Here is a 57,671-nt window from a genome sequence, read left to right as displayed (position 1 = left end):
GCCGGTCCACGCGTCGTCGAAGTCGTTCACGTCGAACGCGACCTCGCGCGTGCCCCCCGTGCCCTTCGGAGGCCGCGCGCGGTGGGCACGATCGACGCGGTACGCCCCGAAATTCTCGAGGTGCGCGTCTCCGACGAGGGTCCCCGTGCCCTCGGGCCCGGCTTCGAGCTCCGGCGCCTCCGCGAGCATCGTGTAGAAGGTCGCCGCTTGGCCTCGCAAGAACGCGAACGGCGACGAGAGCTGCTTTCGCACCTTCGCGGCGAGGAGCTTCGGTCTTCCCCGCATCGCCTCCCGGTCCGACCGATAGGCCTGCCGCCCGAGCTCCTTCGCGTCGATTCGCGCCATCGTGCTCCCCGAGACGAGACCATCGCTCAGGTCGCGGCCTTTGGCGAGCGCCGTCGTGCGTCGGAGGGATCCGCGAGGGGCGGGTCTTTCCGCTAGCAGCCTGTTGATTTTCGGACCGAGGCCGTTCGACGTCCGCGCCCGACCCGCCGAGGCGCGATCCGAGGAGCGCGCGGAGCCTACTTTTGTAGGTGAGAACGCACCGCAGGATCGCAACGAAGGCGGTCGGGATGCGGCGGCGAGCGGCCGACGACCCTTGGAAGTCCCCGAAGGGGGATGGGAGAGAATCAACGGGCTGCTTGGGGATCCTCGTGGTACGCGCCTCGCGTGGAAGACGTCGAGACGCTCCGCGCCCGTGTCGAGCGCATCGCCCATGGCGAGGGGAAGTCTCCCTTGGCGCGCGCCCTGCTCGACCTCGCCGCGCTGCCGCTCCTCCTCGGTCGCACGAGGGCACGAAGGCTCACGCTCCCGTCCGCGGCGCGGATCGTCACGGTCGGTGGCGCGAGCCTCGGCGGCTCCGGAAAGACGCCGCTCGCCGTCGCGTGCGCGAGGTTCTTGGCCTCCGAGGGCGCGCGCATCACGTTCGTGGGGCACGCCTACGGCGCCCACCCGCGTGTCGCGCTCGAGGTCGACGAGGACACGCCTCTCTCCGTCTCGGGCGACGAGGCCCGCGTCGCGTACAGGCAGCTCCGCTCGGCGGGAGTGCGGGTGGTCGTCGGTCCGACGCGGGCCGATGCGATGCGGTACGCGGCGTCGACGAGCGACGTGCTGGTCGTCGACGGGGGCCTCGGACTCCCAGCCACCCTGTCGCTCCTCGCGATCGGCCCCGAGGACGGGGACCTCGCGGTGGCGCTGCTCGCCCGTCGCGCCGATCGGGTCGTTCCGACCGTGGCTTCGTCCCGTGTCGAGGCCATCGACGGTGACGGGCTCGATGTGCCGCTCGCGGGCCTTCGTTACGGGCTCGTCACGGCCGTCGCGCGTCCGGGCCGGGTGGTGCGTTCGCTCGCTCCCCATCCGCCCGTCGTCCACCTCAGCCTTGGGAACCACGCAGCACACGCGCCGCACGCCGTCCTCGATGAGCTCACGAAGCGACACGGGCTCGATGCCTGGCTCGCGACCGAGAAAGGTCCGCTCGCGCCCGGGGCCCGCGTGGGCGCGAAGCCGGTTCACTTCCTACGGCACACGATTCGGCTGTCACCCGATGTGTCAGAATTCCTGCGTCAACGTGTGCTGGGCGACGGTCGCACGGCCGTCCCGCCCGGCCGAACCCAGGGCGCCGTTGTAAGTGTCTGATATTTCATAAAAAAGCGGCCAAGAGCTGGGCCGCGGAGACCTTGACCCGGGGAAACAATGGACGGTATCGTCCTGGGTGGAGGGCTGCTCTACGGCAGCAACATCGTTGAGCGGCGACGGCGACGAGAAGACGAGGGTAACCGCGATCGTGCAGAAGCCACCGGGGGCCGCAGGGCCTGGCGGGGGCGATTGCCTCGTGGTGATCTATACGAAGGAGCCCACCCTCCTCGGCAAGCGCTTCGTCCTCGACATGAGCCCGCTCCGCATCGGACGAGGCCCCGAGAACCACATCGTCCTCGAGGGCGACTCCGTCTCGCGCAGGCACGTGCACTTCGAGCAGCGGAGCAGCACCTGGTACGCCGTCGACGACGGCTCCACCAACGGCACCTACGTCAACGACGACCAAATCGCCCGGGAGTGTGCGCTCGCCAACGGCGATCGCGTGAAGATCGGCCCCACCATCTTCAAGTACCTCTCCGGCACCGACGTCGAGTCGCAGTACCACGAAGAGATCTACCGCATGACCATCATCGATGGTCTCACGCAGGCGCACGTGAAGCGCTACCTCCTCGAGTCCCTCGAGAAGGAGATCATTCGTGCGCGCAGGCACCAGCGCGACATGTGCCTCGTGATGTTCGACATCGACCACTTCAAGCGCATCAACGACACGCAAGGTCACCTCGCGGGCGACCACGTGCTGAAGGAGCTCGCGCGCCTCGTCCAAGCGCGTATCCGTCGCGACGAGGTGTTCGCGCGCTACGGCGGCGAAGAGTTCGCCCTCCTCCTCCCCGAGACCACCATCGAGGGAGCCGCTCAGCTCGCCCACGACATTCGCGCGCGGGTCGAAGAGAACCGCTTCGTGTTCCAGAACGAGCGCATCCCGGTGACCATCTCGATGGGCGTCGCCAAGCTGCTCGACACGCACAAATCCGGGCTCGACCTCATCCGCGACTCCGACGAGCGCCTCTACGAGGCGAAGCGCACCGGACGAAACCGCGTGGTCGTGGCCCAGTAAACCTCTGCCGGGGGGAAAACCCGGGCGTGTGCCCGCCGCTCGAACGAGACCCCCGATGCCCGTGCCGAACGTCGTGACCGAAATCCCCGGGCCTCGCTCGCGCGAGCTGTCGGCCCGCCTCGCCGCCGTCGAGTGCCCCGCCTTCGAGGCCCGTCGTGACGCACGCGCGAAGGCGAGCGGAGAAGACCACGCGCCGATCGTGCTCTCTCACGGCGAAGGCGACATCGTGTGGGACGTGGACGGCAACGCGTTCGTCGATCTGGTGGCCGGGTTCGGCTCGCTCGCCCTCGGCCACGCGCCCGCCGAGGTGGTGCGTGCCGCCTCCAAGGCCGCCGAGCGATTGCCCGTCGCGCTCGGCGACGTCTACGCGTCCGAGGCCAAGGTGCGGCTCTGCGAGGCCCTCGCGGCGCTTTACCCCGAGCCCGGCGCGCGCGTGATGCTCGGGCTCTCCGGGGCCGACGCCGTCACGTGCGCCATGAAGACCGCGGTGCTCGCCCGAGGGCGGCGCGGTGTGCTCGCGTTCGAGGGCGCGTACCACGGGCTCTCGCACGGCCCCCTCGCCGCGTGTGGCCTCGCCCCCGCGTTCCGTGAGCCCTTCGCCGACCAGCTCGGCGCCTTCGTGTCGTTCGCGCCTTACCCTCACGATCCGTCCGATCTCGACGTCGCCCTATCGACCGCCGAGCGCGTGCTCCAGCGTGGCGACGTGGGCCTCGTCCTCGTGGAGCCGCTGCTCGGGCGTGGAGGGTGCGTCGAGCCGCCGCCGTCGTTCCTCCGTGAGCTCTCCGTGCTCGCGCGTGTGCACGGCGCGCTGCTCGCCGCCGACGAGATATGGACCGGCCTCGGCCGCGCGGGCTCCATGATCGCGTCCATCGAGGCCTCCGACGGCTCGTGGCTCCCGGACCTCGTCTGCTTCGGCAAGGCCCTCGGGGCCGGGTTCCCCATCTCGGCGTGCGTCGGTCGTGCCGAGGCATTCGAGGCGTGGGGCGCTCATGGCGGGGCCGCGCTCCACACGGCGACGCACTTCGGGGCACCTCCGGCCTGCGAGGCCGCGCTCGTGGCCCTCGCCGAGATCACGGCCCGCAGGCTGCCCGAGCGGTCGCGCCGTGTCGGGGCCGCTTTGGTGCGCGTACTGACCGAAAGCGGCTTTGTGGTCACTGGTCGCGGGCTCATGCTCGGCGTGGATCTGCGCACCCCGGCGCACGCCCTCGCCGTGTCACGGAGGCTCCTCTCTCGGGGCTTTTCGACGCTCACGGGCGGCACCCGAGGGAGCGTCCTTACCCTTTCTCCGCCGCTTATTCTCGACGAAGCCCACGTCGAGCCCTTTGTCCTCGCCCTCCGCGCGGCCGACCACGAGGCCGCCTGAAGGCGCTCCTCGGGGCGTCCCGTCCGTGCACTCTCCTCGAAAACGTAAAGAACCGTTAACCTGGCGGACAATGACCAGTTTTGAATTATGGTCAGTCCCCACGGAGGTCTCCACGATGGCGCGAAGTCTCGGTCTCGGTTCGGTCGGTTCTGTTCTGCGTGCGGTCCCCTTGGTGGCCATGGTCGCGGGGCTCGCGGCGTGCTCGGCCGAGGCTACGACCGACGCTCCCGAGCCCGACGAGTCGGAGATCACCGAAGAGCAGGCCCTCACGAGCCCGGCCCCGGCGCTCTTCGCCGAGCCCACCGGCAAGGCCACGAAGCACCCGATCGTGCTCGCTCACGGCTTCATGGGCACCGACTCGAGCGGCACCTCGGCGACCAACGTCTGGTCGTTCTTCGGCGTCGCCGACGCTCTCCGCGCCGATGGTCACGTCGTCCACGAGGCGCGTGTGCAGCCGTTCCACGCCCCCGAGGTCCGCGCGAAGGAGCTCGCGAAGCACGTCGATCTCGCGATCTCCGAGTGCCGCACGAAGCCGGGGTGCGACGCGAGCCGGGTGAACGTCATCGCGCACAGCATGGGCGGCCTCGACGCGCGCGTGCTCGTCTCGAAGCTCGGCTACGGCGACCGCGTCGCTTCGGTCACCACGATCTCGTCGCCCCACAAGGGCACCTACGTGGCCGACGTCGGTCTGAACCTCGTCCAGAAGGACAAGGCGAACGACGCCCTCACCAAGCTCTTCTCCCTCTTCGGTCGCACCTTCACGACGGACGACCTCGCGAACGACGCCGACGCACGCGCGGCCCTCACCGCCCTCACGGAGGCGCGCGCCGCCTCGTTTTCGGCCGAAAACCCCGACGATCGCCGCGTCTACTACCAGTCGTGGGCGGGCGTCTCGAGCGTGCTCGGGGTCCCCAACCCGAAGGACTTCGAGGCGTGCGAAGGCCGCTTCCTCACGTACCGAAAACGCCGCGACGCGATGGACGCCCTGCTCGTCCCCGTGGCGGGCATCGTGGCCCACGGCACGGAGCTTCGCCCGAACGACGGCCTCGCCACCGTCGAGTCGGCCAAACACGGCACGTTCCGAGGGTGCATCCCCGCCGATCACCTCGACCAGGTCGGGCAGATCAAAGACACGCGCCGCGACACGCGCACGGGCTTCGATCACCTCCGCTTCTACCGCACCATGGCCTTCGATCTCGCCAAACGCGGGTTCTGACCCAGGCTCCGAAATGCGCTAAAAGCACGGCGCGGGCAGGTGCCCGCGGACCGGAGTCTCCGTGCTCGCCGATGCCGAAAGCGACGCCCTTCACGCGCGTGTGAGAGCCCTCGTGGCGGCCTTCCAGGAGGGGCGGGAGAGCCCCGAGCCCTTCGACGCGGTCGCGATCGACATCGCGCGCTTCCAGGCCGAGCGTGTGCCCGGCATCGCGAGGCTCCACCGCGCCGCGCGGAGCGATCCGCGCGCCCTCCGCGCGGCCCACGAGATCCCCGCGGTGCCGACCGACGCGTTCAAGCACGTCCGGATCGCGACCTTCCCCGCGTGGCCCGGGGAGACCGTGTTCCGCACGAGCGGCACCACCCTCGCGGTCCGAGGGACGCACGCGTTCCGCACCACCTCCACCTACGACGCGGCCGCGCTCGCGTTCGGTGCCCACGCGCTCTTCGCCGGCCTGTCCGAGCCTCCCGCGGCCGTGGTCCTCGCGCCCCCGTTCGCCGAGGCGGGCGACTCGTCGCTCGGCCACATGATGCAGCGCTTCGTGGAGCGCCTCACGTCGACGCAGCCCGGGGCGCGCACGCACTTCGTCTCGGGCGACGCGATCGCTCACGACGCCCTCGAGGCTCGTCTCGACGCGCTCGTGGCCGAAGGCCGGCCCGTCGTGGTGCTCGGGACGAGCTTCGCGTTCGTGCACTGGCTCGACGCCCGAACGCGCGGCGCGACCCCGCTCCCACCCGGGAGCCGTGTGATGCAAACAGGCGGAACCAAAGGGAAATCGCGCGAGGTTTCGCCGGGTGAGCTGCGCGCGCGGCTCGCGTCGGCGCTCGGGGTGGGCGAGGGCTCCGTCGTGTCGGAGTACGGCATGACCGAGCTGTCGAGCCAGTTCTACGAGGGCACCTTGCTCGGCACCTCCGAGGGCGTGCACGTCGAGCCGCCGTGGGCGCGTGTCGTGCCCGTGCACCCGGAGACGCTCGTGCCCGTCCCGTTCGGCGAAGAGGGGCTCGCGCGCATCGAGGATCTCGCGAACGTCGACAGCGCCGTCGCCATCCAAACCCAAGACAGGGTGGTGCGCGTCCCGGGCGGCTTCCGGCTCCTCGGCCGCGCGAAGGGGGCTCCGCCGCGAGGTTGCTCCATCGCCATCGACGAGCTGCTCGCGCGAGGCGAGACGTGAGCGCGGGGCGCCCTGTCGCCGAGATCGGGGCTCGGATCCAAGCCCTCCTCGAGGCCGCCCAGGAGGTCGCGCGTGGTGCGGAGGCCGTCCCGGCGCTCGTGGGGAGCACGGGGCTCTCGGTCGAAGGGGTGCGCCTCGCCCTCGCACACTCCCTCGAGCGCGACGTGAGCCCGACCGAGCTCGAGACGCTCGTCGCGCGTGTGCGGCCGGCCGAGGCCGTCTCGGTGGTGCTCGCGGCGAACGTGTTCACAGCCTCGGTGCGCGCGCTCGCGCTCGCCGTGGCGTCGGCGCCACGTGTCTTCGTGCGGCCCTCGCGGCGCGATCCGTGGTTTTCGTCCGAGCTCGTTCGCACGCTCGAAGATCCTCGCGTCGTCCTCGTCGACGAGGTCCGCACCCACGAGGGCGTCGTCCACGCGTACGGTCGCGACGCCACCATGCGGGCCCTCGCCGAGCGTACCCGCATGCCCGTGTGGGCGCACGGCGCGGGCCTCGGGGTGGCCCTCGTCGATACCGACGCCGACGCTCGAGAGGCGGCCGAGCGCATCGCGGACGACGTCGTCCCGTTCGATCAGCGTGGCTGCCTCTCACCTCGTGTCGTCGTGGTCACGGGCGGTCCCCAGCGCGCCGAGCCCTTCGCCGACGCGCTCCACGCCGTGCTCGTGCGGCGCCGCCACGAGGTCCCGCTGGGCGTCTTTTCGGCCGAGGAGCGCGCCGAAATCGAAGCCGCCGCGCGCGTCGCGCTCATGTGTGGCGATGCCGTCGGCGATCTGGGCGCTCGCGTGGCGGTGGTCGGCCACGACCCCGCGCGTCCGTTGCCGATCCTGCCTCCGGGAAGGAACGTGCTCGTCGTCGCGGTGGACGACCTCCGCGCCGCGGGTGAGGTCGTGTCCGGGCTCGGCCGCGTGGTCGTCGGTGTCGCCGTGTCGGGCTCCTCCCTGGCCGATCTCGCGCCGCCGTGGGCTCGTGCCGTGCCGCTCGGCGCGCTCCAGCGCCCGCGCCTCGACGGGCCCGTCGACCTCCGCGACGTCTGGCTCTGAATCCGAGGGAGATAGCCCTACGACAGCGAGCGCAGGAGGGCTTCGAGAACGCGTGCCAAAGTGTGCCACGCCCGCGGATTTCCCGGTCCATTCGGGGGGATTGGGCGTGTGGTCCGTCGGTTGCAAAAAGGTCCCAGCCGCCCCGTCACTTCCCCTACCTTGGAGGCTCCCATGGCTCGCACGACGTTCGCGAAACGCGCCCTCACGCTCGCCCTTACCATCCCCGTCGCGCTCGCGGCCGTCGCCTTCGCCGAGACCCGGGCCGAGGCCTGCGGAGGCTGTTTCCACCCGCCCGATCCCGAGAGGCCCACGGTCGTGACCGACCACCGCATGGTGCTCGCCGTGGGCCGTGGGGAGTCCACGCTCTACGATCAAATTCGCTACACGGGGAACCCGCGTGAGTTCGCGTGGGTGCTGCCCATCGCGGGCGAGGTGGAGGTGGGCCTCAGCTCCGACGGCCTCTTCGCCGGGCTCGACGCCATCAGCCAGACCGAGATCTTCGGTCCGCCGCGCAACTGCCCCTCCCGGCCGCTCGATTGTGGAGGGAGTGGGGCCTGTGGGGCTTCGTTCGAGTCCGCGTCGGCCGGAGACTTCGCGGGCGAGAGCACGGGCAACGAGGTCACCGTCACGCGTCGCGAGGTCGTCGGCCCGTACGAGACCGTGCAGCTCCAGAGCAAAGATCCGGGCGCCCTCACGAAGTGGCTCGGAGACAACGGGTTCGTCCTCGCCGCGGACGTGCGCCCCATCGTCGAGCAGTACGTCCGCGAGAACTTCAACTTCCTCGCGCTCAAGCTCCGGCCGTCCGCGAGCGTGCAGTCGATGCGGCCCGTCCGCGTCACGAGCAAGGGGCCGTCGATCGTGCTCCCGCTGCGCATGGTGGCCGCGGGCGCGGGCGCGAGCGTGGGCATCACGCTCTTCACGATGGCGGAAGGCCGCTACGAGCCGCAAAATTTCCCCTTCTTCCAGATCGCCGCCGAGGACGTCTCGTGGGACTGGACCGGCACGGCTCCCACGACGGGGCCCGCCACGTCCTCCACGACCGACGGGCAATCGAACTTCCGTGACGTCCGCAAGTCGAAGTCCGACGCGTTCGGGGGGCGCGCGTGGGAGGTCGAGTCGTCCCTCGAGGTGCGCACGGGCGCCTTCCCCGTCCCCGCGGCCCCGTTCGGGGGCGCCGCGCCGGAGCCCTCCGCGTCGGCTGCAGGGTACACGCAAGAAGGCACCAAGATCCCCGACATCCTCATGCGCGAGGACCTCGACATCCTCTACGGTCGCCGCTCGGGAGGGCTGTCGCGCCTCACACGCATGCGGGCCGATCTCTCCAAGGCGGCGCTCTCCGAGGACCTCGTGCTCGCGGCGTCGGCGGACCAAGCCGTGCTCTCCAACCAGCGCCGGATCACGCGCGAGCTGAACGAGCCTTCGTGCACCGTGTGGGTGGGGTGCGAGGCGTACGGCGTCGCGCCGCGCTCCGAGGCCGTCAAGCGCTCCACGGATCACTGCGCGACGTCCGGCACGGCCACTCCGAACGGTGGGGTGCTCGCCGCGGGCCTCGGCCTCGCCGCCGTCGTGGGCGCGCGCCTTCGCCGCCGCCGCGCGCCGCGCTCGTAGACACGAAGAGACGTTCGCGCCCCCGCCCGGCCAGAGCCGAGAGGGGGCGCGGGGTGAGCTCGTCGCGCGAGGCCTACGCGAGCGACTTCGTGTAGACGCGGTACTTCTTGTACTGCTTGCCGCCCATCATCTTGATGCCGAGGCTCACGGGGGCGTCGTCCTCGCGGATCCACGAGAGCTCGCCCCAGGTGTAGCCCTTGGCGAGACCACGCTTCGCGACCTCGACGTACATCGCGGTGGAGAGGCCGCCGTACCGCTTGATGTTGGCGCGGACGTCGCGGTTGATGCCGAGCATGATGAGGCGCGTGGTGAGGGGGTGCTTCACCTTGGTGCGCCAGAGGAGCTTGAAGACGCCCGTCGGGAAGAGCGAGCCCTTCAGGTCTTGGATGGCCTCGTTGAGGTTCGGCACCATGATGCACATGCCGGCGGGCTTTCCGTTCACCTCGGCGATGAACGCGATGTCCGGGTCGAGCACGAGCTTCATGTCCTGGGCGATCTTCTTCACCTCGTCGGGGAGGGCGGGCACCATGCCCCACTTGCCCTCCCAGGCGTCGTTGTAGATGTCCATGATGACCTTGAGCTCTTCTTCCATGCGCGACGTGTCGACGCTGCGAAGCTTGACCTCGGGCAGGGCCTTCACGTCCTCCCACGCCTTGATGGCGCGGGCCGAGAAGGGGATGCTCCCGTCCCAGCGGAAGCAGAGAAGATCCTTCTCTTTCGCGAGGCCTGCGGCGTCGCAGATGGCGGCCTGGTAGGTGCGGGAGTGTGCCATGCTCAGCATGGGCGGGCACTCGTGGCCCTCGATGAGGATGCCGACCTCCTCGTTGGCGTAGAGCGAGAAGGGGCCCCACATGCGCTTCATGCCGCGCGCGCGCAGCCACGCCTCGGCGGCCTCGATGAGCTTCTTGCCCACCTCGACGTCGTCGATCGTGTCGAAGAACCCGAAGAACCCGGTGTCGTCCTTCCACACGCGGAGGTGCTCGCGGTCGATCTGGGCCGAGCACCGGCCCACGAGCTTTCCGTCTTTCCAGGCCGTGAAGTAGACGGCCTCGGCGCGGTTGAAGAAGGGGTTCTTCTTCGGGTGAAGGCGCTCCTTGATCTCGAAGTCGAGCGGCGGGACCCACGCGGGGTCGCCCTCGAACACCACATGCCCGGCGCGGATGAAGTCGGTGATGTCCTCGCCCGGCCGATGCTCGCGAATCTCGATGGTCATGAACGGTTCTCCGCGGGCGCGATTAGCACGGACCGCCCCTCGCTCGAAGCGTGAAGGTGGATGCGCGCCCGGCATGTGTCGATAAAGAAGCTTTACTAACGGAGGGCCGTGACCACGACCTCGTCACCGAGAGCCTCGCGAGCGAGCTCGCACATGCGCGCGTGGTGGGTGAAAAAGAGGACCGTCGCGCGGGAGGCGAGGGGAGCGAGGCGGGTGAACGCGGCGCGCGCGCGGTCGTCGTCGAAATGGACGAGCGCGTCGTCGAGCACGATGGGCGCCACGGTCCCGAGGTCGACGAGGCGCTCGAGGCTGGCGAGCCGGAGCGCCAGGTAGAGCTGGTCGCGCGTGCCCGTGGAAAGCTCGTCGACCCCGAGCACGGAGCTCGGGCCGGGGCCTTCGCTCGCCTTCACGGCGTGCATCACGAGCCCGGAGCCGCGATCGGCGCGCGCGGCCTTCGTCGTGCCCGAGAGGTCGTCGAACGCGACCTCGAGGCGCTCGTAGGCGCCGCGGGTCATCGCGCGAAAGTGCTCGCTCGCTCGAGACACGACCGGGCCCTGGCTCTCGCTCCGAAACGCCTCGATCCTCCGCTCGAGCAGCCGCCTCGCGGCCCGCGCGACGAGCCACTCTTCGGCCTTGTGCACGATCGTGGCGAGCGCGCTCTCGGCCTCCTCGGCGCGCACCGAGGCGCCGAGATCGTGCCTCCGCATGTCGTCGAGTCCCTTCTCGTTCCGGACGGTGGCCTCGAGCGCGCGTTTGGTCTCGATGTCGTTGCGGCCGAGCTCGACCTCGAGCTCCGCGAGCCGCGCGTGGAGCTCCGAGGGTTGGGTCTCGGCCACGATGCGCTCCACGACCTCGCGCTCGGTGCGCCGGCACGTGCGGGTCACCTCTTCTTCGAGCTCGTCGCGGCGCTTCGAGAGCGCCGTATGCTCGTCGGCCGCGCGCACCGCCTGCACGAAGGCCGCGTCGTCGCTCGTGCCCGCGAGCGCGTGGAGCGCGTCGAGGCGCTCTTTGGCCTCACGGAGGGCAGCCTCGTGGCGCACGCGCTCGCGACTTTTGTGGTCTCTCGCCTCACGATCGTGGCGCGCCGCCTCGCGCGCCCGCTTGGAGGCCGTGATGCGGCCGAGCACGGCCTCGGCGAGGGCGTCGGCCGAGGCTACGGCGGGGGGCTCTCCGAGCCGAGCGGCGAACGCGGCGACGTAGCCCTCGAAGTCGTCGCGCTCCCTCCCGAGCTCGAGCAGCACCGCGTCGATGCGCGTGATGGCCTCTTCGAGCCGGTAGACCTCGGCGAGGCCCTCGAGTCGCGCGCGCACGTCCCCGGGCGGGGCGTCGTGGTCGAGCCCGAGCGCCCGGAGATCGTCCTCGATGCGCGCCGCCGATACCCGGAGATCGTCCTCTGCCGCCGCGAGGGCGCTCGTCGCCGCCGCGAGCTCGCCCTCGAGCCGCTCCCTCGTGTCGCTCCGCCCCTTCGCTTCGGCGAGGGCCTTTCGGAGCTTGTCCCGTCGCTCCGTGGCGATCACGGTCAGCGCGGTCAGGGTCCTCCCTTCGGGCTCGGCGAGGCGCTCGGCGTACAGCCGGGCCAGAGACTCTTCCGCCTCCTTCGCGTGCCGCTCGGCCGCGTCGGCCTCGTCGCGCTCGCGCATGGCGTCGACGAGCGCGTCGAGCCTCGCCCGGAGCTGCGGGAGTCCCTCCACGTCGGCGATCCGCGCCCCGAGCCTCCGGGCTTCGTCGAGCTCGAGCGAGCACGCGAAGGCGAGTGCGTCCGAAGCGCGCGACTCTTCGCCCATGATCGTGTCACGACGCGCGACGAGCGCCGAGAGCTCCGAGGTCAGGGTCGCCGTTCGGCGCGCGGCGTCCGCGTCTCTCCGGAGCGCGTCGGCGATCTCGTCGGCTTTTCGTACGGCGACCCGCGCCGCGCCGAGCACGATCGGCTCCTGCGCGACCCGCGCCACGAGCTCGTCGCGCGCGCGCCGCGCGTCACCGAGATCGGCCTCCGTCGGCCCACTCGAGGCAAGTCGTAAATGCTCGATCTCATTGTGTATTCGTGCGATCTGAGCTTCGGTCGAGCGGCGCTCTCCCGAGATGCGTGAAAGCTCGCCTCGGAGGCGCGCCCTCTCGTCGAGCAACTCGGCGAGCCGCTCGCGGCTCGGCAAGGTCGTGCTCACGAGCTCCTCGAACGACGGCACGGTCACGAAGAGCGCACGACCGAGGGTGGCGACGCGTTCGTTCGCGGCCGAGGCACGTGCGCCGGTATCGAGCGCCGCTCGTGTCGCCGCTCGGGCGATGTCGTCGTGTGGCGCGAGGGCCTCGAGCGGTGCGAGGTCCGAGGCGAGCTTCTCGGTGTCGCTCGGCGGCGCGAGCTCGAGGTCGTGAGCTGCGCGGTTGGCCCGCCGCGCGGCCTCGTCTCGGCGCCGCCGTGCGTCGGCCGTGGCCTCGGCGCGGTCGGCGATCTCGCCCCGCCTCGCCAGGCACGCGCGCGCGCGCCCGAGGTCCGTCGCCGCCGAGCGAAGCGTGGCCTCGGCGAGCTTCGTCGACAGATCGGCGCGTTCTTCGAGCAGGGTGCGACGCCTGGCCTCCCCGAGGGCGCGGTCCGCGCGCCGCTTCTCGAGGTCGGTCGCCTCGAGCTCGACGTCCTCGGGGACGAGCTCTGTGGCGCGCCGCGCCTCGCGGGCGTCGAGCTCGCGTACCTCTTCCGTGAGCGCACGCAAGGCGAGCTCCGCGGCCCGTTTGTCGGACGAGGCGCGGGTGTGATCGACCTCGGCGCTCCGTGGCAGCGGCGCCACGTCTCCGAGCTCGGCGAGCCTCGCGCGGACCTTCGCGAGCGTCGCCAGGGCGGGGCGAGCGGCGTCGGCTTCTTCGAGCTCGGAGAGGGCGCGCCGCAGGTTCGCACCTTCGGCCACGAGCGCCACGTGGGACGCGCGGGCCTCTTCGAGCGCGCGCTCCTGCGCGAAGTAGGCCTCGGGGCTGCTCTCGGCCTGCTCGAGGGCGTCGTGTCGCTCTTTGTAGGTGCGGATCGCCGTGTGGAGCTCGCTCGACTTCGCCTGTGGCGCGGGGTTGTAGAGTGCACGCTCTTGCTCCCCGAGGGCGACCTTGGCCGCGGAGAGGCGCGCCGAGCCCAAGGCTGCCGCGGCGAGCGTCTCGCCGAGCTCGCCCCGCGCGTCCAGGACCGCCTCGGCCCCGCGCTCGAGGCTCGCGTGGTCCATCGTGAAGACCGAGTCGAACGTCGTGGCGTCGAGCGCGCCGCGCATCGCGTCGAGGGCATCGTCGGCGACGACGCTGCCGTTCCGATCGACGAGCGTGTCGCGCATTCCCCCGCGCCGCACGAAGGTGAGCTCGCGACCATCGCGGCCGACGAGGGTCCCACCGACGCGGAGCTGCGTCGCCTTGCCGACGAGGTACGCGTCTCGGCTCCCTCTCGGCACGCCGAAGAGGAGCGCGAAGATCGCGCGCCGCGTGGTGCTCTTCCCGGACTCGTTCGCCCCGAACACCACGTGAACCTTGGGCGACGAGAAATCGAGCACGACGTCCTCGAAGCCGCCGAACGCCGCGAGCTCGAGCCGCGTGAGCCTCACGGCTCGCCCTCGTCGGCGACGCTCGCGCCCGAGGTCTCGGCGGAGACCCGCGTCCGCGCGCGCTCCATGGCCGAGACGACGAGCTCGTCCCTGACGCTCTCGAGCCTCTTTCGCGCCTCCGGAGGGAGACGTCGCTCGAGCTCGGCGAGGTCGGCGAGGAGGTCCTTTTGTTCGGCCGCGAGCTCGTCTTCCGTGGGGGGCGACACGATCGAGGCGCGCTCTCGGGTGTCCTCGACCGCGCGCATGCGGACCCGCTCGACGGTGACGCGCGCGCCGTGCTCGGACGCCACGAAGAGCCGGAGCTCTTCTTCGAGCCTTCGCGCCTCTCTCTGGAGCCTCGCGCCGAGGGTGCCCTCGAGGGTCACGCGCGCGACGAGCGGGCGCCCCTCGCAGGCCTCGAGCTCGGTCTCGATGCCCTGCCGCGCTCGCTCGAGCAGCTCGTCGAGGCCGTCGTCGCGTTCCACACGAAGACCGAGCTTTCCGAACCGGAGCACGTCCAAGGAGCGGTGCTCGACGCTCACGATCGACGCGCCCGACACGTCGAGCACCGTGGCCCCCTTCGGGCCGGTCTCGTTCACGTGGCGCCCCTGGATGTTCCCCGGGAAGACCACGTACGGCGCCCGGTCGACCACCTCGCGCGTGTGCACGTGGCCGAGGGCCCAGTAGTCGTAGCCGCGGGACACGAGCGTCGCCCGCTGTGTCGGCGCGTAGGGCTCGTGACCAGGGCGCCCGTCGAGTGATGTATGCAAAAGTCCTACGTTGAGCGCCCCGGAGATCGGGCTCGGGTAGCCTGCGGCCAGGTCGTCGCGTGTGGCGCGTGTTCGGTACCCCTGCCCATGAACCGCGACGCCGAGGTGCTCGAGCACGAAGGTCTCGGGGGCGGCGGTGGACAGCTCGTGCACGTGGTCGGCGAGGCGGAGCTTTCGCGAGACGACGCTCTCGGCGTCGTGGTTCCCCCGGACGATGACGACCTTGCAGCCGATGTCGCGGAGCCGCGACAGCTCCTGCGCGAAGAAGAGACCGGTGCCGAAATCGCGCCAGGAGCCGTCGAAGAGGTCGCCCGCGAGCAAGAGCAAGCGCGCGTCCTCGGAGAGGCAGAGGTCGACGAGGTTCGTGAGCGCGCGCCGTGTCGCGTGGTGCGCATGATCGCGGAGCCCGGGCGCGTCGTGCATGCCGGCGACGGGGCTGTCGACGTGGAGATCCGCGGCGTGGACGAGCTTCACGGCGCGTCGCCGAGCCCGTGCCGAGGGGCGCCGCCTCGACGCTCCCCGGCACGCGGAGGGAGGAGGCTCGCGCCCCGGATCGAGTCGCGGAGCGCGCCTGTCGGACGAAGACGACGGAAGCCCATGGCGCTCAGAGCGCGCGCACGTCGTCGCGGGCGTGGTGCGGCTCGGCCCACGTCACGAGCTCCGGCGGCATGGTCACCCCGAGCTCCAGGATGCGCTCGATCGCCGGGGTCTGCCCGACACGCGCCGGCAGTCCCTCGAACCAAAGCACCATCGTGAAGAGGCTCAGCTCGGCTGCTCCCCACCCTCGGAGCGAGCGCGCTGCCTCGACGAGGCGGGCGGTCGCAGCGAAGATTCGGTCCTTGCGCTCGGAGACCGTCTCGGCCCAGTGCATGCTGGTGGCGAGCCAATGGTAACGCGAGCCGAGGTCGACCACGGGGTTTAGCACCGCGTCGACGAGGGTCACGATCTCGAGCTCGCGCGCGAAGGCGTCGAGGTCCTCTGCGAAGAGCCGCGGCGCCTCGGGGTAGGCTCGGTCGAGGTAGTGGAGGAGGGCCGTCGAGTCGGTCACGACGCGGCCACCGTCCACGAGCACCGGCACCGTCTCGGTGGCCGACACCTTCTTGACCTGCTCCATGTTCGCCGGCTCGGCGCGGGCGTCCCGCAGGGTCGTCCCCGCGAGCAGCCCCTTGTGCGCGAGCGCGAGCCGCGCCCTCCGCGAAAAGGGGGACATTCGGAAGTGGTAGAGAGTTCGCTCCGCCATGGCGCTACTCTCGCGCCGAACGCCTCCCGTCACAAGCCCGGCGTCCGCGCATTTCGTAGCGGTCCTCGCGCGCGCGTGCCGCTACGAGCGGCGTTCGTCACGAACCCGTCGTTCGCCCGCGAAGGCGAGGTGGAGGTGCAGGGCGAGCTCGTCCGCTTCCGCTCGCCGCTCGCGGTCGGTCCGGCGATCTCCCACGAGCGTGCGGAGCTCGGCCACGGTGGCGGCCGGTGCGTCGGCGCGAAGGTGCGCGAGCTCGTGCGAGCCGCACACGACCACGACGTCCCCCGTCGCGAGCCGGGTCTTCGTGAGAACACGCGAGTCTCGGGCCCCACACACGACGCAGTGCTTTTCCTCGGTCATGCCCGAGTCTTGGCCGAGAGCCCCGCTCGGGGCCAAGATTCCTGCGCAGCTAGGGCCCGCGCGGGCTCGAAATCGACGGTCCGATCCTCGAACGTCGGCCGCCTGGTGGTTTTGGGCCGGGACCCGAGACGAACGGGGTCTCTCCCGCCGCGCTCCCGTCAGCCGCCGCGCGCCGAGCGCTCCGCCCGCGGGACCTCGTAGTCGAAGTAGTCCGACGGATCGCCGCCCTTGCCGTCCATCGCGGCGCGCGCCACGTTGAACATCTCGCGCGCCGAGACGTAGTGGAGCTTCCACTCGCGCCCGTCGTTGTAGCGTGCACCCATCGCCGCATGGAAGGCGCGCGCGTCGTCGCCGAGCAGCACCTTCGCGTTCGCTTCGGGGGCGCCGTGGGTGTGCACCTTCACGAAGACCCACTCGGGCCTGCCGTCGACGTGGATGTCTTGATCGACCCACGTGTGGAGGCGCTCTTTCGTGTACGGGTCCGACCAGTCGATGGCCGCGCTCTCGATCCGCACGGAGAGCTTCCCGGGGCGCAGCGCGAGGGCGATGGGGCCCTCGATCATCATGACCTTGTCCTCGCGCGGGGTGCCGACGCGGACGCGCTGGGCGTGCTCGTATGCCCGTTTTTTCGAGGGATCCACGGGGTAGTAAATAGAATTTACGATGTGCGGCTGGGCCTCGTCGGGGGCCGCGGGGAAGGTGAGGTCCGCGTAGCAGCCGAGCTCGTAGAGCAGGGTGAGCTCGTCGTCGACGCCGCAGGCCGTGCCGTTGCGCCGTGCGTTCGCGAGGCACCAGTTGCCGTGGATGAACGACCACGCGAAGCCCCCGTCTTTCTTCGCCATCGTGCCGTGACGGTCGAGGTCGCGGAGGGTCGCGACGAGCTTCTCGGCGAGGGTCTCGCGCGTGTCGGCGTCGTGGTGGAGGTGGACCTCCATCTCGCCGAGGCCCATGCCGCACATCTCGGCGATCGGCTCCACGAGGCGCGGATCGTACTGGTCTCCGGGGTAGAAATAGCTGTGCCGCGGGGGCCGCCCGTTGCTGTCACGGAAGCGATCGACGAGCGCGGGGTAGGTGTCGCGCCATGCACGAACACGCTCGATCCCGCGGTCCATGTCGGCGCCGCCGTGGAGCGGCTCGTAGTGATCGCACAGGCAAAAGAGCAGGTGCTTCGTGCCCGAGTAGCGCGGGCGAGCGCGCCGCTCGAGCCTGTCTTTGGCCCACCCGCCGACCCAGAGGTGCAGCTCCTTTCGACCGAGCTTCCCGAGCGGTCCGGGCAGCTTGCCGAGATCGAGCTTCCAGAGCGGAAGGTCGAGCATCGAGCCGCGCATCAGCGCTTCTTCTTCTTGGGGCTGTCGGGGTCTTCGAAGTCCCAGATCACCGCCCCGACGGTCTTGCGCTCGCCGATCTGCTTCACCGCATCTCGGAGGTCGCCCGTGCGGGAGTGGTTGCTCCTGAGGACGACGATGATCCCGTCTACCGCGTTCTCGATGACGTTCATGTCGCCCGAGCCGAGGATGCTGGGCGAGTCGACCACGAGGAAGTCGTACCCACGCGCCAAGAAGCCGATCGCGTTCTGGAAGTGCGTCGAGTGGAGCGTCTCCGGGAACGTCTTCTCGCCGGGCGCTTCGGCGAGCACGTGGAGCGCCGGCCCGAGCGCCGTCACGCACCAAGGCTCCATGCTCCCGCGCATCTTGCGCACGATCTGAGCGGAGAATCCGTACCCCTGGGGGACGCGGAAGCCCAAGATCGTGGCGAGCGTAGGCTTGTAGAAGTTGGCCTCGACGAGGAGCACGCGCGCGCGCTGCGACTCCGACAAGACGAGCGCGAGCTGCGTCGCGAACGTGCTCTTGCCCTCGCGCTCTTTCGGGCTCGTGACCGCGAAGGTCCACATGCCCTCCGCTCGCTTCTGCTCGAGCTTGTGGCGAAGCACGCGCAGCGAGGTGGTCGCCTCGCTCGCCGAGTCGCCGAGCATGACCAGCACCTTCGTGTCGGGCGGCGCGGCCCACGCGGGGACTACGCGAACGGGCGAGTCGGGGGCGGGCCCCGCACCGGGAGCACCCACGCTGACGGGGACCATCGCCCCGCCTCCGCCGGAAGACGGCACCATGGCCCCGCGCTGGACGACGAGGGTCTTGGAAGGAGACTCATACGCCACGGCTCTTCACCCCCCTCTCGGGACCTGCATTTCGGAGCCTCACGTCGGTCTCCCTCCTTGCGCGCGCGGTTGACCCGGCACGATGGGGGGGCATGCCTGCGCCAGGGCCGCCAGCGACACCTCCCTGGCCGGCTCCGGGCCCTTGGGGGCCGCCGGGCCCGGAAGGTCGACCCCCGGGAGCGCCAGGGGGTTGACCTGCCGCCGCGGCCGGAGCTGCCACACCGGCGCCGGGAATCTTGGGCAGCACGCCGAGGACCGGGATGATCTGGAGAGACTCGATGTCTCCCGCATCGATGATGCGATCGCTGAACGCCACCCGCCCGAGGGCATAGAGCACCGCGAGCACGAGCGCCACGCCACCACCGGTCATCGCGGTCTTCGATTTTCCGCCCTTCGAGGGCTTCGTCGGGAGGAAGGCCGCCTCGGCGATGTCGAGCGAGTCGCTCGACTTGGCCTGCTCGCTGGCGAGCTCGAGCCGGGCCTTGTTCACCTGCTCTTTGAGCTCGTTCAGCTGCGTGCGCGCCTCTTGGCTACGGCGCAGGAGCTTCTGGAACGAGGTCTCGAGGCCCACGATGCCCGTCGGCTCCTCGATCTTGCCGCCCGCGTCGCCGGTGTGTTTCACGCCCCGCGCCGCGGCGATTTGGGCGTCTACGGCGGCGAGCTCCTTCTTGAGCTTGTCGATGTTCTCGGCCGTAGGGGCCACCGTCGACGACTGCTGCGCGAGCTTGATCTCCTGGTCGATGTCGCGAATTTTGGCTTCCGCCGCCCCGAGCTGGTTCTTGGCCGCGGTGACTTTGGCTTTGGCCGCGCGCATGTCGGGGTGCTCGTCGCTGATGCCGCTCGCGCGGAGCCGTCCGAGCTCGGCGTTGGCCTCGTTGACCATGTTTTGTGCGGTGTCTCGCTCCCCCGAGGCACGCGCACGGCGGGCCTCGAGCTCCGGGGGCACCGTCGCCGGCGCGGAGCCACCGCCCTGGATGGCCTTGAGCTGCGACTCGATCCGCTGGCGCTGGCGCAAGAGCGCGTTGAGGGCCGGGTCCGCCGAGAGCACCACCGGCGACCCGCCCGGTGCGCCGCCCGGTGCCGTCGGCGTTCCGAAGCCCACGCCCGGCCCCGGAGCCATTCCGCCGGTTTTCTTCATCTCGGCGGCGAACTTCCGGGTGCGCGGCGAGGAAGGTCGTGAGCTCTCGGTTCGCGGTGTCGAGCTCGGTGAGGAGCTTGGTCTCCTGGTCCGTGAGGAACTCGACCTGCTGCTTGATTTGCGTGAGCGCCTCTTTGCCGAACTCTTCGACGATGGATTCGGCGAGCCTCTGCGTGACCTTGCGGGCGAGCTCGGGGTCGTTCGCCTCGAAAGACACGACGAAGCGCTCGCTGTCTTTCCCGCGGAACCCGACGTACTTGTCGCGCATCTCGTCGATGGCGGTGATGATGCCCTGCGACTTGACCGTGCTCTCGTAGAGGTTGAACTCCTTGATCATCTTCTCGAGGCGTGCGCGGCTCTTCACCTGCTCCTCGAGCTTCGGCTTGAGCCGCGCGGCGCGCTCGGCCGGGCCCTCGTCTTGTTTGCCGACCTTGAACCCTGCGCGGAACGCGATGACGACCTCGGACCGGTAGACGCTCTTCGTGTTCATCGCGAGCACGATGGCGACGACGCAGCCGATGATGAGGATGATGATCGAGACGACCCAGTGCTGGGCCGCGCGGCGGGCGATCGTCTTCGCGCGGTTGATCCGGTCGCGGGTCGAGGGCTCGTTCACCGGGGGACCGCCCGCGGGGGGCATTCCGGGCATGCCGCCGGGCATGCCACCTGGCGCGCCATAGGGGGGGAACGCGTGCGGGTTTGTGTTCATGGGCGGAGCCGGGAGTGAGTCACGGTGCCGCCGTAGCATACAGGGCGCTAGGGGGGGCCACAATCGGCCGTTTCGGCGCCGCCCTGCACGTGTTGCAAATGCTCGAAATGTATGATGATTCTTGCTCCGTTTCGGCCCGGTTCGAGGTATCCCGGCCGTGCCCGTCGCCCTCGTGTCGGGGCCGGTCGACGGTCCACGCGGGCCCCACGTTGCGCGGAGGCCCCCTCGAGACGCAACGTTTTCGTGATCTCCCGACAGTCGCCGCGAACCGTTGAAGTCTCCGCCGGGGGCCTGTTAGATGACGAAGCCTAGAGCGAGGATGACCATGCCGAAGTATCTGATCACGGGGGGCGCGGGCTTCATTGGTTCGTCGATCGCCGAGGCGCTCCTCGCGGCCGGCGAGAAGGTCCGCATCATCGACGACTTCGCCACCGGGCGCAGGCAGAACCTCCAGAGCCTGCCCGGGGACTTCGAGCTCGTCGAGGGCTCGATCGTCGATCCCGACACCATGGCCCGGGCCCTCGATGGGATCGAGGTAGTGTTCCACCAGGCGGCGATCCCCTCGGTCTCGCGGTCGGTCGATACGCCTCAGCTTTCGCTCATGGTGAACGTGCAGGGCACGACGGTGCTCTGTGACGTGGCGCGCCACAAGGGCGTGAAGCGCATCGTGTTCGCGGCGAGCTCGTCGGCCTACGGAGACACACCGACCCTCCCCAAGGTCGAGACGATGGCGCCTTCGCCGAGGTCGCCGTACGCGGTGTCCAAGCTCACGTGCGAGCACCTCCTCCGCGTGAGCGCGGCGCTCTACGGCCTCGAGACCTTGAGCCTCCGCTACTTCAACGTCTTCGGCCCCCGCCAAGATCCGACGAGCCAGTACGCGGCCGTCATCCCGAACTTCATCACCGCCGCCATCAAGCGCACGCGGCCGGTCATCTTCGGTGACGGCGAGCAGACCCGGGACTTCTGCTACATCGCGAACACGGTCGGCGCGAACCTCCTCGCCGCCAACACCAAGAACAAGCTCGAGGGGCAGGTCGTCAACATCGCGTGCGGCGAACGCATCTCGCTGAACCAGCTCCTCGAGTACATCGGCGCCGAGGCGGGCATCAAGCTCGAGGCCGACTACCGCCCGACCCGCGTCGGCGACGTCCGCGATTCGCTCGCCTCGATCGAGGCCGCACGCGAGCTCATCGGCTTCGACCCGAAGGTGAAGGTCCGCGAGGGGCTCGCCAAGACGTTCGCCGCCTTCCGCGAGTTCACGAAGTAGCGCTCGCGAGGCCCAGGGCCGGCGGCCCGAAGCTTGAAACGCCGAGGCCCCGAGGTTCGCACCCCGGGGCCTTCGTTATTTGCACTCTACATGCTCAGAGCTTCACGCAACGCAGCCCGAGCTTGCCGTACTTGTTGAGGAGGAACGTCGTGCTGCCGCCACCTCGGCTGTAGCCGTGCACCTCCCACGAGCCGTTGCCGCTCCAGCGGTGGCGCGCCTCGATGGGAGACTCCCCGCTCGCGTCGTAGCTCGCCGTGAAGCTCACGGTCGACGTGAGCTCGAAGTTGTTGCCGAGCAGGTCGGCGTGGCCGCCGGGACCACGTCCGCGGGTGCGGCCCGGCGCCGAGATGAACGAGATGTAGTCGGTCTGCGTGGCCCGGAGCTTCGGGAACTCGTAGCTGTACCGGTAGTTGGCGAGCTCGAGGGAGCGCGTGGCGATGTCCCACGTGAGCCCACATTGAGGGTGAGCGGCGTCCGTGGCCCACGGGAAGCGGCAGCCCCAGTACGTCTGGTCGCCGCGGTTCGTGGCGAGGCCGCGCTCCTCGGGCAGGACCGGGAGGCGGTCGTCGACGTCGCGCCACGGGGGCGTCGTCTGGGCGCCCCACGCCGCCTGCCACTCGGCGAGGGTCTCGAGGCGTCCGCCGTCCCACACGCAGAACGCCTGCGCGACGAGGTAGTCGACGCACTGCATGGACTTCGTGTCGTAGACGTTCTGATCGAACTCGGGCGCGATGCCCTCGTCGACGGTATCGAAGCGGTAGGCGTGGGTCCCCGGGGCCCCGGCGAAGCAGCCGGTGCCCGTCTGGGCGTTGCCGTTGAAGATGAACCCACCGATGTGTCGCCGCGCCGCCGTGTACACGCCGCGGAAGTCGGTTCCAGGGGTGCAGGTGCAGTTCGGGTTGGTGCCCCCGGTGCAGTCGCGCTGGGCGCATCCCGAGAGCTCGCCCGCGCCGTTGTCGCCGTTGAAGCTCGTGGGCAGGTAGAGGTCCCACGAGGGCTCGAGCACCGTGCGCCCGGCCGCGTTGCCCGGAATGACGGGCACCTTGCCGGCCGCGCGCGCGCCCTGGACGAAGCCTCGCACGTCGTACCCGATGCTCTCGAGGAAGACGCGCATGCGCCCGGCGGTGACCTGGTATTTGTCGAGCTGGACGGTGTTCCCACCCACGGTGACGGGCGCCGTCGTGCAGCAGTCCTCCCAGGCCTCGGCGCCGATGCCGCCTTCGCCGCCCGCACCGCACGTGTCGCCGCCGTAGTGGGCGACGCAGCTACGGCCGGCCGCGCAGACCTTGTTGTAGTTGCATCCCTGGCTCGCGCAGTCGGAGCCGGTGAGGCACGCCTGGCCCATTCCGCAGCCCGCGCACGTCGCGCCGCCGCAGTCGACGTCGGTCTCGTCCTGGTTCTTCACGCCGTCCATGCAGGTGGGCGGCTGGCACTTCAGCCCCATGCCCTTGTCCGCGCAGACGCCGCTCGTGCAGTCGTTCGCCACGAGGCAGTCCTTGCCGTCCCCGCAGCGCGGGCAGGCCGGGCCACCGCAGTCGATGTCCGTGTCGGTGCCGTTCTTCGCGCCGTCGTTGCAGCTCGGGGTCGCGCACTTGCCCGCCGTGCACACGTCGCTCTGGCAGTCGCTGCGCACCTTGCAGTTCTTGCCATCGACGCACTTGCCGCACGCCGCGCCGCCGCAGTCGACGTCGCTCTCGGTGCCGTTCTCGGTCGTGTCCGTGCAGGTGGGGGCTTGGCAGACCCCGTCTTTGCAGACCTTGCTCGTGCAGTCCGCGCCGGCCTTGCACTTCTTCTGCGTGTCGCACTTCTTGCACTTGGCGCCGCCGCAGTCGATGTCGCTCTCGTCCTGGTTCTGCGCGCCGTCCTCGCAGGTGGGCTCGAGGCACTTGCCCTTGGCGACGTCGCAGACCTTGCTCGCGCAGTCGTCGGATTTCACGCAGTCGGGCTTCGCCGCGTCCGGCGTGCTGCCGTCGGGAGTGGGCGTGCTGCCGTCGGGAGAGGGCGTGCTGCCGTCGGGAGAGGTACCGGCGTCGTCGGTTGGAGGGGGCTCTTCCGTCGTGGAACAGCCGAGACCCGTCACGCCCGAGAAGGTGAACGCGGACGCGAGGAGCAGCCAGACCGAGGTGCGCGACGACAGGTGCATGGAATCTCCCGGAAGAAGGCGGGCGACCTTCGCCCAACACCTTGTTTTAGCACGAGGGATTCCGTGCGCCGTCGCCGGAAAGGACGACAGCACGAGGCGAGGTTTCCCCGCATACGTCGCCATACCTCTCCCACCTCTGCCTCGCGCTCCCGCGCGCTCGCGGCCGATCAGCGGAGCTTGGGGCGTCGGGCGATCCAAGGCTTCGCGAGCTCGAGCTCGGCGGCGAGCGCGAAGAGGGTCTCTTCGTGGCCCATTTTTCCTACGAACTGCACGCCGACCGGCAACCCCTCTCGGCTCTCGGAGAGCGGCACGCTCATCGCGGGCTGACCCGTCATGTTGAAGAGCATCGTGTTCGGCGTCCGCTCGAGCGCGTTCTTCGCGAGCTCGAAGAGCGCCCGCTCGAGGAGAGGCTTGGCGGGCACGGCGCGGAGCGCACGGAGGCCGACACGCTCGGCGGGTTTCAGCGCGAGCTCACCCACCTTCGCCGGGGGATACGCGAGCGTCGGCGTCGAGAGCACGTCGATCGTCTCGAAGAGGCGGCCGACCTGCCGCTGCACGGCGAAGAGGGTGGCTCGCGCGCGCTCGAGATCCAGGGCGGAGAAGGCCCGCCCGAGCTGGGCAAGGAACCACGTCGGCGGCTCGAAGTCGTCCGGGTGTACGGGCTTCCCGGCCGTGCGCGCGAGCTCCTCGACGCCGTACGCCGCGCCCGCGGCCACGATCGTGAGGTACGCGATCCGCACGGCGTCGCGGTCGATGGGGATCTCGACGGGGACCGGCTCGTGGCCCAGCGCCTCGCAGGCCTTCATCGCCGCGTCGAGGGCGTCCCGGCAGTCGTCGTGGGTCTTGTCGCCGAGGATCGAGCGCGCCGAGAAGCCGATGCGGAGGCGCGGCTTCTTCTCGGGCTCGAGCGTCGCCGAGAGGAACGAGCCCTTCGGGGCGAGGGCGACGTAGGGCGCGCCGACGTCGGGGCCGTGGGTCGCGTCGAGGAACGCGGCGCTGTCGCGGACCGTGCGCGAGACCACGTGCGGCACGACGAGCCCGTGCCACCCTTCGCCCTTGTGGGGTCCGAGCGGCATGCGCCCGCGGGTCGGCTTCAAGCCGAAGAGACCGCACGCCGAGGCGGGGATGCGGATCGAGCCGCCCCCGTCGCCTGCGTGCGCGACGGGGACGATGCCCGCGGCCACGGCGGCGGCGGAGCCACCCGACGAGCCTCCCGGGGTGTGCCCGAGGTTCCAGGGGTTGCGGGTCGGCCCGTGGAGCTCCGGCTCGGTGATCGCGAGGAGCCCGAGCTCGGGCGTGTTCGTCTTTCCGAGGAATACGACGCCGAGCTTCCGGTACCGCGCGAAGAGCTCGGTGTCGTCCTTGGCCACGTGCCCACGCAGCGCGCGCGAGCCGGCGTTGTAGGGCGCATCGGCGAGCACCCCGTCGAGGTCCTTCACGAGGAACGGTACCCCGCCGAAGGCGCCCGCTGGATCGGCCTCGGCCGCCGCTTTGGCCTGCGCGTCGAGCCTGTGCACGACCGCGTTGATCTTCGGGTTCTCGCGATCGAGCACGGCGGTCGCGACCTGAAGCAGCTCGCGGGCCGAGGCCTTCTTCGTGCGGACGAGCTCGGCGAGGGAGAGGGCGTCGTAGGTGAGGTACTCTTCGGGGGTCACCCGGCTACCTTACCGCGGTTCGTGCCGGGTGCTCCATGAGGCCGTGGAGCACCCGCCGCGGCGAGCGGTCACGAGGCGCGCGGCTCGAGGAACGCGGAGAGCCCCATCGCCTCGAAGACGCCGCGCTGGACCTCGGACGCGACCCCGTTGATGGCCACCGTACCTTGGCCCGTGAGCGGATCGACGACGGTGCGGAGCGGGCGGCGCCCCACCGGGGTCGCGATGAGCTCTGCGATGGCCTCGGCGATGAGCACCGGGTCCGGCGCGTCCTTCGCCGTGGTCATGCCGTGCATGGCCTCTCCGAGCTTCTGACCGAGGTCGGCGGCCGCACCGTACGCCGAGCCTCGCTCGGGGCTCGCGACGTCGGGCACGTTGCCGAAGAACCCGGTGGCGAAGGCTCCGGGCTGCACGATCACCGAGTCGATCCCGAGCGCCGCGAGCTCGTAGCGGTACGCCTCGGCGAGCGCCTCGAGCGCGAATTTGCTCGCCCCGTACACTCCGAGCGTCGGCAGGACGATGCGACCGAGACCGCTCGTGACGTGCACGAGGAGCCCCGAGCGCCGCGCACGCATGCCGGGCAGGACCGCGCGGTTCACCCGCTGCACCCCGACCACGTTCACGTCGAGCTGGTGCGCGAGCTGGTCGGCCGAGATCGACTCGCCGTGGCCGAAGTAGCCGAAGCCCGCGTTGTTGATGACGACGTCGATGGGCCCTACGGCCTCGATGCGCGCGACGGCGTCGGCCACCGAGGCGTCGTCCGTGACGTCGAGCTCGAGCACGTGGAGAGCCACCTTCTCCGAGGCGGCGAAGGTGCGGAGCTCGTCCGCGGCAGGGGCGTTCTTGCCGGAGACCCCGCGCATGGTCGCGAAGACCGTGTGCCCCGCCCGTGCGAGGTGCTTCGCGGTGATCTTTCCAAAGCCGCTGCTCGTGCCCGTGATGACGACGTTCATGATGTGCTCCGATGGCCTTCGAGGGAAAAAGAGGACACGAGCGCGCCTTGGTGCGCCTCGGGGCCCCTCCCTCGATTCGTGGGAAAACGCGCCGCTCTCCGGTGCACCACGCACCCTCGAGCGACGCCACCACCGTGGGAACGACCATTCGCTTCCGCAAGGGAAGTAACTTCATTTTTACAATCGAGCCGGCCTCGGGCTCCGAAAGCCTCCCTGGCGCGTTTCTTGGCCGAGCCCGGCTTGACAGAGGGCATCGGGTCGGCGATAACGCCCGTCCTTCACGCTTTCGGCGGGCAAAAAAACGCACCCCGAGCCTCGAGCACCCTCGAGTCTCCGCGGGAGCGGCCTTCGGCCGGAGCGAAACGGAGCACCACAATGCCCAAGATGAAAACCCGAAAGACCGCCAAAAAGCGGTTCAAGCTGACCGGCTCCGGCCGGGTGCGCCGGCCCAAGCAGGGCGGCAACCACGGCATGCAGGAGAAGTCGCGCAAGCGCATCCGTCGCCTCCGCAACAACGACATGGTCGACAAGACGCTCGAGAAGCACATCAAGCGTCTCATCCCTTACGGCTGAACGGAGAAGAGGTAGACCATGCCCCGCGCAAAACGAGGATTCAAGGCGCGTCGTCGCCGTAACCGCATCCTGAAGCACGCTTCGGGTTACCACAGCGCCCGCTCGCGCCTCTTCGCCTACGCGAAAGAGGTCGTGATGAAGGCGTGGGTTTACGCCTACGCCCACCGCAAGCGCAAGAAGCGCGACTTCCGTCGCCTCTGGATCGCCCGCATCAACGCGGCCGCCCGCACGAACGGCACGAGCTACTCGCGCCTCATGCACGGCCTCAAGTCGGCGAAGATCGGCCTCGATCGCAAGGTCCTCTCGGACATCGCGATCGTCGACCCGAAGGGCTTCGAGCAGATCGTCAAAGCCGCCAAGGCCTGACGCTCGCTTCCAAGCAAGAACGAGCCCCGCCTCTCGCGAGAGAGAGCGGGGCTTCGTTCTTTTCGAGCCCGTCGCGCTATTTGATACCCAGGCTGCAGTTCTCCTTCGACCCGCCGTCCGGGAGCGGCATGACGATGCAGCAGGATGACTCGTTCGGGGCGCACACCGGGCGGCACGCAAACAGGCCGACTGTCGTCCCTTGGCCTCGCGCAGCAGTCTTGGGGGCAGATCGAACAGCTCGGGTTCACGTATCCGCCGAGCCCGGAGTCGGCGTCCGCGCCTGCGTCCGGTGGGGGAAAGCTCGAGTCGACACCGGTCGACGTGTCGGGCAGCCCCGTGTCGGGGTCGGGAGGGGGCGCGCCGTCCTCGGTGGTGACCGCGCCGTCGAGCTCGACGATGGCCCCGTCCTCGAGGTGAACGCGGCCTGCCTCGTCGACCACGGCGCCGTCGATGTAGACGGTGCGGCCCGCGTCGTCGGTTCCGATGGCCCCAGGCGGCAGGTTCGCGGGCCTCGAAGGGTCGAGGCCTGCGCTGCCGGCGGCACGCTCGGCCTCGGTGAGGCAGCCCGAAGCGTCGCAGACCACGTCGGCGCTGACGCAGCCTCCGCGGAAACATGTCTGGTCCTCGGCGCACGTCTTTCCGAGGCAGCGATCGTCGAGGTAGGTCGCGAGCTCGATTCGCCGACCCGACTCGAAGCGGAGCTTCCGCCGGACCACGATGCAGGTGGGCGCCACGGTCCCCTTGTCGTCGACGACGCAGTCCTTTCCGGACGAGGGGCCGCGTGTGTTGACGCGCATCTCGACCAGGACGGGTTCGTCGACCTTGCCTTCGCGTGGAACGACGGTGAAATCACCGAAGAAGAAGGTCCGCTCGAGCTTGGGATCACACGAAGCGAGCACACCCTCGGGCCCTGCGCCGTCGTCGCCGTCCACGATCGGACCAGGCTTGCGCGAGTAGAGGGTGTAGCGGGTTTTCTCTTGGCCCGTGCAGAGGCTCGAGTCTCCCGAGACCTTCACCTCGATGTACGTGGCGTCTTTGCAAGCGGCGACGACGCCTACCCCGCCGACCAGGGAGAGCGCCGCGACGACACCGAGGCCACGCCTCGTTCGGATGCTCGCCAACTCGTTCGACCTTGCCACGTGCACCTCCCGAACCCTCAGGATAGCGCATCGCCGGGGCGCGGGCGAAGGCCGTCCGCACCCCACCGAAGACCGTGGATTTCGTTCGAGAATTCGGGACCGAGCGGTGCGCGCTTCAGGCGGCGGTGATGGGGATGTGGCGCGCGCCTGCCGCTTTGCTCTTGGGCACGGTGACCGTGAGCACGCCGTTCTTCATCTGGGCGGTGACACCCTCGGCGTCGATCGGTTGGCCGATCGAGAACGAGCGCGCGAAGCTCGCGGTGCGGCGCTCGTGGAGGTGGAGCTTCTTGCCCTCGCGCGTCGCGTCCTTGCGTTCGGCGCGGATGGCGACGGTGTCGTCGTGCACGCTCACGTCCACGTCGGACTCGGCGAAGCCGGGCAGGTCGACCACGATCTCGAAGGCGGCCTCGGCCTCCCACACGTTGGTCGCGAAGGTGGGCTCCGCCGACCGAGGCGCGGCCCGGTGAAGCTCACGGTCGAAGAGGTCGAAGGGGGAGAGGCGGGGGGAAAGGAGACGATCGAAGGGAGAGGACGTGCGCATGACGAGGCTCCTCCCGTGCGGCCGGAGCTCGGCGCGCGCGGTCTTGGCTTTGAGGTGGGCGAAGGCGAGAGATGCACGTGCACCATGCACGTACCGTGGGCGACACGCGGGCTTTTCGCCTTCGCGCTCGGCACCGTCTCTCGCCGTCGCTCCGTACCGTAAGCACGTGCCCCACGCTGTAAAGGGGAGCTCGGAGAGCTCCGTGCCACGCCCGGGGAGGCCCCTTGGTCAGAGGGCTCGAGCCTCCCCGATGACGCGCCCCATGAACCGGAGGAGCGCCCACTTCTGCGCGAGGGTCGGCTCGCCCTCGACCTCGACGTGGCGGATGGCGGGGCTCACGAGCGCCTCGCGGAGGAGGCCCTTGGGGACGTCGTTCGCGAGCCACAGCGTCTCGGCCGAAGGGATCACGACGTCGTCCTCGCCGTGGAGGAGATAGACCGGCGCGCGCAGCCCTTCGAGGTGCCCGTGGGGAGAGACGCCCGTGTCCTCGCCCGCGTGGGTCTCGACGATGCGGCGCAGCTCGGGGCGGATGCCGGCGAGGTCGGTCGTGAAGATCTCCTCGAGGAGATCGCGCGACGCGGGGGCGGTCTTCTTCGCGTGCTCCCGCGCGATATCGCGCTTCTCGTGGAGCCACGCGCGCAGCGCCAAGGTGGCCTCCTCGCGGTCGGCCTCGGGGAAGAAGTCCGGCACGCGGTTGTAGACGAGCACCATCGCGCCGTAGTCGTGCGCGCGCTGCGTGCGGGCCGTGCCGTCGGGGAAACCCACGGTGCGGGTCGCGAAGAAGCGGAGCGTCCGCGCGAGGTCGTCGTGGGCGCCGACCGCGACCACGAACCCCACGTGGTCCCGGTGCTCCTCGCGCGCCGCCGTGAGCAGCGCGATGCCCCCGCCGAAGCTCATCCCCATGAGCCCGACGCGGTCGCGGCCCGTGCGGGCGCGTAGCGCCTCGATCGCGGCCCCCACGGTGCCGATCGAGCGCGGGTCCACGTGGTAGTCGCTGAGCTCGGCGATCTCGGGCATGAGCACCACGACGCCCGTGTCGGCGAAGGCCCGAGCGAAGCGCGTGATGCGAGCCTCGTCGATGCCTTGGTATTGGATGCCGTGGACGAGCACGACCCCGGGCAGCCCCGCGCGTCCCTTCGGCGCGAACGTGCGCGCCCGCACCTTGCCTCGCGGGGCGTCGAGGAAGATCTCGCCCTCGTCGAGCCCCGTGACCTCGGCCTTCGCGTCCGAGAAGCGCCCGAGCAGCGTGGCCGCCGCGCGGTGGTCGCGGAGGACGGGCCCGGCGAAGAGCACGAGCATCACGAGCACGAGGAGGCGTAGCCGAAACCGGGTCGCGCGGGACATCGGGGTCGGCAAGCGGCGGGTCGCCCCGGCGGGGGGCGAGAGCCGGGGCTCGGAGGGGGGCGCGGAGGTCATGAGCGAGCGGGGCGAGAGCGGGGTCGCGGCGAGCGTCGTGAGGGAGCGCGGGGAGGCGTGCATCGGGGCCCTTTCCTTCTGCTCGGAGGGACGCCCGCGCCGCCCGAAACATTGTCAGAGGTCGGTCCTTCGTCGTCATTCTTTGTCACGACGGAGCGCGCGGTCCTCGCTGCGGGATCTCTCAAATGTGCGAAATGAATGGGAAATATGCGTTGGTTTGCGCGGAATGCCCGGCGGATTTCGGCGCATCGATTACGATCGAGCGAGATGCGGACGATCCTTCACGTCGACATGGACGCGTTCTTCGCGTCCGTCGAAGAGCTCGACGATCCGAGGCTCCGCGGGAAGGCGGTGCTCGTCGGGGGAGCGTTCCGGCGTGGGGTGGTCGCGGCCGCCTCGTACGCGGCGCGGGCGAAGGGGGCACGCTCCGCGATGCCCATGGCCGAGGCGCTCCGCCGGTGCCCCGAGGCGATCGTGGTGCCGCCCCGGCGCGAACGGTACGCCGAGGTGAGCGCGCGGGTGTTCGCGATTTTTCGCCGCTACACGCCGCTCGTCGAGGGGCTCTCGCTCGACGAGGCCTTCCTCGACGTCACCGAGAGCCGCTCGCTCTTCGGCGGGGGCAGAGAGATCGCGGCGGCCATCCGCGCGGCCATTCGCGAGGAGCTCTCGCTCACGGCGTCGGCGGGGGTGTCGCACTGCAAGTTCGTGTCGAAGGTCGCGAGCGATCTCGAGAAGCCCGACGGCCTCGTCGTCGCGCCGTACCCCGCGGCTCCGTTCTTGGCACCGCTCTCGATCGAGCGCATGTGGGGCATCGGCCCGAAGACGGCGCCGCGCCTCCGCGCGCTCGGCCTCCGCACCTTGGGGGACCTCGCGCGGTCGACCGAGGCCACGCTCTCGCCCGTGCTCGGGGCCTACGCGGGGCGCTCCATCGCGCTCGCGCGCGGCGAGGACGATCGCCCCGTCGTGCCTCACGCGCCCGCGAAGAGCATCGGCTCGGAGTCGACCTACGAGGAGGACCTCGTGGGGGAGGAGGCCATCGCGCGCGCGGCCCTCGCCCACGCGGCCGAGGTGGCGCGTCGCCTCACCGCCGAGCGGCTCGTCGCGCGGACCGTGGCCGTGAAGGTGAAGCGCGCCGACTTCACCCTCGTCTCGCGGCAGATCTCCCTCCCGGACGCGGTGAGCGACACGGTCTCGATCCACGAGGCGGCGACGTCGCAGATCCGCCGCATGGGCCTCGCCGACACGCGGGTGCGCCTCGTGGGGGTGCACGTGTCCGGGCTGGAAGGGGAGCCCCTCACGCGCGAGCTCTTCGCCGATCCGGCCCGTGAGCGCCGCAAGCGCCTCGAGGGCGCGGTCGGGGCCGTGAACGACAAATTCGGCGGGATCCTGACCCGCGCGTCGTTGCTGGACGCTCCGGAGCGGCGCCCGAACGGGGTAGGGGTGGCGCGCGAGGACCTCGCGAAGGTGGCCGGCGAAGGGGATCTCGCGCCGCGTAGGCGGTGACGCGGCCGGCACGTCCCTCACTTTTTTCGAGGAATTCGCCGCGTTTTTTGTAGAGTGCGCGCCATGTCGACACGCCACGCGAAGGCCCTCTTCGCCAGCCTCGTATTGGGGCTCGTCGTCGTCGCCTGCAAACCCAAGGAAGGTGGGAGCTGCCGGCGCGAGGGGCGCGAGTCGTGCGTCGACGCGAAGAGCGCGCTCGTGTGCCACGGCGGCGCGTGGGAGCCCATGACGTGCCGTGGCCCCGCCGGGTGCCGCAAGGTCGGGAGCGAGGCCGAGTGCGACCAGACCGTCGCCGAGGACTCCGACGTGTGCAACCTCGAGGGGGACGTGGTCTGCGCGGGCGACCACAAGGCCATGCTCGAGTGCAAGCAGAACCACTGGGCCCGCACGGCGAGCTGCCTCGGGCAAAACGGCTGCACCCTCGTCGGCAAGACGGTGAAGTGCGACAACACCGTGGCCTCCATGGGGGACGCCTGCACTCACAACGACGACTACGCCTGCTCCCCCGACAAGAAGGTCGAGCTCGTCTGCAAAGACGGAAAGTTCACCGTCTCCGCCACGTGCCGCGGCCCCAAGGGGTGCCTGGTGGTCGCCAAGCAGATCTCGTGCGACGACACGCGCGCCGTCCTGAACGACGCGTGCGGCAAGGACCAGAGCTACACCTGCGACATGGAAGGAAAGTCCATCCTCGTCTGCCGCTCGGGTCACTACGTGCTGGACGAGACCTGCAAAGGGAAGCTCAACTGCCGCGTGCTCGGCACCAAGGTCGGCTGCTTCTGAGGCGCTTCGCCGGCCGGACGACGAGAGGGAGGACCGCATGAAGCTCCATTCGATCGAGGGCAACCGTCAGAGGCTCGACGGCGGCTCCATGTTCGGCAACTGCCCGAAGACCATGTGGGAGACCTGGTGCCCGCCGGACGAGAAGAACCGCATCTCGCTCGCGTGCCGGGGCCTGCTCGTGCGCGAGCCCTCCGGGCGCAACGTGCTCCTCGAGGCGGGGATCGGCTCGTTTTTCCCTCCGAAGCTCCGTGAGCGGTACGGCGTCGAGGAGACCGAGAGCGTGCTGCTCGGGTCGCTCGCGGCCGTGGGCCTCACGCCGGACGACGTGCACGTGGTGGTGCTCTCCCACCTCCACTTCGATCACGCGGGGGGCCTGCTCGCGCCGTTCGAAGAGGGGAAGCCTCACAGGCTCGCGTTCGGCAAGGCGAGCTTCGTCGTGTCGAAGGGCGCGTGGGAGCGCGCGAAGCACCCGCACGCGCGCGACAAAGCCTCGTTCATCCCCGAGCTGCAGGAGCTCATGGAGGCGACGGGCCGCGTCGAGGTCGTCTCGGGCGATCGCTCGACGACTCTCGGCGACGCGTACTCGTTCTCGTTCTCGGAGGGGCACACGCCGGGGCTCATGCTCACGCGCGTCGAGGGAGGGGAGCGCCCCGTCACGTTCCTCGGGGATCTCGTGCCGGGCACGCCGTGGGTGCACCTGCCCATCACCATGGGCTACGACCGCTTCCCCGAGCTGCTCATCGAAGAGAAGGAGCGTGTGCTCGCGCGCATCCTCGCGGAGGACGGGCTCGCGTTCTACACGCACGATCCGAAGGTCGTCGCGAGCCGCCTCACGAAGGGCGAGAAGGGGAAATACATGCCCCTCGAGCCCCTCGCGCGCCTCGCGGGCTGAGCCTCGCCTCAGGGGCCCGTGGCTTTGCGGAGCGCGCCGAGCACGACCCTCGGATCGTCGACGTAGGTGTCGAGCCGCGCGGCCTCGTTCCCTTCGCCGTCGAGCACGATCACTTGGGGAACGCCGATGACGCGGTACCGCGAGAGGAGCTCTCGCACGAGCGGCACCTCGTCGTCCGAGGCGTCCACGTGGATCATCACGAAGTCGCGGCTCGCTTTGCGCACGGCGTCGTGGCCCCTCGTGTCGCCGTCGAAGTGGAACGTGGGAAAACACCACGTGGCGCCGAAGTCGAGCACCACGGGCCGGTGCGCGAGGCGCGCCGCTTCGATCGCCGCGACGGCATGGTCGTTCGTCACGAAGACGATGGGCGGCGCGGGCCTCTCGTGGTCGATGGCCGATGCTCCTCCGACGGCGACCAAGGTCGCGACGAGCCCCAAGCCGAAGTACCCCACGCGCGCCCTCGCTCCGCCGGCGCTCTCGGCCCACGCGAGGGCGACGCCCATCCCGAGGCCGAAGAACGCGAGCCCGAGCCCGATCGCGACGTAGCCCTCGGGAGCGAGCAAGATGCCCGCGGCGCCAAAGGCGGCGATCACGGGGACGAGCAGGGCGGCGAGGGGACGCGGGAGCACCCACCGATCGAAGCAGACCGCGCCCCGACCACCAAGCCGGGCGTGACCTCCGCGGATTTTCCCGTCGGGACGGGCGGTTACGAGGTCAGGGCTGACCCTTGATGCGCGTGTACACGAAGATGACGCTGATGGCGGCGGTGGCGGCGACGCTCACCCACTTCCAGTCTTGGCCGGTCATCTTCACCTCGAAGTGTGGCGCGCTGCGCTTCACCGCGCCGTAGTAGGCGCCGCAGAAGCCGTAATAGACGAACATCATCGGGTGGTAGGTGAACGACAAGAAGAAGATGCCCACCAAGATGCCCGCGAACGACGTGACGAGCGCGATCGAGAACGGGTAGAGGCGCGGGTCCATGCCCCACGGCGGGCGGAAGGCCACGGTCCACGGGATCTTCACGCTCGACCAGAGCACCGCGAACCACAAGATGATGCCGGGCAGGCCCAGCTCGGAGGCCGAGAGCAGGTACGAGTTGTGGGCCGTGATGAAGTAGTTCTCGATGAACTGGTTGTGCCCGAGGCCGAAGATGGGGCTCGCCTTGAAGAAGTCGCAGCCGTCGTAGAGGGCGCCCAGGCGCTCGAGCGACGAGGCCTCGGCGTCCTCGCCGGAGCGGCCGCCGAGGAGGAGCACGGGGGAGCCGCACACGCCCGCGATGACCACGCCCTTCAGGCCGTACTTGCGCACGAAGTACACGCCGAACACCGCGAGCAGCACCAAGATGCCGCCGCGTGAGCCGGTGAGGATCGTGCAGTAGATGACGGTGATCACCGAGCCGCCCGTGATGACGTTCTTCCAGAAGCGGCTCACGAGCACCTGGTAGAGCGCGAACGCGAACGTGAGGCCCACGCCGCAGAAGAGGGACAGCTCGTTCGGGTCGGACAGGGTGCCGCGCCAGCGCGCGCGCCCGTTGGCGACGCTGAACGTCCCGAAGAGGCCGGGCCGCTCGCACTCGTAGTCGTCCTTGAGGTCGACGCCCTCGCGGCACTGGAGGCTCTCGACGCACTCGCGCCCGTCGGGCTCGCCCTTGGACTTGTCGTGCGCCTCGGACCTATCGGTGCCCTCGGAGATCTTGATGCACTGGAAGTCGCTCTTGCCCTGGTAGATGCCGAAGCCCGCGATGGTGACCGACACGGCGAGCATCACCACGGCGAGCGTGCGGTACCGCTCGAAGGTGCGCCCCGCGTACATCACCATGGCGAAGTAGATGACCGGGAAGAACATCGTGACCTGCATGTCGGCCACGGGCCCGCCGCCTACCTTCACGAGCGTGCAGAGGACGTTCCACACCACGTAGGCGATCATGATCGGCCACTGCGGCGAGCCGAGCTTCAGCTTGCCGGTGCCGAAGTCGATCGCGATCCCCAGGAACCCGAAGCCGATCGCGATGTAGAGGAGCTTGAACGCCTCGAGCGGCGGGTAGCACTCTTGCGGCCTCACGAAGAGGAACACGATGAGAAGCGCTGCACCGAACGTCGACACGGTCCTTCTCCGGTCTCAGGTGGCCTGCGGCTCGGGGGTGAGCGCGCTGCCGTCGGTGTCGCGAGGGGAGAGGCGCTCGGGCTCGGGGGCCCAGTCGCGCGCGAGCGTGTACTTGACGAGGCCCACGCCGAAGCCGATGCCGTGCGACACGTGCACGACGGGGAACATGGCCCACACGAGCGGCACGCCGAGGGGGCCGAGCTCCCGTCCCACGCGCACGGCCTCGGCGCCCGTGCCGAGCGCATAGGCGGCGAACGCGAGCGGGGTGAACGGCTGGAAGGGGGAGGTGAGGAGCAAAGCGGCGCCCGAGACCGTCATGAGAAACGGAATCGCGGGCCTTAGCGAGAGGAATTTTCCGCGCTTCAAGAGCGTGCGCGCGCGCCCCTGGCCGTACTTGAAGTACTGCTTCGCGAGGGCCTGGAAGCTCCCACGTGGGAAGTAGTGGACGACGATGTCCTTCGACAAGAACACCTTGCCGCCGCCCTCGATGATGCGCTGATTGAGCTCGGCGTCCTCGTTGGTGATGGCCTTCGGATCGTACATGCCGGCCGTCTCGAAGACGCGCCTCCGGAACGCGCCGAGGAACACGGTGTCGACGAAGCCCTCGCTCTCGGCCGAGCGGTATTTGGCGCCGCCGACGCCGAGGGGGCTGTCGAGCGCGGCGCACAAGGCGCGCTGGAACAAGGTCTTCGCGCGGGCGCGCTGGGCCCCACCGACGTTGTCCGCGCCGGTGCGCTCGAGGGCCTTCACGCACTGGGAGACGTAGTCGGGCGCGTACTCGCAGTGCACGTCCATCCTGACCAAGATTTCACCTTTGGCCTCGGCCAGGATCGCGTTGATCCCGGCCGATTGGATGCGGGCGGGGTTGTCGATGACGCGGATGCGCGGGTCCTCGGCGGCGAGGCGCGCCAAGATTTCCCGAGTCTTGTCCATGCTCATGCCGTCGGCCACGAGCAGCTCGAAGCGGTCCTTCGGGTAGTCTTGGGCGAGGACCGTGCGGACGCACGCCTCGATGTACGCCTCTTCGTCGAGGCAGGGCATGGCGATGGTGACGAACGGCTCCTTCATGCCTTTTCCTTCCTCGTGTGAACTTTGGCGCTTCCCGAGCGCGGCCCGAAGTATGATACGAGCAAACGATGCGTTTCGTCTCACTCGCCGTTCTCATGCTCGCGTGCATGGCCCCCGCGCTGGGCGGCTGCACGGGCGTTCGAACCTACAACTGGGCAGCCGAGCGCGCGGCGGGCTACAAAATCGGCCCGGGGGACGTGATCCGCATCTCGGTGTGGAAGCACGACGAGGTGAGCCAGACCGTCACCGTCCGCCCGGACGGCGCCGTGTCGATGCCCCTCTTCGGCGACTTGATGGCCGAGGGCAAGAACGTCGACGAGGTCGCGGCCGACATCGCCAAGCGGGTCACCAAGTACTTCGCCGACCAGCCCCCGATCACCGTGCAGGTGACCGAGGTGCGCTCGTACAAAATCTACGTCGTCGGCGAGGTGCAGCGCGGCGGGGAGTTCACGCCGAACCACCAGGTCACCGTCGTCCAGGGGCTCGCGCTCGCGGGCGGCTTCACGCGCCTCGCGTCCGAGGACGAGATCGTCATCGTCCGCAAAGACGCGCGGGGCGAGCGCCGCATCCCGTTCAGCTACAGCGCCGTCGTAAAGACGGGAGACCTGCAGCAGAACCTGCTCCTCCAGACCGGCGACACCGTTATCGTCCCCTGAGGGCATCGTCCCTGAGGGCATCGTTCCCTGAGGGCATCGTCCCCGGGGAACGGTCTCGAGGGGCGGGGTGAGGCAGAGAGGGGGCGTCGTGTCGATCGTGGCTCGTCCGGGGGGAGCGCTCGAGGGGGACCTGGGCGATCGTCCGTGCAGGGACGTCCGTTTCGTGCTCGCCTTCTGCTTCTGGAATCCTTCACCAACCCTCCCGGTGCGTAAAGGAAGCTGACGCGCGATGTTCGATCTCATTCGTTCGCCAAGGCGGATCCTCGTCTTCCTCTTCGAGATGGTCCTCGTGGGGCTGCTCGTGGTGCTCGCGGGCGTCATTCGGCTCGGCGTGCACACGGGCCTCAGCTACGCGAACGTCGGCAAGCGCGCGATCGTGTTCGCCGTGGTGATGCAGGGCGTCCTCTATTACGCGGGCTTCTTCGACCCGCGCTTCGTGCGGCAGCCGCAGCAGGCCTTCTCCAAGGTCTTGAAGTCGCTCGCCCTGTCGACGCTCGTGAACGTGCTCGTCTACTACCTCTTCCCGCGCTTCGAGATCGGGCGAGGCATCTACCTCTCGTCGGTCGCGCTGGTCGCGGTGGTGCTGCCTTCGTGGCGCATCTTCTACGACTCGGTCACCGACACGGCGGGGTTCCGGCGCAAGGTGATCGTGCTCGGCACGAGCGGCCTCGGCAAAGAGCTCGCCGAGATGATCCGCGACAACCCGAGCTACGGCCTCGATCTCGTCGGCATGCTCGGCCGCGAGCGCTCCATGATCGACTCCGAGCAGGGCATCGTCGGCATCTACGCGGACCTCGCCGAGATCGTGGCGAAAGAAGACGTGGAGCTCGTGCTCGTGGCCTACCCCGACAGGCGCGGGACGCTCCCGGTCGACCAGCTCCTCGAGGTGAAGTTCCGCGGCGTCGAGGTGCAAGAGGGCATCGATTTCTACGAGGAGATCACCGGCAAGATCTACGTGCGGGATCTCAAGCCGAGCCAGCTCATCTTCGCCGAGGGCTTCACCGCGCGCCTCACCACGCGCCGCTTGAAGCGCATCCTCGACGTGGTCTGCGCGCTCATCGGGCTCGTGCTCGCGGCGCCCATCATGCTGCTCGCCACGGTGCTCATCCGGCTCGAGTCGAAGGGCCCCATCCTCTACAAGCAGGTGCGCGCGGGCGAGTTCGGCAAGCTCTTCACCATCCTCAAGTTCCGCAGCATGCGGATCGACGCCGAGAAACACGGCGCGCAGTTCGCCAAAGAGAACGACGACCGCGTCACCAAGGTGGGCGCGTTCATCCGCAAGACCCGCATCGACGAGCTGCCGCAGCTCTGGAACGTGCTGAAGGGCGAGATGAGCATGGTGGGCCCGCGCCCCGAGCGTCCGGTGTTCATCGAGCAGCTCGAGCAGCAGGTCCCCTTCTTTCGGCAGCGGCTCTACGTGAAGCCCGGCGTCACGGGGCACGCGCAGGTGCGCTGCAAGTACGGCGCGTCGGCCGAGGACATGCTCGAGAAGCTCGAGTACGACCTCTATTACATCAAGTCGTACTCGGTGCTCTTCGACCTCTCCGTCATGCTCGACACGGTGAAGGTCGTGCTCTTCCGCATCGGCTCGCGCTGACCCGTAGGGGCCCGCGCGGAGCTAGGCGGCCCAAGCGAGGCCCCCTACCATTCGACAGCGCTCGGCGCCGCACCTCGATAAGTCACACGCACAGCAAACAGAGACAGCGACAGCCTCTTCAATCCACTTGTCGGTCTTTGGCTTGACCTCGTTCAATCTATGTGGTCGGATGCCTGCCATGAAGCGCACGTTGATCCTCCCTCCGCTCGTGGCGGCTACCCTCGCCTCGGGCTCTCTGGGCTGTTCCACCTTCCCGGATTCCGACCCGAGCCTCGCCGAACGCACGAGTCTCCCGGTGGAATATGTCGCGCGGAGGTGGGTCCCCGAGCTTCAGCAGCTCGTCACGATCCGGAAGTCACCGATCGCGTCGACGGTGGAGTACCCGGATGGTCGGCGGGAGCGGTTGGAGGATCTTGAACGCAAGATCTCGGGCACACCGAGGCAGTTCGCTCCGGCCTTCCTCGACCAGCTTGAGGCGGCCGACGATGGGGAGACCATTCGTGCCGCAGTCGTGGTTGAGACCGATGAGGTACTCGCGTCCGGTGGGAGAGGGCGGCCGAACGGCGAGTCCGCGTCCCGGGCCGTCGCCACATGGTTGAGGGCTGCCGGCCCGGAGTTTCGCTCGGTCTACGCGAGCAAGTTCTCGGCGTTCGTGATGCTCGAAGCTTCGCGCTCCGCGTGGAAAGCGCTCGTCGCGCGGCCCCCCTCCGGGACCATGCAGGTGTTGGACGTGCGGCCCCGCAGATCGGGTGAGGCCTTTGGTATCGTCGACCCGACCACCGTCCTCCGCAATGACATCGAGTTCAACTCAAACGGGAACTTTGGGAGCGGCATCCGGCTCGGTATCATCGAGCTCGGACTCGGGTCCGGAGCAATCTATGACAAGCATGAGGCCTTTGCGCTAGCCGACATCCACTACCAAACGACACCGACATCGTGCGACTCGGATAGCGACTGTGTGCAGCCACAACAGAACGCCTGCCGCAACGGCCGCTGTACGGGAGCGCACGCGACCGCGGTGGCGAGTGTCGTCTCCCATGCAAAGTCGGGAGGGAATCGGAACGCGTCGGAGGCATCGCTCTATATCGCCAACGGCGGGGACGCGTGCTCCTTAACAGACTACATCAAGCAGCTTGATTGGCTTCTGGAAAACGATGTTCACGTGGTGACCGAGACGTTTCGTTGCCATGGTGGGAGCGGGAACGATGGCGCGCACGGGTATACGACCGACTACTATGCGCGCAACTTCGACATGACCTTCCTAGTCTCCTCAGGCAATCAAACGACTGGTGAGAACGACGTAGCGTGCGCGACGACTGGAAATAGCGTGTGCACGGGAGGGCTTGATGACGTGGGACGAATGTTCTGCGCGTCCTCGCACGCGAACGCGCGGCTCGGGGGATATGCCACGGACCGGGAGGAGCCGGACGTGGTCTCCTACGCGGGGCAGGGGGGCTCGTGTGTCCCTAGCTTCAACCTCATGGAAGGGGCCACGCTGTCCGGGCCGACATCCTGGGGAGGGTTCGCCGGTACCAGTGGTGCCGCGCCAAGTGTTGCAAGTCAGCTCGGGCTCGCGGCCAAGGCGTGCGGCCTCCCCTACTTCGAGCACCTCGCTGCCCGAGCGGCAGCTCGCAATCTCGCGCATGTCATCAATCCGGACGGCTGGAAGTACTCGACCCCTCAACCTACCCCGTACGGTTTGTTGGGCCCCGGTGACCAAAAGGACGGAGCGGGGTTTCCTGTTTTCGGACCGTGCGCGGCATCGGACCCGGACCGAGTGACTGGCACCACCATTCCCGGTGAAACTACGAGCGAGCCGCTTCCGACGGGCGAGTACTCGAACGTTCCTCCCGGGGAGGTCAGCCCTTCCTCGCACAACGGGCCGACGGGCAAGCCGGGCTACGTCCTGACGGCCCGCAGTCTGCTCGCCGGGGCTCGCGTTCGCGCTACGATTAGCTGGGACTCGTGCCCGAAACGCACGAAGGTGCTGGACGGTACGGGCATCCTCGCGGACCTCGCCAACGATTTCGATCTGTACCTCTACGACAAGTCGCGGAGTCGGTACGTGTACGGTTCCCAGTCGCTCGATGACACGAACGAGGGGTTCGATGTCGTAGTCCCCGAGGACGGGGATTATGAGCTGTTCATTGCGTGGCAGGGAGAGGTGCGAAAGTGCGAGAAGAAGGTCGATCGGGTTGCCCATGACGTCATTTTCGTGCGCCCATGAGCGGGCAATCTCGGTGGCCTAGGTTTCTCGGTGTCGCGGCGATCCTGCTCCCTAGCTGCGGGGGGAGGACGGACGATCTTAGTGGATTCTCCGATGGCTCCGGGGGGGCCCGGGATGCCGCGGTCGCCGATGCCTCGGTGGTGATGTCGTACGCTGAGTGTGCGGCTGCGGACGGAGGAACGCCGACGATTGCGGAATGTTGCGCGCTCGGCCAAGAGTGTTTTCCGGCCGCGACGGCCGGGCAGCAGCGCTGCCTGCGCGAAGCTCGGGAGTGCGCGCTCGCGTGCGCTCCCCCAACCAGATGTGAACTGGTGTCCGTCCCCCGCCATCGGGAAGTGTGTTCCCCAAGCCTGTTCGTCGAGCTTGTTCGCGTGCCGGCATGTGTGCGATAGAACACGGGTCGGAGACTCGGAGCACCAGCCGCAGCTCGCGGCCCAAACACAGGAAGAGGAACCCGTGAAACGTTTCTACTCGCTCGCCTTCGTTCTCCCCCTCGGGCTTCCAGCATGCGCAGATGACCCGACTCCGCCTGCGGATGCGTCCGTCGTCGATGGCACGGTCGTGGATTCGAGTGCCGATGCATCGCCCTCGTGCCTCGCGCTTGGGATCCAGTGCCAGCGGTCGTCAGACTGCTGCTCGGGACTCTGCGCTGAACGGGTGACAGGTGGTGGCGGGCCAGCACCCGGAGGAGGCTCGTCGGACGCGGGGATCGCCGTGTGCCAGGGCAAGCTCCCCTAGGACCGGCCCGTTTCCGACCGTTTCTGATTCACAGACTTGGTGGCGAGATGCGGGGCGGCGTCTGAAGGGGCAGCCCCGCGACTCGGCGACTACTTCCCGTCTTGTTTCGACTTCTTGCGTGTTGTTGAGAAGACCTCTGCGAGCGGCTCTATCGCCCTCGCAAGCTTCGCGTCCTTCTTCGCGCGCACCTTTGCCACGCCGTACAGTTCGAGCGAGGGAACGTAGGCCTCAGCGCTCCACACGAGACGCGCATCGTCGATTCGCCGTCGAATGATGCCCACCACGCGATCGAGCTCGTCGAGCGCCTTCACGTTGTCGATGTCTTCAATGACGGCTTCGGCATCGTAGTCGGTCGCGGCGACCACGTCGGCGTGGTCGGCGCTTTCGACCGCGAGCGATCGCGCGGCATCCGGGAAGTCAGCGCGTACGCGGGGCACGGTCGCGCGCTGGGCGTCGGTTAGGAGTGGAAGCATGGCGGCGAGAAGCTCGTGCACCTCGTCGAGCTTGGCCTTCGCCCTGGTTACCGTCTGTTTCAAAGCCCTGTTGTTTACGCGCGTTTGATCCATTCCCTCTATATACCTGCCCGTAGGGCCTGGCATCCACCCCGCCGTACAGGGCACCTTCCCCCACGATTGGAACCTTGGCCTCGACACCGTGGCGACACTACCTAGGGGCTCCCTAGCTCCGTGGCTCCTCACGGAAGGTTGGTGGTGCCAGCGGGTAGGACCGACCTAGCCGATGGGTAGGTTGCCCCTACCCGCAGGGGAGGGATGCCTCCCCGTAGCGATGGATCGGTACGCCTCGCGGGGGAGTGGCCCCCGGGCCCTCCGCGTCAGCGCGTGGTCTTGCGGCGGCGGGCGAGGGCGCCCAGCACGAGGCCCACGCCGACGATGGCCGACACGTCTTTCGTGCCGCTCCCGGACTGGTTGCAGCCGTCGTTGCGCGAGGAGAGCAGGCCGTCGCGGGGCGTCGGGGCGACCCCTTGAGGCGTGCCGGGCGCGGGCGTCCCGGTGCTCGAGGAGCCGGACGGGCTCGGCGAGGGCGTGGGCGAGGTCGACGAGCCGCTCGGGGCGGGGGAGGGCGACCCGCTCGCCGCGGGATCGCACGTGCCCTGCATGACCCCGACGGCGATCCACGCGCACTTCACGACGGCGATGTCGGCCGGGGTGTACCCGAGCGCGGTGGCGGCGTTCACGGTCATGGTCGCGGCGCCGGCGAAATCGGTGCGGGCCTGGAAGTACTTCGTCTCGACCTCGTACCAGAGCTTCTCGGCCTTCTCCCAGCCGAGCTTCCCGCCCACCTTGATCTGCGAGTACGGGTTCGTGCCGCCCATCGTCATGAGGTACGCGGCGTTGTTGGGGATGCCCGAGTTGATGTGCACGCCGCCGTTGTCCTGCTGCGTGTTCACGAACTCTTTCATGTTCGAGGGCTGGCGCTTCGCCTTCGGGTTCGTGAGATCCCGAATCGGGCCGCCGAGGCCCACGTTCTCGCCGGTGACCCAGTTCTTGGCGTCGTCGGGTTTGTAGGCGTGCTCGATGTACGTCGAGAGGATGTCCGAGATGGCCTCGTTCAGCGCGCCCGGCTGGCCCTGGTAGACGAGCTTCGAGGTGCTCGTGGTGACGCCGTGCGTGAACTCGTGGGCGACCACGTCGATGCCCGCGGAGAGGGCGCGGAAGGCCGTGCCGCCGTCGCCGTAGGCCATCTGGGTGCCGTCCCAGAAGGCGTTGTCGTACGCGTTCCCGAAGTGCACCGTCGACACCATCGGCGCGTTGTTGCCGTCGATGCCGTTCCGGCCGAAGCGCGACTTGTAGTAGTCGTAGACGAACGCCGCGTAGAAGTGGGCGTCGACCGCCGCGCCCTTGCCGCGCTGCACGTTGTCCCAGCTGTTCTGCATCTGCGAGGTGACCGCGGTGCCGGGCAAGGTCTGCTGGGTGCCCGCGGTGAACGTGCGAATTTGTGCGGGGCGCGTGCCGTCCACCATGGTGAACGTGGTGCCGTTCTGCGTGGCCTCGAACTCCTTCTCGTCGCCGAGCACGCCCGCGCCCTTCACCTTGATCGTCTCGAGGTCGTCGAAGGCCTCGAGCACCTCGCCGGTGAGCGCGTCGAGCGTGACGTCGAGCACCGCGGCCGTCTCTTGGCTCATCGCGCGGGCCACGTGGTGCCACGCGAGGCGGGCTTCGCGGCCGGGCTCGGCGAACACCACGAGCTCGGGCTGCGCACCCTCGCGCACGTCCCCCGAGGCGATGCCGGGCACCCGGGCGAGGAGCTCGCTCGTGGCGCGGGCGCGGGCCTCGTCGGCCGTGAGCTTCGGGGTCGGGTCGATCGTGAGGCCGGGCACGATGCGCGCGTCCATCGAGAAGAGCTCGCCGTCGCGCCCGAAGTGCACGGTGACCTCGGCGCCGCGCACCGGAATGCCCGCCACGGTCTCTTGGAAGCGCACGTGGGTGCCCGACTCGCTCGCCTCTTCGCGCTCGACGCGGAGCTCGTGGGCCGGGCTCGCGAGGCCGAGGAGCTTCGGCTGCGCCTTGAAGAGCGAGAGGGCCTTCTCGTGGGCCGTGGCGCCCTCGAGGGCGGCGTGGGCCATGCGGCCTTCGACGTGCCGCACGTTCGCGAGCTCGCGGGACATCTCGACGCGGAACGTGCCGCCCGTGGCCTCGGCGAGGCTCTGCGCGTGGGAGGCTTCGAGGGCGCTCGGGTCGTCGCCGTCGCCGTGGCTGGCGCAGGCGGCGAGCGCGAGGACCGGGAGCACACCGAGGACGCTGCGGAACGAGCGATGGGCCATGCCCCAATCGAAGCAAGCCTCGAGCCACGACGGGACCTCCTTGGCGTTCGGAGACGCGATCGATTCTCTCGGGGAATTCAGGAAGGCGCCGCCATCGCCCCATGTAGGTGCCGCATGGCGTGTTGGATGACGCACGATCCACACCGGACCACGGACGTCACCTGGATCACGCGCAACCGGTCACCCAATTCCCGCCCCACCGCACGCTCCCGCCACCGCTCCGATCCAACGCCCATGGGGCCCCAGCGGGCTTTTCCCGTGGGGCGGAGGACGGAGTCCTCCGACGACAAGGCAGGGCTGATTCGCCCCGCGAATCAGCCCGTGGGGCGCGGGGGCGCGAAGACGGAGAGGGGCGGGGGGGCTCGGTCGTGTCGGTCGTGAAGAAGCCCGAGAGCCCGAAGAACACCTGGTGGCGCATGAGGTCGGGCGCGGCGAGCGTGCCCGAGAAGTTCACGTAGCGGTTCGAGTACCCGCCGAGCGCGCCGAGCCAGTTCGTGATGCGGTAGCGCACGAGGGCCGTCATGCCGACGAACGTGAGGAAGGCCTCGCCGTCGTTCGTGGGGCGGAGGACGGCGCGGCTCACCGAGCCCGTGAAGAGGAGCGCGATGTTGCGGAGGCGTTTGTCGTTCGGGAAGGGCACGCCGCCCACCACCGCGTCGACCTGCACGGTGCGGCCGAAGCCGATGCGCGGGTTCGCCGAGCCGAACGTGTAGCCGGCGATGAGCTCGGCGTTGAACGTGGGCTTTTGGTAGAGGATCTCGGCCGAGCCGAGCGGGCTAAGGATGGCGCTGCGGTCGTTCGGATCGAGGGCGTTCGGGTCGTTCGGATCGACGGGCAGCGGCGGGAACGACGGGGACGGCACGGTGGCGATCGCCACACCCGCGCGGCCCGTGGCCGAGAGCGCGTCGTTGAAGATGTAGGTGGAGCCGAGGTTCGCGCGGCCGAGGTGCTGCGAGAAGTCGCCGCGGCGCACGGGCTTCTCGCGGGTGAAGTCGAGGAAGAAGTTGTTGTAGATGGCCTCGTACTCGAGGTCGGCGAAGCCGCGCACCTTGGTGCCGAAGTCGTGGATGACGGCGCCGAGCGTGTTGAGCTGCACGTAGTCGAGGCCGCGGTGGAAGAGCCGGCTCCCGTCTTGGAGGAGCGTGGGCTCGTCCCGCAGGGTGGTGCTCATCGTGGCGCCGAGCACGTGCACGTAGCGGGTGCTCGAGTTTATCTCTTGCTGGAGCTGGAAGCTCAGGTTCGACAGCGTGAAGGTGCGCTGGAGGTTCGCCGGATCGACCTGGAAGAGCACGCCGTCTTGCTGGCGCGTGGAGTTCAAGGTCTGGAGGCTCGTGAAGGCGCGGATGCCGAGGCGCGTGCTCTTCCCGAGGGAGAACCCGCCGCCGTAGAGCGCGAGGATGCTGCCGTCCTGGGGGAGCGAGGGGCCGTCGTCGAGCTTGTAGTACTGCTGCCCGAGCACCTGCACGCTCACCGACTGGGGCTCCTCGGCCTTGCCCCAGAAGTCGAGCTCCACGCGGCCCTCGAGGGCGTTGTAGAGCGCGGCGCGCTTGGTGATGGGGCCGCCCTCGAAGTCGGCCGTCTGGATGACGTTGCTGTTGTAGCCGCCGACGAGCGACGTGCTCGCGGTGATCTCGACGGGCCGATGCTGGATGAGGCGGCCCTCCGGGTCGACCACGCGGATGCGGGTGCCCGTGAGCGCGGTCATCTGTTGGGCGCGGGCCTGGGCGCGCGCCGTGAGCTCACGCTGATCTTCGGCGGCTTGCGCGGCGGCGCGGGGGTCGAACTGCTCGTCGCGGGTGGTGCGCGGGTCGACCGGGAGCACGTTCGAGCCCTCGGGCGCCGTGGTGCGTGGGTCGACCACGGGGGGCGCCGCGCCCGCGCCCACCGCCGCACGCGTGGGCTGGGTGGGTTGGGTGGGCTGCGTCGGTGCGGCGGCCGCGGAGGGGGCCGGCTGCGCGGCGGGCGCGGTCGCAGGCTTCGGTGCCGGCGCCGGGGCCGGCTGAGCGAGCTGTGCGAGGAGGAGGAGCCACATGGGGAAGGAGCGGGGTGACGGGTGCGTGCTCGCCCTCCGCCCACCTCTCCGCGATGTTGCCCCACCTTGTCTCGGCCTCCAACCGAAAACCCGACAGCGTTCGGGATTTTCATCTGCCGAGCCCAAAAGCGATCTTCTAACCGCACACAAGGCCCCGTACCCTCGGCCGAGTGAGGGTCGTCGCCGTAACGCAGATTTGGCCGAACAGCCTCGAGCCCCTCGCGGCGGCGTTCAACGTGCAGCAGTTCCGTGAGCTCGCGAAGACGTGCGAGCTCGAGGTGCTCGCGGCGGTGGCGAGCTTCCCCTTGTCGCGCCTCACGGGGCAGCCTCCGAGGCCGGCGAAGCTCGCGGGCCTCCCTCCGCACGAGGTCGTCGCGGGCATTCCGACGACGTACCTGCGTCAGCTCTACGTGCCCAAGGTGGGGGTGCCCGTCGCGGTGCCTCTTTACCTCGCCTCGGCGCTCCCTCACCGCGCGCGCCTCGCCCGCGCCGACGTGCTCTTCGGCACGTGGGCCTACCCCGACGCCGCGGCGACGATCCTGCTCGCCAAGATGCTCGGGAAGCCCTGCGTCGTGAAGGTGCACGGCTCGGATCTCAACGTGATCGCGAAGCGCCCGAGCGCCCGCGCGGTGCTCCGCAAGGTGCTCCCCATGGCCGACGCGCTCGTGTCCGTGTCGGAGCCGCTGTCGGACGAGCTCGCCGGGCTCGGGGTCCCGAGATCGCGCATCCACCTCGTCGGCAATGGCGTCGACGAGGCGGTCTTCCACGTCCGAGGCAGGGCCGAGGCGCGCGAGTCGCTCGGCGTCGACCCTTCGCGCAAGGTCGTCTTCTTCGTCGGTCGGCTCGAGCCGGCCAAGGGCATCGACGAGCTCATGACCGCGTGGGACGCGGTCGTGCGCGAGGTCCCCAACGCGACGCTCGTGCTCGCGGGGGACGGCGTCTCGCGCGCCAAGGTCGACGCGTGGGCAAAGGGGCACGGCGAGGCGGTGCGTGTGCTCGGCGGCCAGCCCTTGTCGGCCATCGCGGCGTGGCACGGCGCGAGCGATCTCTTCACGCTCCCGAGCTGGCGCGAGGGCACCCCGAACGCGGTGCTCGAGGCGCTCGCGAGCGGCAGGCCCGTCGTGGCGACCCGCGTCGGCGGCGTCCCCGACGTGCTCCGCGATCCCCAAGCGGGCCGCATCGTGCCCCCGAAGGACGCGGGCGCGCTCGCCCGGGCCATCGTCGAGTGCCTCGGAAAAGCTTGGGATCCCGAGGAGATACGAAAGACGGGCCCCGGCACCTGGGCCGAGAGCGCCGAGAAGCTCCGCGCGGTGCTCGAGGGCGTCGTGCGCGCGCGGCGCTGATCAGCCGGCGACGATGGTGCCCGTGCCCGCGCGGGTGACGAGCTTCGTGCGCGCGACCACGCCCGACGACGTCTTCTGCTTCGGGTCTCCGAGCTGGACGAACGTGACCTCGGCGCGTGTGCCGTCGACGTCGACCAGGGCGAACCCGTAGGCGTCGGGATCGGCGTGTTTGAGGTGCGGGTTCGAGGCCTTGAGCGAGGCAGGGGCCGAGCTCACGAACGCGTCGGCGATGAAGCGGAGCGCGTTGCCCTGCGGGAGCAGGTTGTCGACGAGGGCATTCATGGACGCCGACGAGATGCCGGCCGTGACGAACTCGACGCCGATGGGCTTCGCGCTGGGCGCGTCGAAGTCCTCGTGGAGCTCGGCGGCGAAGAAGGCGTGGATGTCGCCGGTGCACACGAGCAAGTTCTCGACCTTGGCCGCGCGGAACGCCCGCAGGATCTCGGCGCGCTCGGAGCGGAAGCCGTCCCACTGGTCGGTGTTCACGTACGCCGTGTACGAGAAGAGCGCCGGCACGCCCGGCAGATCCGAGAGCCTCAGGGCCATCTGGTACATCTGCACCTCGTTGCCCCACACCTTCCAGGTGGCCTTCGAGCCGCGCACGGCGTCGACCAGCCAGGCCTTCTGCGCGCCGCCCAAGAGCGAGGGCTTCTTCTGCGTCTCGCGCTCGTCGTAGACCGACTTCCGCACGAAGTAGCGCGAGCCGACGGAGCTGTTCGCCGACACCTTGCCGATGGCGAGGTCCCGCGGGCCCTCGGGGACGAGGTGATCGTCCCGGAACATGCGCTGGTCGGTCATGAACAGATCGACGTGCTTCCCGAAGGCGAGCTGCCGGTAGATCTTGATGTCGTTCGGGAACGAGGCGTTCGCGTCGTACGTGATGTCGGCGGGCTGGTACTCCGAGAAGGCGCGGTTCGCGGCGAGCCGCCGCGGGGTGTTCTTCTCGTCGGTGAAGCCCTTCGTCACCGGGTCGAGCTCGTTGAAGCTCGTCGAGTGGTCGGCCCAGCAGTCGTCGGCGAACTCGTGATCGTCCCACGTGACGACGAACGGGTAGAGCCGGTGCACTTCCTTGAGCAGCGGGTCCTTGCGGTAGATTTTGTAGAGCGTGCGGTAGTCGGCGAGGGTCTTCGCGGCGGTGCGCGAGCCGTTCTGCTCGGCCGAGGTGTCCATGCCGTCGGGCAGCTTGATCTCGCGGTCGGGCGAGGTCGACTGGAAGCGCGGATCGTTCACCGTCTCGTAGATGTAGTCCCCGAGGTAGAGGATGAAATCGAGCGGCGCCTTCTCGTCGAGCAGGGCCTGCCACGAGTGCCAGTAGCGCCCGATGTAGTCTTGGCAGGAGCAGAACGCGAACTTCACGCCGACGTCCGCGTCGCGCGCGGGCGCCGTCTTGGTGCGGCCGACCCGCGTCGTCGTGCCCTGGGCCTCGAAGCGGTAGTAGTACACCGTGCCGGCCGAGAGCCCGGTGGGCGCGACGCGCACGGTGTGGTCGGCGTCGGGGGTGGCCTTGGCCATGGTGCGCGCGACGATGTCGGTGAGCGCCTCGTCCTTCGCCACGACCACCTCGACGTCGATGGTGTCGGTCTGCGCCTTCCCGGCGCCCTGGGGCTCGACGCGCGTCCAGAGGAGGACCTTGTCGGGGCGCGGATCGCCCGAGGCGAGCCCTTGGGGGAACACCTTGTCGCTCGCCTCGGCGGGAGACGTCGGGGTCAAAGGCTTCGTCGCGCCGTCGGGGAGCGTGGTGCCGCCGTCGGGCGTCGTGGTGCCGGCGTCCTCCCCGGGGGGCGTCGTGCCTCCCGAGTCGCTGCCGCACGCGACATAAAGCACCGACGCCAACGAGCCGAGAAGGAAGTCACGACGCTTCATGGGCGCGAAGCTTGTCACGTCGGGCGCCACCTGACACGTCGTCCGTGTGACGATTTCGGCAGACACGTACGCGCCTTCGCCCTGTCGTACATCGGAATACAGCCCTCGTTCGTGGCACGCGGCGGAGCCTTCCGCGGCCTGACCGGAACATGACGTGCCTCGGCACGGACGGGCCGCAGAGTGAAGGGGCGTGATCCCGCCCGACGAACCTTCGCCCACCGAGAGCCTGCTCGTCTTCTCCGACGTGCACCTCGGCAGCGATTTGAACGATCACGGCACCTCGCCGCGCCGCTCGCACGGCATCGACGAGGACCTGACGAAGCTCCTCCGTCACTACGCCGACGTGCCGCCCGCGGGCGAGCGCTGGCGGGTCGTTATCGCCGGCGACTTCATCGACTTCATCGGCATGACCGTGAAGGGCGATCGCGCCCTCGAGGGGACGCTCACCGACGAAGAGCGTGTGCACGGGCTCGGGAGCGCCGCCGAGCACGCCCGCGAGAAGCTCCGCCGGGTCACCGCGCGTCACGCCGACGTGTTCGACGCCTTGGCCGAGCTGGTCGCGCGGGGGAACGCCCTCACGCTCGTGCACGGAAACCACGACGTCGAGCTCCACTGGGACGAGGTGAAGTCCGATCTCCGCGCCGAGCTCCTCCGCCGCGCCGAGGCGACGCGGCCGTCCCTCGATCGTGACGCGTTCCTCGCGCGCATCGAGTTCGAGCCCTGGTTCTTCTATTGGAAGGGCGTCGCCTACATCGAGCACGGCCACCAATACGATCCGTACTGCGCGAACGAGCACGTGATGGCCCCGCTCTCGCCGCTCGATCCGCGCCGCATCATGCGCGGGTTCTCGAGCATCTTGCTCCGCTACGTCGTCCGCCGGACCGACGGCATGAAGGAGCACGGCCACGAGACCTTGGGGGTGTTCGACTACGTCGGCTTCGGGCTCAAGCTCGGCCTGCGCGGCGTGGTGAGGCTCGTCTCGCGCTTCTCGGACGCCGTGGTCGAGCTCTTCCGGCTCCGTCGGGCCCACTTCTCGGAGGCGATGAGCACGCTCCGCGCCGAGCACGAACGCCGGCTCGGTTTGCTCGCGGAGGCCTCCCGCCTCGGCGCCGACCGCCTCCGCGCGCTCGCGGCGCTCCAGGCACCGCCGATCACGCGCTCCATCCCGGGCATCCTCGGGAGCGTCCTCCTCGATCGCCTCGCCCTCGGGCTCTTCTCGAGCTTGGCGCTCGCGATCGTGGCGGTCGTCGGCATGTTCCACGGTCGTTTTCTCTACGGGGCGATCGGCATCCTGGCCGCGTGGGTGCTCGCGCACGTGTACCTCGCGAAACAGCGCACGCTCGACCCCGCCGAGGAGATGGCGGCCCGCGCCGGCACGCTCGCGCGCCTCTTGCCCGCGGCGTTCGTCGTCATGGGGCACACGCACATCCCCGTCGTAGAGCCCGTGAGCGACGGCGGGGACGCCACGTACATCAACCTCGGCTCGTGGGCCGAGGAAGAGGAGCTCCAGGGCGACGCGCACCCCTACCGCGCCGCGCGCACCCACCTCGTCATCGAGCTCGACGAAGGTCGCCCGAAGGCCGAGCTCCGCGCGTGGCGAGGCGACGGGCCGCACAAGTACGAGGGCCCCGACGCGCCTCCCGCGTGACGGGCCGTATCTCGCGCTTCAGGGCTCGTCGTCGGGGGGAGAGACCTTGCGGAACGGTTTGCCCGGTCCCTTGCGGACCTTGGCTTCCCCGAGATCGAGGCTCGCGACGGCGCGCAGGCTCGGATCGTGGTCGAGGAGCCAGCCGAGCGTGACCCAGGCGAGGTCGTCCTCGTCGTCGGTGGTCTCGCAGACGAGCTGGTAGCTGCCGTCGTCGAAGCGGCCCGCGAAGCGCACCGGCTCTTCGCCACGAATGACCTGCTTCGTCGTGAGGGCGCGCCGGGAGTGGGGCTCGGGGAACGGCCACTTCGGATCGCGGGGGCCGGCGTCGGGGCGGAGGAACACGGGCTGCCGCGCGAGGAGCCCGAGGTCGACCTTCGGATCCCACGGGAGGCGCCGCTTCTTGTCGGGCCAGATGCACTGGACCACCGAGAAGGAGCGCTCGCCGCCGAGGTGCCGCACGGCCTGGCCGAGGTGCTCCTCGTACGCCGAGGTGGGGAAGCGCGCGAAGTGGCACGAGACCCCGGGCAAAATGCCTGTCTTTCGCGCGCCGTGCTCGAACCGCTCGCCCTTCTCGACGCGGCGCTGGATGACCGCGAGCAGGTGGTGCATGAGGTCGAGGTCGTCCCCGATGCCGAAGACGATGACCTCGGGGTGCTCGTAGGTCACCGTGAGGCCCACGGTGTACGCGAAGGCCGGGAAGTCCTCGTCGCCGAGCACCTTCACGACGTGCCAGCCGAAGCGGGAGACGTCGTCGTGGATGCGCTTTTGGATGCTCGACATGGGACCGCTCGCGCGACCACCGCCACGCCGAGGCCCCTATAGGCCGACCCGCGCGTGCCGTCACGTGTTTCGGAGGTGGGCCTTTTGCTACGGTGGGGGGCGATGAGCTTCGAGTCCCTCGACCGCCGCATGCGGATCTTCGAGACCGCGCACGATCACGCCGTGCTCCCGGGCCTCCACATGGTGGCGCGCATCGACGGGCGATCGTTCTCGCAGCTCACCCGGAGAGACCTCGGCCTCACCGAGCCGTACGACCTCGGGCTCCGCGACGCGATGGTGGCGACCTTGTTGTATCTGTCCGAGAGCACGGGTTTTTCCGTGCTCTACGGGTACACCCAGAGCGACGAGCTCAACCTCCTCTTTCGGCGCGACGAGGCCCTCTTCGGGCGCAAGCTGCGCAAGCTCCTCAGCGTGCTCGCGGGCGAGGCGAGCGCCAAGTTCTCGCTCGAGCTCGGTCGGATCGGGGCCTTCGACGCGCGCATCTCGATGCTGCCCACGGCGGACGACGTGGTCGACTATTTTCTCTGGCGCCAAGAGGACGCCCATCGAAACTGCCTGAACGGGCACGCGTACTGGCTCCTCCGCGGCGAGGGCCTCTCGGACGACGAGGCCACGAAGCGCCTCCGCGGCGTGAGCGTGTCGGGCCGGAACGAGCTCCTCTTCTCGCGCGGCCGAAACTTCGCCGACCTCCCGGCGTGGCAGCGCCGAGGCTCGGCCGTGCGCCTCCGCGACGTCGTGCGCGAGGGGACGGATCCCCGCACCGGCGCGAAGGTCGAGACCGTGCGCCGCGAGCACTTCGTCGATCACGAGCTGCCCATGAAAGACGCCTACGCCGCCCTCGTCCGCGGCATCGTCGAACGTCAGTGAGCCTCGAACGCGCCGAGCACGTGGGCCGGGGGCACCACCTCGAAGCCGAGCGTGCTCGGGAAGTCGCGTAGGTTGCCGGTGACCAGCATCGTGCATCGCCCGGCGAGGGCCACCTCGACGAAGGCGCGATCGTCGGGATCCGTGAGCGCGCCGGGGTAGACCGCGGTCGCGCCGAGGTGGAGCGCTTCGGCCTCGAGCCTCGTGAGCAGCGCCTCGCGTGCCTCGACCGAGATGCGCCGGAGCTTCGGTTTTTCGAGGGTCTTTCGGTACTCGGCGACGATGCGTTCGTCGACCACGAGCGTCGTGTGCGCGAGGAGGTGCAGGAGCGCGCGCGCGGGCACGGACCCGGGGCTCCACAGCGCCGACACGAGCACGTTCGTGTCGACGACCACGCGGAGCCGCTCGGTCAAAGCATCGCCGCGGCGAACGTGGCCGCGAGGCCCATGATCGTGTGCTGGGGGTTCACGCCGAGGTTCGTGGGGATGACCGACGCGTCGGCCACGACGAGGCCCTCGTAGCCGTGGACGCGGCCGAGCCCGTCGACCACGCTCGTCCTCGGATCGCTGCCCATGACACACCCGCCGAAGAGGTGGCTCAAGATGGCGATGTAGGCGCGCGGATCGAGCGGTGCTTCGAGCAGGCGGTCGACCTGGTTCGGCTCGAGCTTGTACGGGACCCCGGAAATTCCAGGCAAAATGGCCTTGGCGCCCGCCGCGACGTGCTGCTTCGCGACGAGGTGCATGCCCTTTCGGAAGCGCTCCATGTCGGCCTGGTCGAGCGTGTAGCGGACCTCGGGTTTCCCGAAGAAGCTGTCTTTCACGGTGCCGGCCGACTCGGCACGCACGGCGTGGCACCACATCGCCACGTGGCGGTACTCGGTGAGCCGCTTCATGAGCTCGGTCCCTCCGCCCGAGAGGCGGCTCGCGACGAGCTCGAACGGGATCGAGAGCGTCTCGAGCTTGAGCCCGGGATCGTTGCGGAAGCCGGTGCTCGCCCAGCCCTGCGTGGCGCCCGTGTTCATGTCGACCGGATCGTCGTAGACGCCGAAGACGCCGGTGCCCGGGTGCGCGCGGAAGAACTGACCGAGGGCCTTGCTCTTGATGCCCGAGCGCATGAGCAACACGGGCGACCACGTGGCCGACGCGGCCATGACGACGCCCTTTTTCGCCCGAATGCGCACGCGGGTGCCCTCGGCGCGGGTGCGCGGGTGCACGAACCGCCCCACGACGCCGGTGGCTCTGCGGCCCTCGAGCGTGACCCTGTCGACGCGCGCCGACGACACGACGAGCGCGCCGAGCGCGAGGGCCTCAGGGACGTAGGTGACGTTGGTGCTCTGCTTCCGCCGCTCGCGGCAGCCCTGGAGGCACTGGCCGCTGCCCGCACAACCCTTCGTGTACCTGCGCATCACGTGCGACTCGCGGAAGCCGAGCTTCTGCGCGCCGCGAATGGCGTAGAGGTTCGACTGACCGAGCGAGGCCTCGGGCACCTCTTCGACCGAGAGCTCGCGCTCGACCCTGTCTTGGGCGGCCCAGACGGCGCGTTTGAGGCCGGAAATCCCGTGTTCTTTCGACCACTTGTCGAAGATGTCCTCGGGCGTGCGCACGCAGATCGCGCTGTTGATCACGGTGGTGCCGCCCATGGTGCGGGCCTGCACGATGGGCCAGAGGGCGCGGCCCATGGTGACCTGCGCGCCCCAGTCGTCCATGAGGTCGCGCATGCTGCCGTAGACCGAGTGCGGGTAGTGCTCGGGATCGCGCCACGCGCCGGCCTCGACCAGGGCGACGCTCGCTCCGCCCCTCGCAAGCGTGACCGCGGCCGTGGCCCCGCCGGCGCCCGAGCCCACGACCACGAAGTCGACCTCGGCGTCGAGGTCGAGGTCGTCCTTGCTGCGATACGAGACGTGCCGCCCCCGCGGTTGCGGCTCTCCGGCGTGCGTCATTCGGTCCTCCAGGTGTCGGGGTCGGCCTCGAGCGGGGCGAGCGCGAACCGCTTTCGGACCTCGGGGTGCGAGGCCCACGCGAGCCCGGCCACGAGCTTCACGAGGAACACGGCCTGGCGGAGCAGGTACGAGTCGGTCGTGGCGATCGCGTCGGCGTGGCGATCGGCGAGCTTCGGGGGGAGCCAGAACGCGGGCAGCGGCACCTTCACCGTGAGGATCGGCGTGAGATGGAACACGATCGCGCCGAGGACGACACCCACCCACACGAGCGGCGTGGTCTCGTCGCGGTAGCGGGTGAGGAAGGCGTCGAGATCGCAGTCTTCGGCGCCCGGCAGATCTTCGGTGCGGGGATAAAGGAGGACGGTGGCGGCGCGTACGAGGGCGAGCACGGGACCTCGAAGACTACCGGATCGCCGCGCGCCCCTCCGAGGAAAAGGCCGAGGCCCGCCGCGCGATATCGCAGAGGAGGAGTGACTCGGGGACGGCGGGCCTCGTCACGGGACTACGCGCGGCACGTGGCTCGGTTTCGGCGCGCCTGCCGAGACGCGTTCTTTTTTTCGGCAAGGTGTGCCAAAAGCGAAGGATGGACGCGATTCGAGTGCGTGGGAGCCAGAAGCCGCTCGTCGGCCGGGTGCGGGTGAGCGGCGCGAAGAACGCGGCCCTGCCCATCCTCTGCGCGACGCTCCTGTCCGATGGCGCGAGCAAGCTCCGGAACGTCCCGAAGCTCCGTGACATCGACACGACGGCGGCGCTGCTCCGGTTCATGGGGCGCGGCGTCACGGTCGAGTCGCCCGAGGTCAACGTCACCGCCGGGAGCGACGTGCGCCCCGAGGCCCCGTACGAGCTCGTGAAGCAGATGCGCGCGAGCGTCATGGTGCTCGGCCCGCTGCTCGCGCGGTTCGGGCGCGCCAAGGTCTCGCTCCCCGGCGGCTGCGCGATCGGGGCGCGGCCCATCGATCAGCACCTGAAGGCCCTCGAGGCCATGGGCGCGACCATTCGCCTCGACCGCGGCTACGTCATCGCCGAGGGCCCGGCGGGCGGGCGGCTGCGCGGCGCCGAGGTCGTGTTCGACGTGCAGACCGTCACGGGCACCGAGAACATCATGATGGCCGCGGCCCTCGCCAAGGGGAAGACCGTGCTCGTCAACGCCGCGCGCGAGCCCGAGGTCGAGGAGCTCGGCCGCATCCTCAACAAAATGGGCGCGCACGTCTCCGGGGCGGGCACCGACGTCATCGAGATCGTCGGCGCCGAGCCGGGCGAGCTCCACCCGTTCGATCACGCGGTCATCCCCGATCGCATCGAGGCCGGCACCTACATGGTCGCCGCGGCCATGCTCGAGGGCAGCGACGTGGTGCTCGAAGGCGCCGAGTGGGACGACCTCGAGGCCCTCACGCTGAAGATGCGCATGGCCGGGGTGCAGGTCACGAGCGAGGGCCGCGACATCCGCGTGAAGCGTACGGGCGACCTCCGGCCGGTCAACGTCACCACGGCGCCGCACCCCGGATTTCCCACGGACATGCAGGCGCAGTTCATGGTGCTCATGTGCATCGCCAAGGGCGAGAGCGTGATCTCGGAGACCATCTTCGAGAACCGCTTCATGCACGTGCCCGAGCTCCAGCGCATGGGCGCGAGCATCGCCCTCCGTGGCAACACGGCCGTCGTGCAGGGCGTCTCGCGTCTCTACGGCGCGAGCGTGATGGCCACGGATCTCCGCGCGAGCGCCTCCCTCGTCGTGGCCGGCCTCGTCGCCGAGGACGAGACCGAGGTGCGGCGTGTTTATCACCTCGACCGCGGCTACGAGCACCTCGAGCAGAAGCTCGGGGCTTTGGGCGCGGACGTGCAGCGGGTCAAGGGCGCGGAAGGCTGAGTCTCCGCGGCCGAGGCCGCCACCCCGTCAGGCTCCGGTGCAAGATGTGCGCTCATGTAGGTGCCTTTCGCGCTTGACCTCTGCCGCCAATCGGAAAACCCTCGGCATGCCTTCCGGCCACGTGGGTCCGGGGCATGCTCGGAGGGTTATCGACCATGCGTGTGAATGCTCGTGTCTCGTCCATCGCCGCGTTGCTCGCGGCCACGTTCGTTCTCGGTACCGTCGGTTGCGGGGAGGATCTGCCGCCGCCTCAGCCGCCGCCGCCCCCGCCCGTGTCGGCGCCGCCCCCGCCGCCCCCGCCGCCGGAGCCCCCGCCGCCCCCGCCCGCGCCCAAGAAGACGCTCGCCGAGCTCCAGGCCGCCTCGGGCCAGACGATGGCCGAGGGCTTCGCTGCAGCCGACGCGAAGAAGGTCGCCGCGCTCTACGCGGAGAACGCCGTCATGAAGATGGCCGGCGCCCCCGACACGACGGGTCGCGCGGCGATCGAGAAGTCGATGACCGAGTTCTTCGCCACGTTCGGCAAGCTCAAGATGGGCGCCTCGCGTGTCGTCACGAAGGGCGACGTCGTCGTCACCGAGTGGGTCATGAACGCGACGCACACAGGCGAGTTCATGGGCATCAAGGCCACCGAGAAGCCCGTCGGTTGGGTCGGCATCAGCGTCGACTGGTACACCGAGGACGGCGCCATCAAGGAGAGCCACGTCTACTGGAACCCGTCCGTCATCGGTCCGCAGGTCGGCGCCTCGAAAGAGAAGAACCGC

At 69.5% G+C, this 57,671-nt stretch carries 47 protein-coding genes (2 of these 47 cut by a window edge); 22 read left to right on the top strand and 25 right to left on the bottom strand.

The window, feature by feature from the left end:
- On the bottom strand, positions 1 to 345 hold the 5' portion of the coding sequence (locus IPK71_29370) for a DUF2252 family protein (protein MBK8217858.1). The gene continues 900 nt to the left of window position 1, outside the view; only the first 345 of its 1,245 coding nucleotides appear in the window; the start codon lies at positions 343 to 345; its stop codon lies beyond the left edge, outside the window.
- A 324-nt stretch (positions 346 to 669) separates the two neighbouring features.
- Here IPK71_29370 and IPK71_29365 point away from each other — a divergent pair, with 324 nt between their 5' ends.
- The 7 genes from IPK71_29365 (at position 670) to IPK71_29335 (ending at position 9,042) form a co-directional block, all read left to right on the top strand.
- Positions 670 to 1,635 (top strand): tetraacyldisaccharide 4'-kinase, encoded by a 966-nt coding sequence (locus IPK71_29365; GenBank protein MBK8217857.1) that lies wholly within the window; start codon positions 670 to 672, stop codon positions 1,633 to 1,635.
- Between the two features lie 106 nt (positions 1,636 to 1,741).
- The gene (locus IPK71_29360) at positions 1,742 to 2,650 is read left to right on the top strand and encodes a diguanylate cyclase (protein ID MBK8217856.1); all 909 of its coding nucleotides are present in this window, start codon (positions 1,742 to 1,744) and stop codon (positions 2,648 to 2,650) included.
- 55 nt (positions 2,651 to 2,705) lie between these two features.
- Entirely contained in the window at positions 2,706 to 4,013 is a 1,308-nt protein-coding gene (locus IPK71_29355; protein MBK8217855.1) for an aspartate aminotransferase family protein, read from the top strand.
- Positions 4,014 to 4,128: 115 nt separating this feature from the next.
- On the top strand, positions 4,129 to 5,229 hold the full coding sequence (locus IPK71_29350) for a hypothetical protein (protein ID MBK8217854.1): 1,101 nt from the start codon (positions 4,129 to 4,131) through the stop codon (positions 5,227 to 5,229).
- Between the two features lie 112 nt (positions 5,230 to 5,341).
- Positions 5,342 to 6,397 carry an acyl-protein synthetase gene (locus IPK71_29345; protein MBK8217853.1) on the top strand — a complete coding sequence of 352 codons (1,056 nt, stop codon included), beginning with the start codon at positions 5,342 to 5,344 and terminating at the stop codon, positions 6,395 to 6,397.
- A complete protein-coding gene (locus tag IPK71_29340) occupies positions 6,394 to 7,434 on the top strand; it encodes a proline dehydrogenase (protein MBK8217852.1) in 1,041 nt (346 codons plus the stop codon). The genes IPK71_29345 and IPK71_29340 overlap by 4 nt, the downstream gene beginning before the upstream one ends.
- A 171-nt stretch (positions 7,435 to 7,605) precedes the next feature.
- A complete protein-coding gene (locus tag IPK71_29335) occupies positions 7,606 to 9,042 on the top strand; it encodes a DUF2330 domain-containing protein (GenBank protein MBK8217851.1) in 1,437 nt (478 codons plus the stop codon).
- Positions 9,043 to 9,115: 73 nt separating this feature from the next.
- Here IPK71_29335 and IPK71_29330 read toward each other — a convergent pair whose 3' ends face one another.
- The 8 genes from IPK71_29330 to IPK71_29295 all read right to left on the bottom strand — a co-directional run bounded on the left by IPK71_29330 (position 9,116) and on the right by IPK71_29295 (position 19,379).
- Positions 9,116 to 10,255: a GNAT family N-acetyltransferase gene (locus IPK71_29330; protein MBK8217850.1), complete on the bottom strand. Its 1,140-nt coding sequence runs from the start codon at positions 10,253 to 10,255 to the stop codon at positions 9,116 to 9,118.
- 95 nt (positions 10,256 to 10,350) lie between these two features.
- Positions 10,351 to 13,824, bottom strand: a complete 3,474-nt coding sequence (locus IPK71_29325; protein ID MBK8217849.1) for an AAA family ATPase — start codon at positions 13,822 to 13,824, stop codon at positions 10,351 to 10,353.
- Complete coding sequence (locus IPK71_29320) at positions 13,821 to 15,047, bottom strand: DNA repair exonuclease (GenBank protein MBK8217848.1); 1,227 nt, start codon at positions 15,045 to 15,047, stop codon at positions 13,821 to 13,823. Before IPK71_29320 ends, IPK71_29325 begins: the two co-directional genes overlap by 4 nt.
- 130 nt (positions 15,048 to 15,177) lie before the next feature.
- Positions 15,178 to 15,783, bottom strand: coding sequence for a glutathione S-transferase family protein (locus tag IPK71_29315; GenBank protein MBK8217847.1), 606 nt, complete (start codon positions 15,781 to 15,783; stop codon positions 15,178 to 15,180).
- 111 nt (positions 15,784 to 15,894) lie between these two features.
- Positions 15,895 to 16,173: a hypothetical protein gene (locus IPK71_29310; protein MBK8217846.1), complete on the bottom strand. Its 279-nt coding sequence runs from the start codon at positions 16,171 to 16,173 to the stop codon at positions 15,895 to 15,897.
- Positions 16,174 to 16,331: 158 nt separating this feature from the next.
- A complete protein-coding gene (locus IPK71_29305) occupies positions 16,332 to 17,450 on the bottom strand; it encodes a hypothetical protein (protein ID MBK8217845.1) in 1,119 nt (372 codons plus the stop codon).
- 50 nt (positions 17,451 to 17,500) lie between these two features.
- Entirely contained in the window at positions 17,501 to 18,328 is an 828-nt protein-coding gene (locus tag IPK71_29300; GenBank protein ID MBK8217844.1) for a hypothetical protein, read from the bottom strand.
- The gene (locus IPK71_29295; GenBank protein ID MBK8217843.1) at positions 18,318 to 19,379 is read right to left on the bottom strand and encodes a hypothetical protein; all 1,062 of its coding nucleotides are present in this window, start codon (positions 19,377 to 19,379) and stop codon (positions 18,318 to 18,320) included. Before IPK71_29295 ends, IPK71_29300 begins: the two co-directional genes overlap by 11 nt.
- On the opposite strand from IPK71_29295, the gene IPK71_29290 reads away from it, so the two are divergent.
- Positions 19,351 to 20,193 (top strand): hypothetical protein, encoded by an 843-nt coding sequence (locus IPK71_29290; protein ID MBK8217842.1) that lies wholly within the window; start codon positions 19,351 to 19,353, stop codon positions 20,191 to 20,193. The two genes, IPK71_29295 and IPK71_29290, sit on opposite strands and share 29 nt — an antisense overlap.
- Before the next feature lie 307 nt (positions 20,194 to 20,500).
- A complete protein-coding gene (locus tag IPK71_29285) occupies positions 20,501 to 21,442 on the top strand; it encodes an SDR family oxidoreductase (protein ID MBK8217841.1) in 942 nt (313 codons plus the stop codon).
- 94 nt (positions 21,443 to 21,536) lie between these two features.
- Here IPK71_29285 and IPK71_29280 read toward each other — a convergent pair whose 3' ends face one another.
- The 3 genes from IPK71_29280 to IPK71_29270 form a co-directional block, all read right to left on the bottom strand.
- The gene (locus tag IPK71_29280) at positions 21,537 to 23,585 is read right to left on the bottom strand and encodes a hypothetical protein (protein MBK8217840.1); all 2,049 of its coding nucleotides are present in this window, start codon (positions 23,583 to 23,585) and stop codon (positions 21,537 to 21,539) included.
- Between the two features lie 167 nt (positions 23,586 to 23,752).
- Positions 23,753 to 25,240 (bottom strand): amidase, encoded by a 1,488-nt coding sequence (locus IPK71_29275; protein ID MBK8217839.1) that lies wholly within the window; start codon positions 25,238 to 25,240, stop codon positions 23,753 to 23,755.
- A 68-nt stretch (positions 25,241 to 25,308) separates the two neighbouring features.
- Entirely contained in the window at positions 25,309 to 26,190 is an 882-nt protein-coding gene (locus IPK71_29270) for an SDR family oxidoreductase (GenBank protein MBK8217838.1), read from the bottom strand.
- A 375-nt stretch (positions 26,191 to 26,565) separates the two neighbouring features.
- Between IPK71_29270 and rpmI the strand changes: the two genes are divergently transcribed.
- Positions 26,566 to 26,763, top strand: coding sequence for a 50S ribosomal protein L35 (gene rpmI / locus IPK71_29265; GenBank protein MBK8217837.1), 198 nt, complete (start codon positions 26,566 to 26,568; stop codon positions 26,761 to 26,763).
- A gap of 18 nt (positions 26,764 to 26,781) precedes the next feature.
- Positions 26,782 to 27,129: a 50S ribosomal protein L20 gene (gene rplT, locus IPK71_29260; protein ID MBK8217836.1), complete on the top strand. Its 348-nt coding sequence runs from the start codon at positions 26,782 to 26,784 to the stop codon at positions 27,127 to 27,129.
- Positions 27,130 to 28,383: 1,254 nt separating this feature from the next.
- Here the strand turns inward: rplT and IPK71_29255 are convergent.
- Together IPK71_29255 and IPK71_29250 are read right to left on the bottom strand one after the other, a co-directional pair.
- Positions 28,384 to 28,809 (bottom strand): Hsp20/alpha crystallin family protein, encoded by a 426-nt coding sequence (locus tag IPK71_29255; protein MBK8217835.1) that lies wholly within the window; start codon positions 28,807 to 28,809, stop codon positions 28,384 to 28,386.
- Positions 28,810 to 29,037: 228 nt separating this feature from the next.
- Entirely contained in the window at positions 29,038 to 30,288 is a 1,251-nt protein-coding gene (locus IPK71_29250) for an alpha/beta hydrolase (GenBank protein ID MBK8217834.1), read from the bottom strand.
- Between the two features lie 204 nt (positions 30,289 to 30,492).
- Between IPK71_29250 and dinB the strand changes: the two genes are divergently transcribed.
- The 3 genes from dinB to IPK71_29235 all read left to right on the top strand — a co-directional run bounded on the left by dinB (position 30,493) and on the right by IPK71_29235 (position 33,400).
- Positions 30,493 to 31,728 carry a DNA polymerase IV gene (gene dinB, locus IPK71_29245; protein ID MBK8217833.1) on the top strand — a complete coding sequence of 412 codons (1,236 nt, stop codon included), beginning with the start codon at positions 30,493 to 30,495 and terminating at the stop codon, positions 31,726 to 31,728.
- A gap of 63 nt (positions 31,729 to 31,791) precedes the next feature.
- Complete coding sequence (locus IPK71_29240) at positions 31,792 to 32,508, top strand: hypothetical protein (GenBank protein MBK8217832.1); 717 nt, start codon at positions 31,792 to 31,794, stop codon at positions 32,506 to 32,508.
- A 37-nt stretch (positions 32,509 to 32,545) separates the two neighbouring features.
- On the top strand, positions 32,546 to 33,400 hold the full coding sequence (locus tag IPK71_29235; protein ID MBK8217831.1) for an MBL fold metallo-hydrolase: 855 nt from the start codon (positions 32,546 to 32,548) through the stop codon (positions 33,398 to 33,400).
- An 8-nt stretch (positions 33,401 to 33,408) separates the two neighbouring features.
- Here IPK71_29235 and IPK71_29230 read toward each other — a convergent pair whose 3' ends face one another.
- The 3 genes from IPK71_29230 to IPK71_29220 form a co-directional block, all read right to left on the bottom strand.
- Positions 33,409 to 34,029, bottom strand: a complete 621-nt coding sequence (locus IPK71_29230) for a thioredoxin family protein (protein MBK8217830.1) — start codon at positions 34,027 to 34,029, stop codon at positions 33,409 to 33,411.
- Positions 34,030 to 34,114: 85 nt separating this feature from the next.
- Entirely contained in the window at positions 34,115 to 35,503 is a 1,389-nt protein-coding gene (locus IPK71_29225; GenBank protein ID MBK8217829.1) for an O-antigen ligase family protein, read from the bottom strand.
- A 15-nt stretch (positions 35,504 to 35,518) separates the two neighbouring features.
- Positions 35,519 to 36,571 carry a glycosyltransferase family 2 protein gene (locus tag IPK71_29220; protein MBK8217828.1) on the bottom strand — a complete coding sequence of 351 codons (1,053 nt, stop codon included), beginning with the start codon at positions 36,569 to 36,571 and terminating at the stop codon, positions 35,519 to 35,521.
- 107 nt (positions 36,572 to 36,678) lie between these two features.
- Here IPK71_29220 and IPK71_29215 point away from each other — a divergent pair, with 107 nt between their 5' ends.
- The 3 genes from IPK71_29215 (at position 36,679) to IPK71_29205 (ending at position 41,051) form a co-directional block, all read left to right on the top strand.
- Positions 36,679 to 37,227 (top strand): polysaccharide biosynthesis/export family protein, encoded by a 549-nt coding sequence (locus IPK71_29215; GenBank protein MBK8217827.1) that lies wholly within the window; start codon positions 36,679 to 36,681, stop codon positions 37,225 to 37,227.
- Positions 37,228 to 37,456: 229 nt separating this feature from the next.
- Positions 37,457 to 38,824: a TIGR03013 family PEP-CTERM/XrtA system glycosyltransferase gene (locus IPK71_29210; protein ID MBK8217826.1), complete on the top strand. Its 1,368-nt coding sequence runs from the start codon at positions 37,457 to 37,459 to the stop codon at positions 38,822 to 38,824.
- 178 nt (positions 38,825 to 39,002) lie between these two features.
- Positions 39,003 to 41,051 carry a S8/S53 family peptidase gene (locus tag IPK71_29205; GenBank protein ID MBK8217825.1) on the top strand — a complete coding sequence of 683 codons (2,049 nt, stop codon included), beginning with the start codon at positions 39,003 to 39,005 and terminating at the stop codon, positions 41,049 to 41,051.
- A gap of 827 nt (positions 41,052 to 41,878) precedes the next feature.
- Here IPK71_29205 and IPK71_29200 read toward each other — a convergent pair.
- The 3 genes from IPK71_29200 to IPK71_29190 form a co-directional block, all read right to left on the bottom strand.
- Positions 41,879 to 42,355 carry a hypothetical protein gene (locus IPK71_29200; GenBank protein ID MBK8217824.1) on the bottom strand — a complete coding sequence of 159 codons (477 nt, stop codon included), beginning with the start codon at positions 42,353 to 42,355 and terminating at the stop codon, positions 41,879 to 41,881.
- 266 nt (positions 42,356 to 42,621) lie between these two features.
- Entirely contained in the window at positions 42,622 to 44,571 is a 1,950-nt protein-coding gene (locus IPK71_29195) for a peptidase M4 family protein (protein ID MBK8217823.1), read from the bottom strand.
- 166 nt (positions 44,572 to 44,737) lie between these two features.
- A complete protein-coding gene (locus tag IPK71_29190) occupies positions 44,738 to 46,603 on the bottom strand; it encodes a hypothetical protein (protein ID MBK8217822.1) in 1,866 nt (621 codons plus the stop codon).
- A gap of 170 nt (positions 46,604 to 46,773) precedes the next feature.
- On the opposite strand from IPK71_29190, the gene IPK71_29185 reads away from it, so the two are divergent.
- A complete protein-coding gene (locus IPK71_29185) occupies positions 46,774 to 47,946 on the top strand; it encodes a glycosyltransferase (GenBank protein ID MBK8217821.1) in 1,173 nt (390 codons plus the stop codon).
- Here IPK71_29185 and IPK71_29180 read toward each other — a convergent pair whose 3' ends face one another.
- Positions 47,947 to 49,809: an alkaline phosphatase D family protein gene (locus tag IPK71_29180; protein MBK8217820.1), complete on the bottom strand. Its 1,863-nt coding sequence runs from the start codon at positions 49,807 to 49,809 to the stop codon at positions 47,947 to 47,949.
- A 190-nt stretch (positions 49,810 to 49,999) separates the two neighbouring features.
- Here IPK71_29180 and IPK71_29175 point away from each other — a divergent pair, with 190 nt between their 5' ends.
- Positions 50,000 to 51,457, top strand: coding sequence for a metallophosphoesterase (locus IPK71_29175; GenBank protein ID MBK8217819.1), 1,458 nt, complete (start codon positions 50,000 to 50,002; stop codon positions 51,455 to 51,457).
- An 18-nt stretch (positions 51,458 to 51,475) separates the two neighbouring features.
- Here the strand turns inward: IPK71_29175 and IPK71_29170 are convergent, their stop codons facing one another.
- Positions 51,476 to 52,237 carry a DUF4262 domain-containing protein gene (locus IPK71_29170; protein ID MBK8217818.1) on the bottom strand — a complete coding sequence of 254 codons (762 nt, stop codon included), beginning with the start codon at positions 52,235 to 52,237 and terminating at the stop codon, positions 51,476 to 51,478.
- A 102-nt stretch (positions 52,238 to 52,339) separates the two neighbouring features.
- Between IPK71_29170 and IPK71_29165 the strand changes: the two genes are divergently transcribed.
- The gene (locus IPK71_29165; GenBank protein ID MBK8217817.1) at positions 52,340 to 53,104 is read left to right on the top strand and encodes a guanylyltransferase; all 765 of its coding nucleotides are present in this window, start codon (positions 52,340 to 52,342) and stop codon (positions 53,102 to 53,104) included.
- On the opposite strand, the gene IPK71_29160 is transcribed toward IPK71_29165, so the two are convergent.
- Genes IPK71_29160 through IPK71_29150 form a run of 3 tightly spaced genes read right to left on the bottom strand, consistent with a single transcriptional unit; the run spans position 53,098 to position 55,432 of the window.
- Positions 53,098 to 53,514 (bottom strand): putative toxin-antitoxin system toxin component, PIN family, encoded by a 417-nt coding sequence (locus IPK71_29160; protein ID MBK8217816.1) that lies wholly within the window; start codon positions 53,512 to 53,514, stop codon positions 53,098 to 53,100. The genes IPK71_29165 and IPK71_29160 overlap by 7 nt on opposite strands.
- Entirely contained in the window at positions 53,511 to 55,043 is a 1,533-nt protein-coding gene (locus tag IPK71_29155; GenBank protein MBK8217815.1) for a GMC family oxidoreductase, read from the bottom strand. The genes IPK71_29160 and IPK71_29155 overlap by 4 nt, the downstream gene beginning before the upstream one ends.
- Positions 55,040 to 55,432 carry a hypothetical protein gene (locus IPK71_29150; GenBank protein MBK8217814.1) on the bottom strand — a complete coding sequence of 131 codons (393 nt, stop codon included), beginning with the start codon at positions 55,430 to 55,432 and terminating at the stop codon, positions 55,040 to 55,042. The genes IPK71_29155 and IPK71_29150 overlap by 4 nt, the downstream gene beginning before the upstream one ends.
- Before the next feature lie 194 nt (positions 55,433 to 55,626).
- On the opposite strand from IPK71_29150, the gene murA reads away from it, so the two are divergent.
- Both murA and IPK71_29140 read left to right on the top strand, forming a co-directional pair.
- Entirely contained in the window at positions 55,627 to 56,910 is a 1,284-nt protein-coding gene (murA, locus tag IPK71_29145; GenBank protein MBK8217813.1) for a UDP-N-acetylglucosamine 1-carboxyvinyltransferase, read from the top strand.
- Between the two features lie 155 nt (positions 56,911 to 57,065).
- Positions 57,066 to 57,671, top strand: the 5' portion of a protein-coding gene (locus IPK71_29140) for an ester cyclase (protein MBK8217812.1). The gene runs 564 nt beyond the window's last position; only the first 606 of its 1,170 coding nucleotides appear in the window; its start codon is at positions 57,066 to 57,068; its stop codon lies beyond the right edge, outside the window.

This window comes from Myxococcales bacterium, from assembly GCA_016712525.1.
Classification (GTDB): Bacteria; Myxococcota_A; Polyangia; order Polyangiales; family Polyangiaceae; genus JAAFHV01.
Note: the sequence above shows the minus strand (reverse complement) of the source record. Positions and strands in the feature narration are given on the sequence as shown.

Coding starts and splice junctions, on each gene's coding strand:
- IPK71_29170 (MBK8217818.1), bottom strand. CDS start 52,237: ATGTCGAGCATCCAAAAGCGCATCCACGACGACGTCTCCCGCTTCGGC.
- IPK71_29315 (MBK8217847.1), bottom strand. CDS start 15,783: ATGTCCCCCTTTTCGCGGAGGGCGCGGCTCGCGCTCGCGCACAAGGGG.
- IPK71_29190 (MBK8217822.1), bottom strand. CDS start 46,603: ATGTGGCTCCTCCTCCTCGCACAGCTCGCTCAGCCGGCCCCGGCGCCG.
- IPK71_29330 (MBK8217850.1), bottom strand. CDS start 10,255: ATGACCATCGAGATTCGCGAGCATCGGCCGGGCGAGGACATCACCGAC.
- IPK71_29270 (MBK8217838.1), bottom strand. CDS start 26,190: ATGAACGTCGTCATCACGGGCACGAGCAGCGGCTTTGGAAAGATCACC.
- IPK71_29285 (MBK8217841.1), top strand. CDS start 20,501: ATGCCGAAGTATCTGATCACGGGGGGCGCGGGCTTCATTGGTTCGTCG.
- dinB (MBK8217833.1), top strand. CDS start 30,493: ATGCGGACGATCCTTCACGTCGACATGGACGCGTTCTTCGCGTCCGTC.
- IPK71_29255 (MBK8217835.1), bottom strand. CDS start 28,809: ATGCGCACGTCCTCTCCCTTCGATCGTCTCCTTTCCCCCCGCCTCTCC.
- IPK71_29235 (MBK8217831.1), top strand. CDS start 32,546: ATGAAGCTCCATTCGATCGAGGGCAACCGTCAGAGGCTCGACGGCGGC.
- IPK71_29335 (MBK8217851.1), top strand. CDS start 7,606: ATGGCTCGCACGACGTTCGCGAAACGCGCCCTCACGCTCGCCCTTACC.
- IPK71_29180 (MBK8217820.1), bottom strand. CDS start 49,809: ATGAAGCGTCGTGACTTCCTTCTCGGCTCGTTGGCGTCGGTGCTTTAT.
- IPK71_29250 (MBK8217834.1), bottom strand. CDS start 30,288: ATGCACGCCTCCCCGCGCTCCCTCACGACGCTCGCCGCGACCCCGCTC.
- IPK71_29200 (MBK8217824.1), bottom strand. CDS start 42,355: ATGGATCAAACGCGCGTAAACAACAGGGCTTTGAAACAGACGGTAACC.
- murA (MBK8217813.1), top strand. CDS start 55,627: ATGGACGCGATTCGAGTGCGTGGGAGCCAGAAGCCGCTCGTCGGCCGG.
- IPK71_29155 (MBK8217815.1), bottom strand. CDS start 55,043: ATGACGCACGCCGGAGAGCCGCAACCGCGGGGGCGGCACGTCTCGTAT.
- rplT (MBK8217836.1), top strand. CDS start 26,782: ATGCCCCGCGCAAAACGAGGATTCAAGGCGCGTCGTCGCCGTAACCGC.
- rpmI (MBK8217837.1), top strand. CDS start 26,566: ATGCCCAAGATGAAAACCCGAAAGACCGCCAAAAAGCGGTTCAAGCTG.
- IPK71_29205 (MBK8217825.1), top strand. CDS start 39,003: ATGAAGCGCACGTTGATCCTCCCTCCGCTCGTGGCGGCTACCCTCGCC.
- IPK71_29240 (MBK8217832.1), top strand. CDS start 31,792: ATGTCGACACGCCACGCGAAGGCCCTCTTCGCCAGCCTCGTATTGGGG.
- IPK71_29215 (MBK8217827.1), top strand. CDS start 36,679: ATGGCCCCCGCGCTGGGCGGCTGCACGGGCGTTCGAACCTACAACTGG.
- IPK71_29220 (MBK8217828.1), bottom strand. CDS start 36,571: ATGAAGGAGCCGTTCGTCACCATCGCCATGCCCTGCCTCGACGAAGAG.
- IPK71_29165 (MBK8217817.1), top strand. CDS start 52,340: ATGAGCTTCGAGTCCCTCGACCGCCGCATGCGGATCTTCGAGACCGCG.
- IPK71_29350 (MBK8217854.1), top strand. CDS start 4,129: ATGGCGCGAAGTCTCGGTCTCGGTTCGGTCGGTTCTGTTCTGCGTGCG.
- IPK71_29280 (MBK8217840.1), bottom strand. CDS start 23,585: ATGCACCTGTCGTCGCGCACCTCGGTCTGGCTGCTCCTCGCGTCCGCG.
- IPK71_29195 (MBK8217823.1), bottom strand. CDS start 44,571: ATGGCCCATCGCTCGTTCCGCAGCGTCCTCGGTGTGCTCCCGGTCCTC.
- IPK71_29210 (MBK8217826.1), top strand. CDS start 37,457: ATGTTCGATCTCATTCGTTCGCCAAGGCGGATCCTCGTCTTCCTCTTC.
- IPK71_29310 (MBK8217846.1), bottom strand. CDS start 16,173: ATGACCGAGGAAAAGCACTGCGTCGTGTGTGGGGCCCGAGACTCGCGT.
- IPK71_29355 (MBK8217855.1), top strand. CDS start 2,706: ATGCCCGTGCCGAACGTCGTGACCGAAATCCCCGGGCCTCGCTCGCGC.